The 57,671-nt window shown below is 51.3% G+C and carries 52 protein-coding genes, 2 pseudogenes and 3 riboswitches (2 of these 57 cut by a window edge); of the genes and pseudogenes, 46 read left to right on the plus strand and 8 right to left on the minus strand.

Translation table 11 applies throughout. From position 1 onward, the window contains the following. The 7 genes from FPL14_RS26390 to FPL14_RS26420 all read left to right on the plus strand — a co-directional run. Window positions 1–482, plus strand: the 3' portion of a protein-coding gene (locus FPL14_RS26390; RefSeq protein ID WP_182300516.1) for an AraC family transcriptional regulator. 400 nt of this gene lie to the left of the window's left edge; 482 of the gene's 882 nt are visible here — the last part of the coding sequence; the start codon falls outside the window, past its left edge; the stop codon is at window positions 480–482. 65 nt (window positions 483–547) lie between these two features. Continuing rightward, complete coding sequence (locus tag FPL14_RS26395) at window positions 548–1,735, plus strand: peptidylprolyl isomerase (RefSeq protein ID WP_182300517.1); 1,188 nt, start codon at window positions 548–550, stop codon at window positions 1,733–1,735. A 227-nt stretch (window positions 1,736–1,962) separates the two neighbouring features. After that, window positions 1,963–2,661, plus strand: coding sequence for a response regulator transcription factor (locus FPL14_RS26400; protein WP_267875447.1), 699 nt, complete (start codon window positions 1,963–1,965; stop codon window positions 2,659–2,661). Then, window positions 2,651–3,745, plus strand: coding sequence for a sensor histidine kinase (locus FPL14_RS26405; RefSeq protein WP_229263684.1), 1,095 nt, complete (start codon window positions 2,651–2,653; stop codon window positions 3,743–3,745). The genes FPL14_RS26400 and FPL14_RS26405 overlap by 11 nt, the downstream gene beginning before the upstream one ends. A 103-nt stretch (window positions 3,746–3,848) precedes the next feature. Further along, window positions 3,849–4,751 (plus strand): D-alanyl-D-alanine carboxypeptidase family protein, encoded by a 903-nt coding sequence (locus FPL14_RS26410; RefSeq protein WP_182300519.1) that lies wholly within the window; start codon window positions 3,849–3,851, stop codon window positions 4,749–4,751. Beyond that, a complete protein-coding gene (locus FPL14_RS26415) occupies window positions 4,748–4,981 on the plus strand; it encodes a hypothetical protein (protein ID WP_182300520.1) in 234 nt (77 codons plus the stop codon). Before FPL14_RS26410 ends, FPL14_RS26415 begins: the two co-directional genes overlap by 4 nt. A 164-nt stretch (window positions 4,982–5,145) precedes the next feature. After that, complete coding sequence (locus FPL14_RS26420) at window positions 5,146–6,990, plus strand: copper amine oxidase N-terminal domain-containing protein (protein ID WP_182300521.1); 1,845 nt, start codon at window positions 5,146–5,148, stop codon at window positions 6,988–6,990. A gap of 219 nt (window positions 6,991–7,209) precedes the next feature. Here the strand turns inward: FPL14_RS26420 and FPL14_RS26425 are convergent, their stop codons facing one another. Further along, window positions 7,210–7,542, minus strand: a complete 333-nt coding sequence (locus FPL14_RS26425) for a DUF2627 domain-containing protein (RefSeq protein ID WP_182300522.1) — start codon at window positions 7,540–7,542, stop codon at window positions 7,210–7,212. A gap of 155 nt (window positions 7,543–7,697) precedes the next feature. Here FPL14_RS26425 and FPL14_RS26430 point away from each other — a divergent pair, with 155 nt between their 5' ends. From FPL14_RS26430 to lipB, 7 genes and pseudogenes are all read left to right on the plus strand, one after another. Beyond that, the gene (locus FPL14_RS26430) at window positions 7,698–9,107 is read left to right on the plus strand and encodes an MBOAT family O-acyltransferase (RefSeq protein ID WP_182300523.1); all 1,410 of its coding nucleotides are present in this window, start codon (window positions 7,698–7,700) and stop codon (window positions 9,105–9,107) included. A gap of 14 nt (window positions 9,108–9,121) precedes the next feature. Continuing rightward, window positions 9,122–10,354, plus strand: a complete 1,233-nt coding sequence (locus FPL14_RS26435; RefSeq protein WP_182300524.1) for a DHHW family protein — start codon at window positions 9,122–9,124, stop codon at window positions 10,352–10,354. A 146-nt stretch (window positions 10,355–10,500) separates the two neighbouring features. After that, on the plus strand, window positions 10,501–11,931 hold the full coding sequence (lpdA, locus tag FPL14_RS26440) for a dihydrolipoyl dehydrogenase (RefSeq protein ID WP_182300525.1): 1,431 nt from the start codon (window positions 10,501–10,503) through the stop codon (window positions 11,929–11,931). Between the two features lie 193 nt (window positions 11,932–12,124). Then, window positions 12,125–13,153, plus strand: coding sequence for a thiamine pyrophosphate-dependent dehydrogenase E1 component subunit alpha (locus FPL14_RS26445; protein WP_182300526.1), 1,029 nt, complete (start codon window positions 12,125–12,127; stop codon window positions 13,151–13,153). Further along, window positions 13,153–14,139, plus strand: a complete 987-nt coding sequence (locus tag FPL14_RS26450; RefSeq protein WP_182300527.1) for an alpha-ketoacid dehydrogenase subunit beta — start codon at window positions 13,153–13,155, stop codon at window positions 14,137–14,139. The genes FPL14_RS26445 and FPL14_RS26450 overlap by 1 nt, the downstream gene beginning before the upstream one ends. Before the next feature lie 35 nt (window positions 14,140–14,174). After that, window positions 14,175–15,547 (plus strand): annotated as a pseudogene (locus FPL14_RS30170) (dihydrolipoamide acetyltransferase family protein). A gap of 146 nt (window positions 15,548–15,693) precedes the next feature. Then, window positions 15,694–16,401 carry a lipoyl(octanoyl) transferase LipB gene (gene lipB, locus FPL14_RS26465; RefSeq protein WP_182300530.1) on the plus strand — a complete coding sequence of 236 codons (708 nt, stop codon included), beginning with the start codon at window positions 15,694–15,696 and terminating at the stop codon, window positions 16,399–16,401. Here lipB and prli42 read toward each other — a convergent pair. Next, entirely contained in the window at window positions 16,364–16,459 is a 96-nt protein-coding gene (gene prli42 / locus FPL14_RS30860; RefSeq protein ID WP_182300531.1) for a stressosome-associated protein Prli42, read from the minus strand. The genes lipB and prli42 overlap by 38 nt on opposite strands. Before the next feature lie 71 nt (window positions 16,460–16,530). On the opposite strand from prli42, the gene FPL14_RS26475 reads away from it, so the two are divergent. Further along, entirely contained in the window at window positions 16,531–17,661 is a 1,131-nt protein-coding gene (locus FPL14_RS26475; RefSeq protein ID WP_182300532.1) for a M20/M25/M40 family metallo-hydrolase, read from the plus strand. Window positions 17,662–17,726: 65 nt separating this feature from the next. On the opposite strand, the gene mciZ is transcribed toward FPL14_RS26475, so the two are convergent. Beyond that, the gene (mciZ, locus tag FPL14_RS26480) at window positions 17,727–17,876 is read right to left on the minus strand and encodes a Z-ring formation inhibitor MciZ (protein ID WP_182304174.1); all 150 of its coding nucleotides are present in this window, start codon (window positions 17,874–17,876) and stop codon (window positions 17,727–17,729) included. Window positions 17,877–17,995: 119 nt separating this feature from the next. On the opposite strand from mciZ, the gene FPL14_RS26485 reads away from it, so the two are divergent. The 4 genes and pseudogenes from FPL14_RS26485 to fur all read left to right on the plus strand — a co-directional run bounded on the left by FPL14_RS26485 (window position 17,996) and on the right by fur (window position 21,037). Then, entirely contained in the window at window positions 17,996–18,565 is a 570-nt protein-coding gene (locus FPL14_RS26485) for an NUDIX domain-containing protein (protein WP_182300533.1), read from the plus strand. Window positions 18,566–18,567: 2 nt separating this feature from the next. Then, window positions 18,568–19,773, plus strand: a complete 1,206-nt coding sequence (locus tag FPL14_RS26490; RefSeq protein ID WP_182300534.1) for an endonuclease Q family protein — start codon at window positions 18,568–18,570, stop codon at window positions 19,771–19,773. Window positions 19,774–19,840: 67 nt separating this feature from the next. Beyond that, entirely contained in the window at window positions 19,841–20,500 is a 660-nt protein-coding gene (gene spoIIM / locus FPL14_RS26495) for a stage II sporulation protein M (protein ID WP_182300535.1), read from the plus strand. 73 nt (window positions 20,501–20,573) lie between these two features. Continuing rightward, a pseudogene (gene fur / locus FPL14_RS26500) lies at window positions 20,574–21,037 on the plus strand (ferric iron uptake transcriptional regulator). Between the two features lie 80 nt (window positions 21,038–21,117). Here the strand turns inward: fur and FPL14_RS26505 are convergent. Further along, the gene (locus FPL14_RS26505; RefSeq protein ID WP_182300537.1) at window positions 21,118–21,603 is read right to left on the minus strand and encodes a glutathione peroxidase; all 486 of its coding nucleotides are present in this window, start codon (window positions 21,601–21,603) and stop codon (window positions 21,118–21,120) included. Between the two features lie 179 nt (window positions 21,604–21,782). Here FPL14_RS26505 and FPL14_RS26510 point away from each other — a divergent pair, with 179 nt between their 5' ends. Both FPL14_RS26510 and FPL14_RS26515 read left to right on the plus strand, forming a co-directional pair. Further along, on the plus strand, window positions 21,783–22,232 hold the full coding sequence (locus FPL14_RS26510; protein WP_182300538.1) for a MarR family winged helix-turn-helix transcriptional regulator: 450 nt from the start codon (window positions 21,783–21,785) through the stop codon (window positions 22,230–22,232). 28 nt (window positions 22,233–22,260) lie between these two features. Beyond that, a complete protein-coding gene (locus FPL14_RS26515) occupies window positions 22,261–22,725 on the plus strand; it encodes a glutathione peroxidase (RefSeq protein ID WP_182300539.1) in 465 nt (154 codons plus the stop codon). Between the two features lie 37 nt (window positions 22,726–22,762). Here FPL14_RS26515 and FPL14_RS30415 read toward each other — a convergent pair whose 3' ends face one another. The 3 genes from FPL14_RS30415 to FPL14_RS26530 are packed head-to-tail and all read right to left on the minus strand — an operon-like array spanning window position 22,763 to window position 25,058. Further along, entirely contained in the window at window positions 22,763–23,731 is a 969-nt protein-coding gene (locus FPL14_RS30415; protein ID WP_324617938.1) for a response regulator, read from the minus strand. After that, window positions 23,658–23,873, minus strand: a complete 216-nt coding sequence (locus FPL14_RS26525; protein ID WP_182300541.1) for a LytR/AlgR family response regulator transcription factor — start codon at window positions 23,871–23,873, stop codon at window positions 23,658–23,660. The genes FPL14_RS30415 and FPL14_RS26525 overlap by 74 nt, the downstream gene beginning before the upstream one ends. Before the next feature lie 57 nt (window positions 23,874–23,930). Continuing rightward, entirely contained in the window at window positions 23,931–25,058 is a 1,128-nt protein-coding gene (locus tag FPL14_RS26530; RefSeq protein WP_182300542.1) for a S8 family peptidase, read from the minus strand. Between the two features lie 153 nt (window positions 25,059–25,211). Here FPL14_RS26530 and ald point away from each other — a divergent pair, with 153 nt between their 5' ends. From ald to FPL14_RS26565, 7 genes are all read left to right on the plus strand, one after another. Further along, entirely contained in the window at window positions 25,212–26,327 is a 1,116-nt protein-coding gene (ald, locus tag FPL14_RS26535; RefSeq protein WP_182304175.1) for an alanine dehydrogenase, read from the plus strand. Window positions 26,328–26,388: 61 nt separating this feature from the next. Continuing rightward, the gene (locus tag FPL14_RS26540; protein WP_182300543.1) at window positions 26,389–26,622 is read left to right on the plus strand and encodes a DUF4227 family protein; all 234 of its coding nucleotides are present in this window, start codon (window positions 26,389–26,391) and stop codon (window positions 26,620–26,622) included. 80 nt (window positions 26,623–26,702) lie between these two features. Next, window positions 26,703–27,599, plus strand: a complete 897-nt coding sequence (locus FPL14_RS26545) for a site-specific tyrosine recombinase (RefSeq protein WP_229263685.1) — start codon at window positions 26,703–26,705, stop codon at window positions 27,597–27,599. Window positions 27,600–27,635: 36 nt separating this feature from the next. After that, the gene (locus FPL14_RS26550; protein WP_182300544.1) at window positions 27,636–28,811 is read left to right on the plus strand and encodes a phosphopentomutase; all 1,176 of its coding nucleotides are present in this window, start codon (window positions 27,636–27,638) and stop codon (window positions 28,809–28,811) included. Window positions 28,812–28,834: 23 nt separating this feature from the next. Next, on the plus strand, window positions 28,835–29,662 hold the full coding sequence (locus tag FPL14_RS26555; protein WP_182300545.1) for a purine-nucleoside phosphorylase: 828 nt from the start codon (window positions 28,835–28,837) through the stop codon (window positions 29,660–29,662). 256 nt (window positions 29,663–29,918) lie between these two features. Then, window positions 29,919–33,668, plus strand: coding sequence for a collagen binding domain-containing protein (locus tag FPL14_RS26560; protein ID WP_182300546.1), 3,750 nt, complete (start codon window positions 29,919–29,921; stop codon window positions 33,666–33,668). Between the two features lie 101 nt (window positions 33,669–33,769). Next, window positions 33,770–33,849: riboswitch (cyclic di-GMP riboswitch) on the plus strand. A 39-nt stretch (window positions 33,850–33,888) separates the two neighbouring features. Then, window positions 33,889–33,969: riboswitch (cyclic di-GMP riboswitch) on the plus strand. Between the two features lie 14 nt (window positions 33,970–33,983). Next, window positions 33,984–34,799 (plus strand): transglutaminase domain-containing protein, encoded by an 816-nt coding sequence (locus FPL14_RS26565; RefSeq protein ID WP_182300547.1) that lies wholly within the window; start codon window positions 33,984–33,986, stop codon window positions 34,797–34,799. 57 nt (window positions 34,800–34,856) lie between these two features. Here FPL14_RS26565 and FPL14_RS26570 read toward each other — a convergent pair whose 3' ends face one another. Continuing rightward, entirely contained in the window at window positions 34,857–35,507 is a 651-nt protein-coding gene (locus FPL14_RS26570; RefSeq protein WP_182300548.1) for a class D sortase, read from the minus strand. Window positions 35,508–35,838: 331 nt separating this feature from the next. Here FPL14_RS26570 and FPL14_RS26575 point away from each other — a divergent pair, with 331 nt between their 5' ends. The 18 genes from FPL14_RS26575 to FPL14_RS26660 form a co-directional block, all read left to right on the plus strand. Next, window positions 35,839–37,302 (plus strand): polysaccharide deacetylase family protein, encoded by a 1,464-nt coding sequence (locus tag FPL14_RS26575; protein ID WP_182300549.1) that lies wholly within the window; start codon window positions 35,839–35,841, stop codon window positions 37,300–37,302. A gap of 26 nt (window positions 37,303–37,328) precedes the next feature. Then, the gene (locus FPL14_RS26580; protein ID WP_182300550.1) at window positions 37,329–38,642 is read left to right on the plus strand and encodes a nucleotide sugar dehydrogenase; all 1,314 of its coding nucleotides are present in this window, start codon (window positions 37,329–37,331) and stop codon (window positions 38,640–38,642) included. 31 nt (window positions 38,643–38,673) lie between these two features. Continuing rightward, window positions 38,674–40,545 (plus strand): glycosyltransferase family 2 protein, encoded by a 1,872-nt coding sequence (locus tag FPL14_RS26585; protein ID WP_182300551.1) that lies wholly within the window; start codon window positions 38,674–38,676, stop codon window positions 40,543–40,545. A 39-nt stretch (window positions 40,546–40,584) separates the two neighbouring features. Next, entirely contained in the window at window positions 40,585–42,348 is a 1,764-nt protein-coding gene (locus FPL14_RS26590; RefSeq protein WP_182300552.1) for a polysaccharide deacetylase family protein, read from the plus strand. Window positions 42,349–42,375: 27 nt separating this feature from the next. Next, on the plus strand, window positions 42,376–43,449 hold the full coding sequence (locus FPL14_RS26595; protein WP_182300553.1) for a glycosyl hydrolase family 18 protein: 1,074 nt from the start codon (window positions 42,376–42,378) through the stop codon (window positions 43,447–43,449). 200 nt (window positions 43,450–43,649) lie between these two features. Further along, the gene (locus FPL14_RS26600; RefSeq protein WP_182304177.1) at window positions 43,650–44,780 is read left to right on the plus strand and encodes a D-alanyl-D-alanine carboxypeptidase family protein; all 1,131 of its coding nucleotides are present in this window, start codon (window positions 43,650–43,652) and stop codon (window positions 44,778–44,780) included. A gap of 228 nt (window positions 44,781–45,008) precedes the next feature. Next, window positions 45,009–45,362, plus strand: coding sequence for an anti-sigma F factor antagonist (gene spoIIAA, locus FPL14_RS26605; protein WP_182300554.1), 354 nt, complete (start codon window positions 45,009–45,011; stop codon window positions 45,360–45,362). Next, window positions 45,359–45,805 (plus strand): anti-sigma F factor, encoded by a 447-nt coding sequence (gene spoIIAB / locus FPL14_RS26610; protein WP_182300555.1) that lies wholly within the window; start codon window positions 45,359–45,361, stop codon window positions 45,803–45,805. The genes spoIIAA and spoIIAB overlap by 4 nt, the downstream gene beginning before the upstream one ends. A gap of 24 nt (window positions 45,806–45,829) precedes the next feature. Next, window positions 45,830–46,588 (plus strand): RNA polymerase sporulation sigma factor SigF, encoded by a 759-nt coding sequence (gene sigF, locus FPL14_RS26615; protein WP_182300556.1) that lies wholly within the window; start codon window positions 45,830–45,832, stop codon window positions 46,586–46,588. Between the two features lie 289 nt (window positions 46,589–46,877). Then, on the plus strand, window positions 46,878–47,459 hold the full coding sequence (locus tag FPL14_RS26620; RefSeq protein ID WP_324617848.1) for a stage V sporulation protein AA: 582 nt from the start codon (window positions 46,878–46,880) through the stop codon (window positions 47,457–47,459). A gap of 60 nt (window positions 47,460–47,519) precedes the next feature. After that, window positions 47,520–47,945 carry a stage V sporulation protein AB gene (locus FPL14_RS26625; protein ID WP_182300557.1) on the plus strand — a complete coding sequence of 142 codons (426 nt, stop codon included), beginning with the start codon at window positions 47,520–47,522 and terminating at the stop codon, window positions 47,943–47,945. 41 nt (window positions 47,946–47,986) lie between these two features. After that, window positions 47,987–49,609 carry a spore germination protein gene (locus tag FPL14_RS26630; RefSeq protein WP_182300558.1) on the plus strand — a complete coding sequence of 541 codons (1,623 nt, stop codon included), beginning with the start codon at window positions 47,987–47,989 and terminating at the stop codon, window positions 49,607–49,609. Window positions 49,610–49,739: 130 nt separating this feature from the next. Continuing rightward, a complete protein-coding gene (gene lysA / locus FPL14_RS26635; protein WP_182300559.1) occupies window positions 49,740–51,071 on the plus strand; it encodes a diaminopimelate decarboxylase in 1,332 nt (443 codons plus the stop codon). Window positions 51,072–51,154: 83 nt separating this feature from the next. Then, window positions 51,155–54,250 (plus strand): hybrid sensor histidine kinase/response regulator, encoded by a 3,096-nt coding sequence (locus FPL14_RS26640; RefSeq protein ID WP_229263686.1) that lies wholly within the window; start codon window positions 51,155–51,157, stop codon window positions 54,248–54,250. 84 nt (window positions 54,251–54,334) lie between these two features. Beyond that, window positions 54,335–54,760, plus strand: a complete 426-nt coding sequence (locus FPL14_RS26645) for a peptidylprolyl isomerase (RefSeq protein ID WP_182300560.1) — start codon at window positions 54,335–54,337, stop codon at window positions 54,758–54,760. A gap of 165 nt (window positions 54,761–54,925) precedes the next feature. Further along, window positions 54,926–55,110, plus strand: a riboswitch (FMN riboswitch). A gap of 302 nt (window positions 55,111–55,412) precedes the next feature. Beyond that, window positions 55,413–56,555: a bifunctional diaminohydroxyphosphoribosylaminopyrimidine deaminase/5-amino-6-(5-phosphoribosylamino)uracil reductase RibD gene (gene ribD, locus FPL14_RS26650; RefSeq protein WP_182300561.1), complete on the plus strand. Its 1,143-nt coding sequence runs from the start codon at window positions 55,413–55,415 to the stop codon at window positions 56,553–56,555. 3 nt (window positions 56,556–56,558) lie between these two features. Next, entirely contained in the window at window positions 56,559–57,224 is a 666-nt protein-coding gene (gene ribE, locus FPL14_RS26655; protein WP_182300562.1) for a riboflavin synthase, read from the plus strand. Window positions 57,225–57,238: 14 nt separating this feature from the next. Next, a protein-coding gene (locus tag FPL14_RS26660; protein ID WP_182300563.1) for a bifunctional 3,4-dihydroxy-2-butanone-4-phosphate synthase/GTP cyclohydrolase II crosses the window boundary here: on the plus strand, window positions 57,239–57,671 show its start. 797 nt of this gene lie beyond the right edge of the window; 433 of the gene's 1,230 nt are visible here — the first part of the coding sequence; its start codon is at window positions 57,239–57,241; the stop codon falls past the right edge of the window.

Genomic DNA, 57,671 nt, shown 5'->3' on the forward strand with positions numbered 1-57,671 from the left:
TTCTCCGGCATTTCGCGAATATTTATCGGCTTAATGAATCGTCGGATCCCGAGAAGGAGCTAAGGATCAAAGCCGAGTTATACGGGTTGTTCGCGGACTTGATCGGCTATGGGCAATGGACGCGCAGAGATCCCGCCAACCCCGTCGATACCCAGACGATGGACAGGCTGAAAAGCGTAGTCGCTTATATCGAGAGCCATTGCGGCCAACCTCTAACCGTTCCACAGCTTGCCGCGGTTGCCGGCATGAGCATCGGGCATTTCAGCCGCGTGTTTAAATCTTTCATGCGCAAGACGCCGATGGACTACGTCAACCATTATCGTATACAACAAGCGGCGTATTTATTGCAGAACACGAAAATGTCCGTCGCTGAAGCGGCCATGGAAGTCGGATTGGCGAATTTCAGTTACTTTAGCAAAAAATTCAGGTCTACTTACGATTGCACTCCCTCGCAATTCCGTAAAAAATTTAGGAGTCTTTAAGGTAATATCCCGAAATTCTGATATAGTGAATGAGTCGGTTGTAAAAACAAGGAGGAAATTGGATAATGAGCGAACGCAATGAGAATGAATTGAACGATAAGGATCAACAGGTTACGAACGAGGAAATCGAAAGAGAGATCGAACAGAACGAGGGGCAGATCGAGGAATACAACGAGAAAGAAGACGCGGAACAAGACGTCATACGAAATAAAGAGCATACGGTAGCCGGAGAAGCTGCCGAGGCGCCTGCGAAAAATAACTCCGCCATCATCGTGCCTTGGATTCTGACGGTTATCGCGGTTGCGGCATTGGTGTTCGTGCTCGTTAACAAATCGTCGGACGGCGGTCTTAACGAACCGGTAGCGGAGATGGACGGATATACGCTTAAGCAATCCGATATTTACGCCGAAATGACTAAACAAATGGGCGGCGAAGAGCAGCTGATCGCGCTTGTCGATAGTATCGCTCAGACCAAAATGGTCGAATTGGAAGCCGAAAAAGCCGGAGTTACCGTTACGGAAGAAGACATTAAGAGCGAACTGGAAAACATGAAAAAACAATACGGTTTCGCTACCGACGAAGACTTGTCCGCGGCGTTGCAACAATCCGGCATCACTTTGGAAGACTTCAAGGAAAAACAACTCAAACCCGGCATGCTGATCGAGAAGCTGTTCGAAAGTAAAAATCCGGTATCGGAGGACGACCTGAAAACGTATTTCGATAAAAACAAAGACCAATTCGCAACGACTCCCAAAGAAGTGAAGGCTTCGCATATTCTATTGAATACGAAAGAAGAAGCGGATGCGGTGCTGGCGGAGTTGAAAGCCGGCAAAGATTTCGCCGCTCTGGCCAAGGAGAAATCCCAAGATCCGGGCTCCAAAGATCTAGGGGGAGACCTCGGGTTCTTCGGAACCGGAAAAATGGACGCCGCATTCGAGGAAGCGGCATTCGCATTGGGCAAAGGCGAATTGAGCGATGTCGTGCAATCGCAATTCGGATACCATATCATCAAAGTATTCGATGTGAAGGAAGCGGTTCTTCCCGAGTACGACAAAGTGAAGGAAGACGTCAAGGAAGCCTATTATGGCGAGAAAAAACAGACGGAAGGCCAAACTTGGGTCGAAAGTCTGAAAAAAGAATACAACTATAAAAACCTGTTGGAGAAGGCTCCCGAGCCAACGGCTTCGGCTAGTCCGGAAGCTTCGGCAACGACATCTCCGGCCGCGTCGCCTTCCGCATCCGCGAAAGAGTAATCCTTATTCCCTCCAAAAGCTTGTCCCGATCCGTTCGTCGACGGAGCCGGACAAGCTTTTTTTATCGTTAGGCGATGCACGCACGGGTAAAATTAATACTAAAGTAAACCTTAAGGCTTCCTTAAGAAGTGTAAAAACTGGATGGAACTGCGGACAGAGGCAAAAGGTTAAGGTATAGTGGGGAAGATAGGTACATTGCGATGGTAAGAAGTAAAGGAGTGGCCATGTTGAGCAAATCGATTCTAATCGTTGACGATGACCGGGAGATCGCCAACCTTATCGATATTTACTTACGGAACGAAGGATTCCTGACGGAACAGGCACACGATGGGGTTGAAGCGCTGGAAAAACTGGACAATCGGGATTTCCATTTGATCGTACTCGACATTATGATGCCTAAGATGGATGGAATGGAAGTGTGCAGGCGCATTCGCGAAACGGCTTCGATCCCCATACTGATGGTTAGCGCGAAAGCTGAGGATATGGACAAAATACTCGGTCTGATGACGGGTGCCGACGATTATCTAGTGAAGCCGTTCAATCCGTTGGAATTGGTCGTCCGGGTGAAGACTTTGCTTCGGCGCGCTTACCAATACGGGGCGCAATCCGTCTCTCCCGCCGAAGAGGAAGGTTTGTTGAAAATTAACGAGCTAACGGTGAACAAATCGACGCATACGGCTGAAGTTGACGGGCGTCCCGTTCATTTGACTTCCACGGAATTCGGCATTCTCTACTTGCTCGCCAGCAACCTGGGACGCGTATTCAGCGCGGAAGAAATTTTCCAGCAAGTATGGAAGGAAAAATATTTCGAGTCCAACAATACGGTCATGGTGCACATCAGCAAATTAAGGGACAAGCTCGAGCAAGAGATGGGCCGGAAGCTCATCACGACTGTCTGGGGGGTTGGCTATAAAATTGAGAGCTAATATCGCGATGCGCATGGCATGGCGGCTTGTATGGCAGATCGTGCTGAGCGCTATTTTATCCGTCATTACGTTTTACCTGACGTTAATCATCGTGGAACGGATGACCCGCAACAACTATGGCCAACGTTCGTTTCTCATTTGGTTGTGGGAATTGTTCGGATTCGGCGATATTCCTAAAATTTTGTTCAGTTGCTTCTTCCTGTTCGTCGTTTATATGGTGCTGCTTAATTGGCGGCGCTTCAGCTACTACGACAAGCTTACCCGTTCTCTTGAACACATCGCGAAGGGCAATTTCGACGACTCCGTTCCCGTCAAACAAAACAACGAAGTGACCTTGCTTGCCGAAAATACGAATCTGCTCGTTCTTGAGCTCAAACGATCGCTCGATGAGGAACGGAAGACCGAACAGACGAAAAACGAGCTCATCACGAACGTTTCGCACGATTTGCGCACTCCGTTGACCTCTATTCTCGGTTATCTCGGTCTGATCGAACAGGACCGTTATCGCGATGAAGTGGAGATGCGGCATTACGTCCAAATCGCCTATGCCAAAGCCGAGAGGCTGAACGTGCTCATTCAGGACTTGTTCGAGTACACGCGCATGCGGCACGACGTCATCCCTCTCAATAAACAGAAATTCAACCTCGTCGAGATGATGAATCAATTGCTCGTGCATTATCGTCTGTCGTTGGAGACCGCCAAGATGAAAGGAAACCTGATCTCGAACGAGAGCGATTTGACGATCGTGGGGGATCCGGACAAGCTCGTGCGCGTATTCGAGAATTTGCTTTCGAACGCGATAGCGTACGGCAATACCGGCGGGAGAGTCGACATTTACTTAACCAAGCATAATCATGCGGCTATCGTGGAGATCGTTAATTACGGCGAAGCCATTCCGGCCGCCGATCTGCCGAATTTGTTCGATCGATTCTACCGGGTGGACAAATCGAGAACGGAGAACAAGGGAGGAACGGGATTAGGGCTCGCCATCGCCAAAGGACTTGTCGAGAAACACGGGGGAACGATCTCCGTTACGAGCGACGGCGACAGTACGAATTTTCGGGTATGGCTCCCTTTAACCTGAACCAGATCCTCCTTCTTAAGGGAATCTTATGATTTGCTTTCAATATGTTTAAAAAATTCCCTCTACAATGAACTTATGGAATGTTGTTCAGGAGGGTAAGGAAATGAAGTGGAAACGACTATTCGTAGTAATCATCTTGCTGGTCGTTGTAGGTTGGGCAGTGGATATTAAGGAGAAGTTAAGCTTCTCGAAGGCTCCTGGACCGAGCTTGGCCGTTCTGTCCGCGGTAATGATGGATGCCGATACCGGGAAATGGTTATATACGAGCAATGCCAAGGAGGCGCTTCCTCCGGCGAGCATGTCGAAGATGATGACGGAGTTGCTCGTTCTGGACGCCGTTCAAGCCGGAGAGCTTTCTTGGTCGGAGCCGGTGGTCGCCAGCGAGTACGCGGCACAAGTCGGCGGCGCGGGAATGGATTTGACGGCAGGACAATCGGCTACGGTGAAAGAGTTATTCCAGGCAATGGCGATACACTCGGCCAACGATGCAACGATAGCGCTAGTCGAATATATCGCCGGCTCGGAAGCGGAATTCGTAGAGAGGATGAACGTCAAAGCCAGAGAAATCGGATTATCCGAAAATACACATTTCGCTAACGCCACCGGGCTGACAAGCGTTGATCTTGATAGCTTCGCTACGGCGGCGACCGATGGCGAAACGATGATGACCGCCGAGGACGTTGCTCTGCTGGCTAGAAATTTAATCGAAACCCATCCGGAAGTATTAAAGGTCACGAAGGAGGCTTCGGCTTTCGTGGCGGTCGGCAATGGCAAACAAACGGATCTGAAGACAACCAATGAAATGCTTCCGGGTCAAAGATTCGGAACGAAAGGCAACGATGGGCTCAAGACGGGATATACGGAGCGGGCGGGCTATTGCTTCACGGGAACGACGGTCATCGACGGACGGAGATTTATTACGGTCGTCATGGGGGCCAGCACCCCGGAAGCGCGTTTCGAGGAAACGAAGAAGCTGCTCGCCTATGCGGAGGGGAACCTGTCATGATCGAGTACCGCAAGCGAGTAGATAGCTTAAAGACGATTGAAGTTCTTTGTTATTCGTTATGCATCCACTTGGTGGCGGAAGAAGTACTGGCTGCTAACGCGGCCAAGGCCGCTCTGCTGGATTTGTTCGGCGATGAACAGTTTTGGAAGCTGGAAGGTTCGGAACGGGAACAAAGAGTGCGTAAGCAAGCCGTTCGAAGATCGCTGGAGTGTCTCGCAAAACTTAAATAATAGTTTGGTTTCTATTAAGGTTCTGTCTCCTTAACCGGAGCTAGAACCTTAATTTTGTTTAAATTCTATTATTCGAGCAACCTTTGGCTGGTATTGTCGTTAATACATATGATTAAATAACTGGATAGAGTCGAATCTACCAACGAGATTAGAAGGAGCACGATATGAACAAGAAGTTAGTACAAATACTGCTTGCCGCCCTCATGCTGTTCACGATTCAGCTCCCGGCCCACGCGGAAGGCAGCGTGGACGGACAAGAAAAATTGGTTTTGACTATCGGCTCGAAGGAAATGAATCACAACGGCACGATCGTGAATGCCGCCCAACCGCTTACCCAGAACAAAGGCGTAACTTACGTCGCGGCCAAATCCTTCATAGCCGAGCTTTACGGGAAGATCGTCTATGATGCCAAGAGCAAGCAATATACGCTGACAAGCGGAGATTATACGCTCGTGATGCGCAGCGGATCGACTTCCTATACTTTGAACGGAGTCGTTAAGACGAACGCGCAAGGGGCGCCGTATTTGCTTAAGGGTACATTGATGATTCCTTTGCGAACGGCGGCTCAAAGCTTCGGACTCCAAATGGTGAACGTACCGAAGGAGAAAAAAATAGAACTGACTTGGGAGTCCAAGCCGGTCGCTAAATTCTCGGTCTCGAATATGAATCCTTACGCCCAGCAGACGGAAGTGATTTACACGAACGAGTCATACCATCCAAGAGGGCTCAAGATCGTCGACGAACGCTGGGAGAATAACAATAGCGTATTCGAACAAGCGGGAACTTACACCGTATCGCACTGGGTGCAAGACGAAACCGGAGTGTGGAGCGAGCCTTATACGGTGACGGTGACGGTTAAACCGCCTAATCAACCGCCCGTTGCTAATTTTACGACGGAAAAAGACACATATCGTATTGGCGAATTTATTACGTATACCGACCAAAGCACGGATGACGAGGATCGGATCGTAACCCGGCAGTGGACGAATAACGAAAAGGGCTTTTTCGTAGCCGGACCGCAAACGATATCGTTGAAAGTGACCGATGCGAACGGCGCGGTTAACGAAATCACGAAGACGATCTCCATTACCGAAGAGGTCATGTATACGAAAGAAGAATTCGACCTCCTATATACGGAAATCGGGGATAAATTCGGAATCGAGGGAGCTTCGGTTTTATCTTTGCCTAAGATCCCTTATTGGATCAACGACCGAGAGCAGACGTTAATACGGGCGAATAGCCCGGAGACCATATTAGAGGAAGGAATTTATTACGAAGATACGGTAACCGGAAACGTGAGATTTCTTCTGCACAATCGCAACGGACGCACGAATCCGGTCAAAATCTACGTTCTTTTGACTAACGAGAACGCTGAACCGGCGACCGTTAGATTGGGCGCCAAAGGAATGGCCGGTCCTAATCCTTTTGTATCTACGGTCGGCCGCGCGGTTACCGGCAGGTTCCTCGAGTCGGTATTAAACCCGAAATACTCTTATTTGCAAATTCCCTCGGGGGAAAGCCGTCTTATTTTTGAAGAATACAGCGAGAAAACGCTTCGTCCGGGAGACGTGTACTCCATGTTCGCGGACGTGCAAATGAGCGCCAATCTCAAATTCCAAGTTGTCGTAATTGACGAGCAACGGGAAGTTATGAGCATGATGCCGTACTTGAAATTATTGCCTAGCAACGACCGGCACATCCGCGGAACTTTCGAAAACGCCAATCGGATGATGTACGTGAATCAGACGATCGGCGACGAGAAGAGCCGGATGATACTGGCGGACAACATAGTCGATACCCGGCTTAGCGGCTTGGATAAGACTACCGATACACCCGTGCTGAATATGGGGAATTACGGAGTGCTGTACACGATTAAGCTAAGCAACGTCCAACCCCATACGGCAATCGTCGTAAACCTCGCGGGGGACATTACGCAGGGGCGTTTACCGTTAACGGGAGAGTGGTTTATACGACCAATAACGGGATTCTCTCGAACCCGAACGAAGTAGGCATGCTTTATAAGTCGGGCGATACCCAGGAGACGGTAACGATCACTTTCACCCCGGCTAACGGGAGCATGTTGCCTATCAATCTATTATTCTTGCCTATGCCTGAACTTAAATTGTAAGGTCCATTTGAAATATGAAAAAAGTGGTGGGGCAGAGATGAATCCTGCACCACCACTTTCGCTTTATCATGCTTGAATTCGCGAGCGTCAGTCCAAAGCTTTATTCGGTATTGCCGTCTTGAGGACGCTGAGCGGAATCCGTTCGCTCCGGCCGCGGAGGGCGCGGAACTTTAGGGCGGAACCGGGAAGATAAATAGTTGTGTTTACGGTCGCGGAAGAAGATCCAACCGCCGATAAATCCGACGCCGATCAGAAATAAAATCGCGCCGCCGATAAATTTAACCCAGGCAAAATCGGGCGTAATCGCGTCAACGCCCATCTGAGCAAAATAATCGTACAAAGCGTCCTTCATCAACAGAAAACCGTAAGCAGCCATAAGGCCGGGAATAACGAGCAGTAAGATGGCAATCAGGCGCTGTAAAACCAATTTCATAAGATGAGTAAGCCCTCCTTCCAATTCTCTAATCATAAACGATTTCCCGAAGGATTGTCCACGAATGCCATCAATCACCTGCCATATCCTCTATGATCCGACATAAACCTATGGTATTATGACACAAGAAAAAGAGAGAGAGGAGATTACTTGCAGTGGTATTTTCCAGTTTGTTCTTCTTGTACCTATTCTTACCCATTTTGCTTATCGCCTATTTCGTATTTAAGAATACGACATATCGAAACTGGATATTAATCGTCTTCTCCTTCGCTTTCTATGCTTGGGGAGAGCCTGTCTGGATCGTTTTGCTCTTGCTAGCTTCCATAATCGGTTACTTCTTCGCTCTCGGAATCGACAAATTTCGAGGGACATGGCTGGCCAAGGCGCAATATGTCGCCGCGATAGCGGTAAACATCGGGATATTAGGATTTTTCAAATATGCCGGGTTTCTTGTCGATAACGTTAACGCGGTACTCCCTTTTAACATTCCTCATCCTGAGGTAACATTGCCGATCGGGATTTCTTTTTTTACTTTTGAGATCATTTGTTACTTAACGGACGTCTACAAGGGGACGATTAAAGCTCCCAGATCCCCTAAGAAGCTATTGCTCTATGTTTCCTTCTTCCCGCATCTGGTTGCGGGTCCGATTATCCGTTACTCGGATATCGAGCAACAGATCGATAATCCGCGCGTAACGATGGCCGGCTTCAGCGAAGGGATTACCCGCTTCATGATCGGGTTAGGGAAGAAAGTCATCATCGCTAACCTGATAGGGGAGAACGTGTCGCAGTTCTTGAATCCAAGCTCCGATTCCTCGTCCGTGCTCGGCATTTGGTTCGGCGTATGTTTATTCGCCCTGCAGATCTATTTTGATTTCTCGGGTTACTCGGATATGGCGATCGGCTTAGGGAAGATGTTCGGGTTTAATTTGCGCGAAAACTTCAACTATCCGTACGTTTCGAAGTCCGCCGGAGAATTCTGGCGGCGCTGGAACATGTCGCTTGGCGGTTTTTTCCGGGATTATGTGTATATTCCGCTCGGCGGAAACAGGAGGTTTTATTTGCGCAACCTGTTCGTCGTCTGGTTCCTCACGGGATTCTGGCACGGCGCGAGCTGGAACTTTATCATTTGGGGTCTCTATTTCGGATTACTGATATACATGGAACGGATGTTCCTCGGCAAATGGCTGGAAAAAGCGGGAGCCTTCGTTTCGCATGTTTACGGAATTCTGATGATGCTGGTCGGGTGGGTTTGGTTTTATTTTACGGATCTCTCGGAGGCAATCGACGCGCTGCTTATCATGTTCGGGGCATCGCATAGGGTCTTCTCTAATCTCGAGTTGCAGATTTACTTTAATAACAACTTATTGCTGATCATTGTCGCGATTATCGCCTCGACTCCGCTAATGAAGTGGACCTTCTCGCGAATGGCGGAATCCAATCCTAAGCTAGGGGTTGGACTGCACAACGTAGGCGTCCCGTTGATGAATATCGCGATACTGATAGTAGCTACCATCCTACTGATCGGCAGCACTTATAATCCGTTTCTTTATTACCGGTTTTAGCGAGGAGGGTTAGGATGAAACTTCAGACGAAGCTTAATCTGATATTGTTTTTGACGTTTATATTCGGGTTTGCGATCGTTAACTTGCTGCGGCCGCATTCCGAGGCGAAATCCAATCTCGAACAACGCGACATTATGAAACAGCCGGAATTTACGGTCGATCGTTTTTTCGATGGCGAATATACTCGCGAATACGATAACTACTTCGCCGACAATTTCGCGTTCCGTACTGAGCTGGTCCAGGTAGGCACGAACCTGAAAGAGCTTAAAGGCTTCCCGACCGAGGATCAAATGTCGATCGTCGTCCAAGGCGGGGACAATATGAACGCCGAACAGGGGGAAGGCAGCTCCGTAACGAACACGAACTCAAGCAAGTACATTATCATTAAGGATCGCGCGTTTACGGCATTCGAATATTCCGCTTCCGCCGCCGAAATGTACGCGGACACTCTAAATCGTTTCAGGAAGTCCGTTGATAAGAAGGTTCGAGTTTACTCGTTGCTTGCGCCTACGTCCGTAGAGTTTACCGATAATGCCAGCATTAAAAAGTTGACCGATTCGCAGAAAGACGCTTTCGCGCACGTGCTGGAGCGGCTGGACGGCGCAATCGGGAAGGTTGACGCGTATAGCGCTCTAGAGAACCACAAGGAAGAGTATGTTTATTTCCGTACGGATCACCATTGGACGGCTCTTGGCGCTTATTATGCTTATACGAAGCTTATGGAGCAAATGGGAGAAACCCCGGTACCGCTCGATAAGTATCAGAAAAGCGATATCCCCGATTTCTTGGGTACGGCGTATAAACAGACTTTAAGCCCGAAACTGAAATCTCATCCGGATACCCTGACGTACTACATGCCTTTTACTAAGTATGACTATATGATGTACACTTCAACCAACAAAGCGGTCAAAAGAAATGTCGTGGATCCGAAGTACGCCGAGCTTAGCAGTACGTTCTACGCGGCATTCCTCGGAGGAGATTTTCCTTGGGGAGAGATTACGACGGATAAGAAGAACGGCAAACGGATCGTCGTCGTTAAGGATTCATACGCGAACGCGTTTGTCCCGTTTTTATTGCCGCATTTCGAAAAAGTATATTATTTAGACCCTCGTCATTACAAAGGTAACCTTATCGACTTCGTGAAAGAACAAAAAATCACGGATGTCCTGTTCCTTAACAACTCGACCGTTACGCGAAATACGGGCATCTCCAAGATCCTGAACGAGAAGATGGACATTGGCAAATAATATCGCCCACGAAAGCAGCGGCCTCTATGCAGGCCGCTGTTTTTTTGTAACGCCGGGTTGGAAAGGGGAGCTTTAGATATAGGTTTTGTCCCGGGCGTTAAAAAAAGGTACAATGGGAACGTGAGTTTACATACGGAGGGGAAACTATGCCAATCGAAGTCGATGTCGCCATCGTGGGCGGCGGGCCGGGAGGCTATACGGCAGCGGTGAAAGCGGCCCAGTCCGGGCGCAGCGTCGCGATTATTGAACGGGACAAGCTTGGGGGAACCTGCCTGCATCGCGGATGCATCCCAAGCAAGTCTTTGCTTAGAAGCGCGGAAGTATACGCAACGATAGGAGAGGCCGCGTCTTATGGCGTTACGTTGCCGGAAGGTAGCGCGACGATAGATTGGAAGGCGGTCCTTCATCGCAAGAATAGTATCGTGGAACAACTTCATAAAGGGCTGCAAGCCCTTATGAAACAGCATCGCATAGAAGTCCTCAACGGGAGCGGGCGCATTATCGGTCCTTCGATCTTCTCGCCCCGCAGCGGAGCGATCGCGGTCGAGCTTGCGGACGGGCAATCGGAAACGGTCGTTCCCAAGAACGTTATTATCGCGACGGGATCTCGTCCTCGTCGTCTCGATGGTCTTGTCTATGACGGCGTCGCAATCGCGACTAGCGACGAGGCATTGGATTGGGAGACGAGGCCGTCATCCATTATTATCGTTGGCGGGGGCGTAATCGGCGTAGAATGGGCTTCGATGTTGAGCGATTTCGGCACGGAAGTCACGATCGTCGAAACCGCGGACCGGATTCTCCCGACGGAAGATAAGGAAGTCGGCGCCGAGATCGCCAAATCGTTGCAAAAGAGAGGCGTCAAAATCATCGTCGGAGCATCCTTGCAAGCGGATAGCTGCAAGCTTACGGATTCGGGCGTGCACGCGGAGGTAAGCGTCAAAGGAGACACGGTGTCGCTGCTTGCGGAGAAAATGCTAGTATCCGTAGGACGCCAAGGAAACACGGACAATCTCGGGTTGGAGAACACGGACGTAAAAGCCGAGAATGGGTTCGTAAAAGTTAATCCGAACACTTTGCAGACAGGGGAATCGCATATCTACGCGATAGGAGACTGTATCGGCGGAGTTCAGCTGGCCCATGCCGCCATGCATGAAGCGGCGGTTGCCGTCGAACATTTGACAGGGAAAAAGCCTAAGCGTTCCGCTGATCGCGATATTCCGCGTTGTATTTATTCCCGGCCGGAGGCGGCTTCCGTAGGCTGGACCGAAGCGGATGCCAGAGCCGAAGGGTATCACGTGAAGACGGCCAAATTGCCGTTGCGCATCTTCGGAAAAGCGCTTGTATACGGGGAGAGCGAAGGTTTCGCCAAAGTCGTATCGGATACGGCCACCGGAGATTTGCTCGGCGTTCACCTCATAGGCGCCCACGCGACCGAGTTGATCGCGGAAGTTTCGCTCGCCAAGTTTCTCGATGCCGTTCCATGGGAGGTCGGCCGGGCGATCCATCCGCACCCGACGCTGTCCGAGTCCCTGCAGGAAGTCATGCAGGCATTGGACGGAGGAGCAGGGCACGGCTGACAAATGCACAAAAGATATGCTCAACCCGGGAGACGAAGTCTTCAAGTTAGCGGGTGATATGCCTTTTTGGCAAATTCATTCGCGTAACGAGGGGTTGAGCGTTTCTTTTTGCTTCCAAGCGGAGTATAATAGGCTTTAAGCTCAAGTATTAAGACCAGGTTATAAAACTAAACCAAAGCAGGAGGACGAACCCATGAAACAAACCGGTACCGTCCAGCAAACCCTTAGGCACGCCGCGCTCGGTTTAACCGATGAACGCGCCGTAGAAATGTACAAGACCATGATGCTTGCGCGTCGGTTCGACGAGCGAGGTCAATTATTGCAACGCGCGGGTAAAGTTAACTTTCATATTTCGGGGATTACCCAAGAGCCTTCGCAAGTCGCGATGGGCTTTGCCATGGATCTGCAACATGATTGGTTCCTCCCTTATTACAGGGATTATGGATTCGTTTTGTCGCTAGGAATGACGGTGAAAGATTTGATGCTGTCCGTATATGCCAAAGGAGAAGACCCGAACAGCGCGGGAAGACAGATGCCGGGGCATTTCGGAAGCAAACGTCTGCGGATCGTGACGGGCTCGAGTCCCGTAACGACGCAAGTGCCGCATGCGACCGGATTTGCGTTAGCCGCGAAGATGAGAGGGGAACCGTCCGTAGCGATAGTAACATTCGGCGACGGTTCGAGTAACCAAGGGGACTTTCACGAGGGTTGCAACTTTGCGGGCGTCCATCAACTTCCGGTTATATTCGTATGCGAGAACAACCAATATGCAATCTCCATGCCGCTTGCTAAGCAAACAAGGGGAAGAATTTGCGATCGTGCGCTCGGATACGGATTCCCGGGCATTCGGGTTGACGGGAACGATCCGCTCGAAGTCTATCGCGTCGTGAAGGAAGCGCGCGAACGCGCAATCGCTGGAGAAGGACCTACTTTGATCGAGATCATGACTTACCGGGTTACGGCTCATTCGACATCAGATAACGACTTGGCATACCGCACGAAAGAAGAAGTCGATCTTCATCGCGGAAAAGATTCTTTGCCGGTATACAAACAGTATCTTCAGGATGCGGGTTTGTGGTCGGAGGAGCAGGAAGCGAAGCTTCAGGCGGACATACGCGCCATCATCGACGAAGCGAACGAGTACGCGGAGAAAGCGCCGTTCCAGCCGACGGAAGACGCCTTCCGTTACGTATACGCGGAGCAGAGCGGGGAGGGACACTAATGCCGGTAATCGAATATATCGAGGCCATTCGCTTGGCGATGAAGGAAGAAATGGAACGGGACAGCGACGTGTTCGTCATGGGAGAAGACGTGGGCTTGAAAGGCGGCGTATTCGGCACGACGAAAGGGCTGCAGCAGCAATTCGGAGAGCAACGCGCAATAGATGCGCCGTTGGCGGAATCCGCGATTGCAGGCGTGGCGATTGGGGCCGCAATGGCCGGCATGAAGCCCATCGCCGAGATGCAATATTCGGATTTCATGTTTCCCGCAACGAACCAGATTATTAGCGAAGCCGCTAAAATCAGATATCGTTCCAACAACGACTGGGATTGTCCGATCGTCATCCGCGCGCCGATCGGCGGCGGCGTATTCGGAGGACTGTATCATTCCCAATGTCCGGAATCGGTATTTTTCGGAACGCCGGGACTGAAGATCGTGGCTCCGGCTACCGCTTACGATGCCAAAGGGCTGTTAAAAGCCGCTATTCGCGACCCGGATCCGGTGATCTTCTTCGAGAACAAGAAATGTTACCGCCTTATCTCCGACGAAGTTCCGGACGAGGATTACATCGTGCCGATAGGCCAAGCCAACGTGATGAGAGAAGGCAGCGACATTACCGTGATCGGTTACAGCATGCCGCTCCACTTCGCGATGCAGGCAGCCGAAGAATTGTCTCAGGAGCACGGCATCGAAGCGCATATTCTCGATTTGCGCACGATACAGCCGTTAGACCGGGAGGGTATTCTGAAAGCCGCGGCCAAAACCGGAAAAGTCCTTATCGTTCATGAAGACAACAAAACGGGCGGAATCGGCGCGGAAGTGGCTGCCATTATCGCGGAAGAACTGTTATACGACCTGGATGCCCCGATACGCAGATTGTGCGGCCCGGACGTGCCGGCAATGCCGATTAATCCGCCCGGCGAAAAGCATTTCCTGCTGAACAAGGAAAAAGTGAAAACAGCGATGCTGGAGCTCGCGCGGTACTAAGCCGGTGACCGATACCGGGGAGGAGAAGACAAGAAATGGCTAAACAAATAATCGAAATAACGATGCCGCAATTGGCGGAATCGCTAGTCACGGCAACGATCGACCGGTGGTTGAAGCAGCCCGGCGATATGATAGATATGTACGAGCCCATTTGCGATCTGATTACCGATAAAGTCAACGCGGAGCTTCCTTCGACGGTAAGAGGGAAACTCGTTAAACATTTGGCCGGTTCGGGCGAGACGGTTGATGTCGGTGCGGCGATCTGCCTCGTGGAGGTCGAAGTGTCGGATACTTCAGCAAACGCGGCTGCTCCTGTTCAACCGGAACCGGGAGCAACTGGGCAGCCGGTTTCCTCCGTTTCCCGTCCTGCCGGCGTCGCGGCTAGCGGAGGGGTCGTCGATGCTAACGCGCCGATGCGCCATCGATATTCACCGGCCGTTCAAATGCTTGCCTCGGAGCACGGCATCGATCTGAACCGGGTTTCCGGAACGGGCGAGGGCGGTCGCATTACGCGCAAAGACGTACTGGCCGCGGCAGCTTCGGGTACCGCCGCTGGCGGGCATCGGCTGCATCAGCTCCGGCTCCGGTACCTACGCAAGCACCGATCGCTCCGATGGATCCGAAAATTCCCGTTCGTTCAACGGGAATCCACTTGTCCCAATCGCCGCGAATTCCTTCCGTCGAAGTAGAAGGACAGGAGCTGCCGGGCCGCGGGGAATATTTTATCGACGTTACTCCCGTCAGGAATACGATCGCGACCCGCATGCGTCAAAGCGTCAGCGAAATTCCGCACGGCTGGATGATGATCGAGGTCGACGTTACGAACCTGGTCGTTCTTCGCAACAAGCTTAAGGAAGAATTCCAGAAGCGGGAAGGCATCAACCTGACCTATATGCCTTTCTTGATTAAGGCGGCAGTCAATGCGATCAAAGATTATCCGATCATGAATTCCGTCTGGGCAGTCGACAAAATCATCGTGAAGCGCGATATCAACATCTCGCTTTCCGTCGGAACGGAAGATTCCGTCGTGACGCCGGTCATTCGCAACGCCGATCAGAAGAACATCGCGGGCATCGCCCACGAGATAGACGATTTGGCGCGCCGCACCCGGGAGAAGAAGCTGAAGCTGGACGACATCCAAGGCGGGACGTTCACGGTGAACAACACGGGTTCGTTCGGATCGATCCTTACGCAGCCGATCATCAATTATCCGCAGGCGGCTATTCTGACTTTCGAATCCATCGTGAAACGTCCTGTCGTCATTAACGATATGATCGGGGTCCGTTCGATGGTCAACCTTTGTTTGTCGCTTGATCACCGGATTTTGGACGGCGTCATTTGCGGACGTTTCCTCCAACGCGTCAAAGAGAATCTGGAAAGCTACAACTCGGATACGAAGCTATATTAATCCATGCAGGCCCGGTACAACGCGAATTGAGCGATGTGCCGGGTTTTCTGCGCGAATGGTTCATGATTGCGTGTCAGGATTGGTTTGCAGAGCATGATTTCGATAAGCTACAATAGGTAAGGAACGATGGGAAGGAGGTTCTCGGCATGTTGAAGCTGGAACCTGAATGGTTGTCCAGGATGGACTACGGAGAAGCTTGGGAGCTTCAGAAGAAGCTCGTTAAGGAAATCGACCGGGAGGAGCGACCGGAAACGCTGCTGCTCTTGGAGCATTCGCCGACCTATACGATCGGTTCGGATCGTCATCCGGAGCATTTGTTGTACGGGAAAGACGAGCTGGCGCGCAGAGGGATCTCGCTATACGAAATAGATCGCGGCGGAGATATCACATATCATGGCCCCGGGCAGTTGGTCGGCTATCCTCTGTTATATTTGGATGCGGTCGGGCTGGATCTGCACAAATACTTAAGAAACTTGGAAGAAGTCATTATCAGGTTGTTAGCGGAATTCGGCATCGCGGGAGGAAGGAAGCCGGAGTATACGGGCGTCTGGGTCGGGGATTCGAAAATCGCGGCGATAGGCGTAAAATTCAATAAAGCCCGCGCTCGGCGGGGATTCGTCACGAGCCACGGGTTCGCGCTTAACGTGAAAAGCGACGTGGAGCAAGAGGGCTTCCAAGGCATTATCCCATGCGGGATTAAGGAATACGGCATCGTATCGCTTGAGACGTTAACCGGGAAACCCTTGCAGGTCGAGGAGATAGGAAGGCGAATACTTCCTTATTTTACGGAAGTATTCGGTTACGAAGCATCCGTTCCTACTGCATTAGAGAGCCTAGGCTCATCAGCAAGGTAGAGACGAGCATAACGCCTAGTGTGACGTAAATAATGATCTTGAACCAACGTTTGTTCATCGTTAATCATCCTTCCGTTTGCGCTTGTCTATATCACTATTGTAACGAAAGCTTCGTCAGGAGGAAAGATCATGGTACAAAGAGATCGGTTAATTAAAGAATTCATGGAATTGGTGCAAATCGATAGCGAAACGAAATACGAAACGGAAATCAGCAAAGTATTGAAAAGCAAGTTCGAAGCGTTCGGACTCGAGGTCGAGGAGGATGACGTCGCGGAGAAGATCGGACACGGCGCGGGCAATCTGTTCGCGTGGCTCCCCGCTTCGGCCGGTCAGGAAAACGTGCCTACAATCCTGTTTACGTCGCATATGGATACCGTATCGCCCGGTAAAGGGATTAAACCGCGTCTTGATGACGACGGGTATATTCGCAGCGACGGAACGACGATTCTGGGCGCCGACGACAAAGCGGGATTAGCCGCGATCTTCGAGACGCTGCGCGTGATCAAAGAACAGGGAGTGGCGCACGGCGGCATTCAATTCGTCATTACGACCGGGGAAGAGTCGGGCTTGCTTGGCTCCCGCGCGATGGACGGCTCCCGTCTGCGGGCGAAATTCGGCTACGCGCTGGATTCTAACGGGGCGATCGGCGACATTGCCGTAGCCGCGCCGACGAACTCCCGCCAATACATCACGATCAAAGGTAAAGCCGCCCATGCCGGCGTTAATCCGGAGGACGGCATCAGCGCGATCCAAGTCGCCTCTAAGGCAGTTTCCCGCATGAAGCTTGGCCGGATCGACAGCGAGACGACGGCGAACATCGGCCGTTTCGAAGGCGGCGGAGAAGTGAACATCGTCACCGATTCGATTAAAATTTACGCCGAAGCGCGGAGCCAGGTACAGGAGAAAATGGATCGCCAGATCGAGTTGATGCGCGAAGCGGTGGAAAGCGCGGCTAGCGAGTCCGGGGCCGAATTCGAGTTCGTCACGACGACGATCTATCCGGCTTACTCTTATGGCGACGAAGACGAGGTCGTGCAGGTAGCGAAAGCCGCGATCGAAGCGATCGGGTTGAAGCCTCGCACGTTCTCGTCCGGCGGAGGAAGCGACGCCAACATGTTTAACGGCAACGGCGTGCCGACGGTCAATCTTGCCGTAGGTTATGAACATATCCATACGACGAAGGAACAGATCAAAGCGGATGACCTCGTGAAAACCGCGGAACTGGTCCTGTCGATCGTCAAAGAAACGTTGAGTCGCTAGAACAAATTGAATATAGGGCAACCTCCCGAGCAAAAGCAAGCTTTTGCCGCAGAGGCTGCCCTTTCTTATTTACTAACCGAAAGCATTTTCTCCGACAGAAGCACGGCCAGCGGTAAATTTTCTCCCCGCCGCTTCTTCTCTTGGCGGAGCGCATGGCGGATTTCCCAAGCCTTGCCGACGAATTGCAGTTTATGTGGCGTTACGTATTTTTTCAACATTGGACATTACCTCCTGTTAGGGCGGTCTTCCCGCTGCAAAGCTTGCAATAGGGAGGACAAGCCTATATGTTGATCTTATGAGCAAATATTCGAAATCATGTCTGGAGGCTACTGCCATGAACGAACGTAACAATTCCGTACCGCATCCTTTTTATGAAGAAACGATTGAATCAAAGCCGATTTTCCAGGGGAGAATCATTTCCCTTCAGGTGGATACGGTTCGCCTGCCGAACGGAGAAACCGCTACTAGGGAAATCGTGCGGCATCCGGGAGCCGTAGCGGTAGTCGCTTTGATTGACAATAAGATGCTGGTGGTCGAACAATTCCGCAAGCCGCTGGAGAAAGCGCAGGTAGAGATTCCGGCAGGCAAGCTGGATGCGGGAGAAGAGCCTGTAGCGGCCGCTCTGCGGGAGTTGGAGGAAGAGACGGGGTACCGCGCGCGAAGCATCGAGCATCTGCAGTCTTTCTCCACATCGCCGGGATTCGCGGAAGAGGTCGTTCACTTATACTTCACCGACGATCTGGTGCAAGGCAACGCGCACTTGGATGAGGAAGAGTTTTTGACTTGCGAAGCGATTACGCTCGAACAAGCGATGGCGTACGTTAAGGAAGGACGGATTTGCGATGCGAAAACGTTGTTGGCCGTCTATGCCTGGCGTATGCGCACGCTAACAGGCTCCTTCTGATCATGAGCCGCGTTTTCCTCGGAGAAGACGAGCTGCGGCCATATTACGCGGACCTGCATGTGCACATAGGGCGCAGCCAAGACGGACAGCCGGTTAAGATCAGCGGAAGCAAGGATCTTACTTTTCTGAACATCGCAAAGGAAGCGTCGGAGCGGAAAGGGATCGAGCTTATCGGCATTATCGACTGCCATTCGCCTGCCGTTCAGAAAGACATAATGGAATGCTTGCACTCGGGCGAGATGATGGAAGTCGCCGGCGGCGGAATTCGTTACCGGGACACGACGATATTGCTCGGGATCGAAATGGAAGTGAAGGAGGAGGGCGGCGGTCCGTTCCATTTGCTCGGTTATTTGCCGAGTTTGCAAGCTATGCAAGAATGGACGAAGTGGATGGAGCCACGCGTAACGAACATCCAACTAAGTTCGCAACGGATTCGAGTTACGGCAAGGGAACTGCAAGACGAACTGCTGGCACGGGGAGGTTTGCTCGTTCCCGCCCACGTATTCACGCCGCATAGAGGGTTGCTTGGTTGCTCCGCGAATCGGTTGTCCGATCGGCTTGACCCGGAAGGCATCGCGGCGATCGAGCTGGGATTAAGCGCGGATACGGCTATGGCGGGTTTGCTGTCGGAACTGGATCACTATCCGTTCTTGACGAACTCCGACGCGCATTCCACGAAAATGATCGGGCGCGAATGCAATGAATTGCTCCTTAAGGAGCCGAGCTTTTCGGAGCTGGCAAAGGCCTTGAAGGGATTGGACGGCCGCACCATTCTAGCGAATTACGGGTTGCATCCGCAACTTGGGAAGTACCACACGGCCTTTTGCAACAGCTGCAAGAAACCGATACCCGACGGAGAGGAATTAACGGGGAGTTGCCCTTCCTGCGGAAGCGTCAAGTTGACTCGGGGAGTATCCGGTCGCATCCTCCAACTGGCCGACAGGAGCGAGTCCATGCAGCCTGCCGGCAGACCCCCTTATCGCCCGCAGGTTCCGTTAACCTTTTTTCCCGGCGTCGGGCCCGCGAAGCGCGAGCGCTTGTTCGCGGAGGTCGGAACCGAGATGGAAGTGCTGCATCGCGTTCCGCGCGAGCGAATCGCCGAAGTGACGGGAGATCCGATCGCCGAGCTCATCGTCGGCGTCAGAGAGGGGAAGGCGCTCTTCGCTTCAGGGAGCGGGGGAAGCTATGGAAGGATCGTTCAATCATAAATCGGGCTGGATCCACATACACATAGGCACGAGACATGCCGTGGCATGCGGACAAGGAGGAGCCCTTATGAATGTTCGGTTATGGAATCTTTCGACTCGCGATAATTTGAATTTGTATGTGTTCGTGGGTGTTCTTGTCATCGTCGGGGCGATATTCGGAGCACTGCTCGTAAATGCGTTGACGCTGGAACAGCAACAGGAGTTAGCCGACGAGATCGGAGTATATATGACAGCCGTTAAGGAATCGCAACAGATTTCTTCATCCGCGACATTCTGGGAAATCTTCTGGTTCTATGGCAAATGGCTGCTGTTAATGTGGTTTCTGGGTTTGTCCGTTATCGGGCTTCCGCTAGTGCTCGTGCTGGATTTCCTGAAGGGCGTGCTCATCGGGTTTGCGGTAGCCTTGCTCGCGCAACAGCTCGCTTGGAAAGGCGTGCTCTTCTTCTTGATAGCCACGGCGCCGCAAAACGCGATCGTCGTTCCGGCGCTGGTTATCGCCAGTATTTCGGCGTCCAGATTCGCTTTTTTTGTCGTGAGAGAGCGGTTGTTCCGCCGCAAGGGGCAGCTAATGCCTCCTTTTCTGGCACACACTGCGGTGACGGGGTTAATGCTGGTCATGTTGGCCATTGCCTCTTTGTATGAAGCGTTCGTAACTCCTATCGTTCTAGAACACGTTACGCCAACGGTCAAATCCGCTGAAATTTCTTCCGATTCTTCTAAATTTTGATATGAGGTTTGACTTATCGAATAGCATCATCCTATAATGGAAGGAAGTGCACAAGCGACCGGAGGGGGAAACCATGGAAGCCCGCATCGAAAAATCAAACAGCAATTGCAGTCCCAGGGCTACAAACTGACCCCGCAAAGGGAAGCGACAGTTCGGGTACTGCTAGAGAACGAAGAAGATCATCTTAGCGCCGAAGACGTATTTATGCTAGTGAAGGACAAAGCTCCGGAAATCGGCCTTGCGACCGTCTATCGGACGTTAGAGTTGCTAAGCGAAATGCATGTCGTCGAGAAAATGAACTTCGGAGACGGGGTGGCCCGTTACGATCTTCGTACCGATAGCAATAAGCATCATCACCATCATTTGATATGCGTGAAATGCGGATCGATGTCGGAAATTATGGAAGATTGGCTGGGCCCATTGGAAGAACGGTTGGAAAAGGAATACCGTTTCACCGTACTCGACCATCGTTTAGATTTTCAGGGCGTATGCGCCAAATGCCAAACCGAGGCTCCGACCGATTCGAATAACGAATAAAGCGAGCGCATAAGATAGAGGCTATCCCGCAATCGGAATAGCCTCTTTTTGATGTCTGGATAACGAACGGATGGGTTGAATTACTTTTGTTGCAACAGTTTTTGAATTTGGCCTTCGATTTTTTCAGGGGTATCCGTAGGGGAGAACCGCTTAACGACTTTGCCGTGCCGGTCGACGAGGAACTTAGTGAAGTTCCATTTAATGCTTCTCAGACCTAGGAATCCCGGCGCAGCCTTCGTCAGATGCTTATAGAGCGGGTGAATGCTTTTTCCTTTGACGTCGATCTTGGCATACAAAGGGAAAGTAACGCCGTGATTGATTTGGCAGTGCTCGGCGATCGAATCTCCATCGAGCGGCTCTTGGTTGGCGAACTGGTTGCTGGGAAACCCGAGCACGGCCAATCCTTGCTCGGCATATCGCTCGTGCAGCCGTTGCAAGCCTTTGAATTGCGGCGCGAATCCGCATTTGCTTGCCGTATTAACGATTAACATAACCTGACCTTCGTAATCGCTAAGCTTCTTCGCTTCGCCGCGCGTCGATTGGACTTGTATGTCGTATAATGTCATTCCTAACGCCTCCTATATGAACTTTTTAAGCGCAAAGTAAGTTTTGACAAATTAAATTGTATACAATTAATAGGGTGAAAGTCAAGGCTTTGACAGGGCAATTTTCGAGTGTTATAGTATTATCAATTAAATTGCATGCAATTGATTTACGATAAGCAGAGTGAAAAAAGGAGGCGCAAATGGATAACGGCTCGGCACTGAAACTGGACAACCAGCTCTGTTTCGCGGTGTACGCTTGTGCCCGGGAAATCACGAAGCTCTATCATCCCCTTCTGCGGGAGCTAGGGTTAACCTATACGCAATACATTACGATGCTGGCGTTATGGGAGGAAGACCGCGTTACGGTCAAGCAACTGGGGCAACGCCTGTATTTGGATTCAGGCACGTTAACGCCGCTGTTGAAAAGGCTGGAACAGCTAGGGCTGCTTACGAGATCAAGGGATAAGCAGGATGAGCGCAGCGTTATTATCGCATTGTCGGAGCAAGGCATTCGCTTGCAGGAACGGGCGTTGGAAATTCCCGAGAAGCTGCTCTGTCAGGTCGGCGTTACGCCGGAGGAAGTAGCGGCGCTGAAGGATCAAATAACGGGAATCATGAACAAAGTTCAGCAAATTCCTAACAATCCATAAAAAAGGTATCTATCAGGAGGCTAACCCTATGTCCATTTATTCTTTTTCTACCCGCAAACCGAACGGCGAAACCGTAAGTCTCGATTCCTACCGGGGCAATGTTTTGTTGATCGTCAACACGGCAAGCGAATGCGGGTTTACGCCGCAATTCGCCGAACTGCAAGAGCTGTACGAGAACTATGGAGATCAAGGCCTGGTCGTACTCGGGTTTCCTTGTAACCAGTTCGGGGGACAGGAGCCTGGAACGGCTACGGAAGCGGAAGCGTTCTGCAGCTTGAACTACGGCGTATCTTTTCCCATCTTCGAGAAGGTCGACGTGAAAGGACCCCAAGCGGATCCGATCTTCGAATACGCAACGGGACAGACGGGCGGAGAAATCAAATGGAACTTTACTAAGTTCCTTGTCGATCGTCAAGGACAAGTCGTTCGGCAATTCGACTCTTCCGTTAAACCGCTGGAGATAGTGCCAGCTATCAAGGAACTGTTAGGATAAATGGTTATAACGATAAAGGGAGGCCTCGGGCCTCCCTTTATCGATTGATTTGCTCTACCCACTGCCGAAGGGAGGAGGAGGGCTGAATTCCGTACTCTTCCTGAAGCATGGCGCAGAGCTGCTCGAATTTTTTGTTGGCGAGGTGAAGTTCGCCGTTCTCGGCATGAAGTTTCATAGAAACGACGTAGACGTCTTCGAGGAACGGAAACCGTTTCTCGATCGTTTCGTAAAGCTTTAAAGCCTCTTTCAGATCCCCTGCTTCGTAATACACCCGGCCGACATCCATGGCTTGTTTGTACCAGATGTCGCGCAATCTCTGCTTTTCGTTCTCCGCCCATAAATATTCATGTTCATGTAAATAATCGCCTTTATAATCATCGAGCCATTGAACATGCTGATGAGCCGTATCGATCGTCAGCTCGGGTAACGTCTCCCGCGCGTTCTCCCACTCCTGAACGTCATACAGGTTATTGCCCATATCCAAATAATAATCGCTGCCGCTATTGGTTAGCCGGATCGTTATCCCCGCGGCTTCAAGAGATTTGCGCAGCTGATAAATCGTCGTATAGAGCTGTGTGTAAGCTTTTTTATAATCGGTATCCGGCCACATGAGATCGAGAAGGATATCCTTTCGAACAGGCTGGTTCCGATTGTAAACCAAATAAGCAAACAGCTCTTTCGTGCGTACCGTGCGCCATGAGAACGGTTCTGCTTTGCCGTAATCGAGATGCAATCTTTGGAAGCAGTTCACGGTCGTGACGGTCGGTTCCGACGTTTCATCGGCAAGGACGGGGTGAAGTTGCGCAAGCCTTTTGATCGTATGCTGCAGCCGATCGGAGTTGATCGGCTTGAGGATATAGTCGAGCGCAGCCAGTTCGAAGGCTTTCACGGCATACTCCGCGTACGCGGTAACGAAGACGATATGGATCGTGCTATCTATTCTTTGAACCCGTTCCGCGGCTTCGATTCCGGAATTCCGGCATGTCGATGTCCAAGAACACGATATCGGGTTTCAATTCAGGGATTTGTTCAAGCGCATCGCTAGCCAACCGAAACGTACCCGCAACCTCGATTCCCGCGATTTTGCTCAATTGCCGTTCCAGATCTCTTAGCGCCAAATTTTCATCGTCCACTATGATGGCTTTCATCTTTCTTCCTTCCTTCATTACGTTTACTTTCCCTTTTTCATCGGCTTAATCGAACGACTAGTTTAGCTTTCGCTCAACGGCTTCGGCAATTTGTAACAATCCGCGGCCGACCGAGGTTACGCCTCCGGGAATCCGCAACGCGGATTTATTGATTGTTTTTCTGACTGCCGAGGCGCAAAGATTAGGTTTGACGGCTCTCAACAGAGCGACAGCGCCCGTCACATGAGGAGCAGACATCGAAGTGCCGGATTCCCGGACGTAACCCCCTTTGAGCCATGTCGATAAGATATCGAAGCCTGGTGCCGATACGTCGATGCCGCGGCCACGGCTGGAGAAAATCGCTGCGCGATCGGCTCTCGTTGTCGCCGCCACCGCGATCGTCTCCGGATAACGCGCGGGAGCGTCAATTTGCGGGTAATAGGATTTACCGCTGTTTCCTGCCGAAGCGACGATGACAGCTCCTTGTTTGTTAGCCCGTCTGATCGCATCTTTCAACAATCTGCTTTCTCCGTTCAGCCCGAAGCTCATGTTGATGATCTTAATTCCCCGAGACAAACACCAGTCTATTCCTTCAACGATATCGGAGATGTAGCCAATACCTTCTGCATTAAGCGCTTTAACGGCATATAAGCTGACTTTGGGCGCGGTACCGTAAATTTTGCCGCGCCCGGTTGCGGCGGCGATTCCGGCAACGTGAGTCCCATGACCGTTATCGTCCTTGAAAGATTTGCCGGTTATCGTATTCACTCCGCCGGCGATTCGCAGATCCGGATGGCGGGCGATTCCCGTATCGAGTATCGCGACCTTGACGCCGTAGCCTAAACGGGCAGCCCGCCAAACTTTGGGCGCTTGAACCCGATTAATATTCCACGGGATTCGCGCTTTAACGTTGGGGAAGTTTGCTTTGAAGGCACTCGCGCCGTGGGCCTTCACCGTACGGTCCCGTTCAACGAAGGCAACGCGGGGGTGCATGTGCAGATGCTTCCAGCTGCGGGAACGGTCGGCATGACAGCAAATGCAGCGAATCGAATCGATGGCTTTCACCGGTTTGATCCCGTCGGCGTCAAGCTGCTTCAAGCAACGGCGGTAATCCCGTTCCCGATGAAAGACGATGTTCCTTCGTTCGGATCGCAATGTTCTTTTGGGTTGTACCGCTCGGCACACCAGCTTAGCCAAATCATTCATCGATTGTCCTCCTAGGCGGGTCTTGGCCTTATTCTGTAGTAAAGTATGGAAATATCGAAAATATGGTGAATGAGCGAAAAAAGCGTTACATATTTTTGTTTGCCGGGGATAATGTAAGTAGGATTGTGATTCCGTAACAAGGGGGGAAGCATGATGATTATCGGATTGCCGAAGGAAATCAAAAAACAAGAGTATCGGGTCGCGTTAACGCCCGCGGGTTGCGAAATGGTCGTAAGGCAAGGACAGCGGGTTATCGTTCAACGGGGGGCGGGCGAAGGCAGCGGCTTCTCCGACGAGGAATATGTGACCGCCGGGGCTAGTCTCGCTGCCGATGCTGCCGAAGTATGGTCCGCCGCGGAAATGATCGTGAAGGTGAAAGAGCCTCTGCAGGAGGAATTCGCCTATTTCCGCGAAGGCCAAATCTTATTTACTTATCTGCACCTTGCCGCCGCTTCCGAGCTTGCTCAGCAGCTATTGGATAAGAAGGTTACGGCGATCGCTTACGAGACGATTCAAGCCCCTAACGGCAGTCTTCCCTTGCTGACCCCGATGAGCGAAGTGGCTGGTCGTATGTCGGTTCAGGAGGGGGCTAAGTATTTAGAGGCGTTCCAAGGCGGGAGAGGAGTGCTGCTGGGAGGAGTTCCGGGAGTCCCTCCGGCGGAAGTGATCATCCTAGGCGGAGGAATCGTTGGAACGAATGCGGCGAAGATGGCGCTGGGGCTCGGAGCGGATGTCGTCGTGCTAGAGAAAAACGGGGACCGCATGCGATATTTGGACGACGTGTTTAAAGGCCGTCTGCGTACATTGACGAGTAATCCATATAATATAGCCAAAGCTGTCCGAAAAGCGGATTTGTTGATCGGTGCCGTCTTAGTGCCGGGAGCTCGAGCTCCGAGGCTCGTAACGGAAGATATGGTCAAGACGATGAAGAAAGGGGCCGTTATCGTCGACGTCGCCGTGGATCAAGGCGGGTCCATCGAGACGATCGATCGGGTGACGACCCATGAGAATCCGATATACGAGAAGCATGGCGTTATCCATTACGCCGTCGCGAATATGCCTGGAGCGGTTCCCCGTACTTCCACGCTGGCGTTGACCAACGTGACGATCGATTACATTTTGCTGCTCGCGGCTAAAGGGTTTCAGGACGCGGTCAAAACGAACTCGATGCTGGCGCTTGGCGTGAACGCATACAAAGGAGCGATTACCCATACTCAGGTTGCCGATGCCGTAGGTTTTGCTTATACGCCGCTCGAAAGCTTGTGGTGACATCATTTTCCCCTTTTCCTCATACGGATTAGTATGAGCGGACAAGAAGGGGAGAAGAGAAATGAAACAGCCTATGGACAAATGGTGGGAGCGATTGCAGTTTACGCTCCTTTTTCTTGCGTTGACGGTGTTCATTCACGGTTTTTTTGGTTGGTTTCACAGTTGGTTGAAGCCGTCCGACCCGTACAAAGTTCCGGAAGGAAGAGCTTCGAAGGTGTTCCAGTCCGGGGAAGGAAGCGATCCCGACGACTCTCCGGGAGACCGGCTTCGGCTGTTTTTTTGGTTAGGAGAATAACGGGTCCCGGAAGGAATTGCGTCTTCCCGTGTGGAATACAGAACGAGTCCGGAAACAAGAGCGATAGGTAGGTAATGTTCATGGAGTTGAGAAGCTGGCTGCGATCCTATCTCTCTTATATGATAGAAGAACGAAGGGTTTCCCGTAATACGGAGCAAAGCTATTCCGGGGATTTGACGGATTTGATCGATGTTCTGGAGTTGAACCAAGTCCGTTATCCGAATGAGCTTAAGCCTCATCATTTGACCTCGTACTTGAACGATTTGCGCAAGGAAGGCCGTTCTACGAGCACGATCACGCGTAGAATCGTGTCGATCCGTTCCTTTTGCAAATATTTAACGATACAGAGAGCCGTAGATTACAATCCCGCCATCCAGCTCGAAGCGCCCAAGGTCGACAAGAAGCCGCCTAAGACGGTCGAGATCGGCGCGTTGGACAAGCTGATGGAGCTTCCCGACACGAGCAGCGACATCGGGACCAGAGACCGGGCGATGCTGGAGTTGCTGTACGCGACCGGCTTGCGGGTATCCGAACTCGTCATGCTGGATATCGGGCGCGTTAGACTGGACATGGGATTTTTGCTATGCTTGGGTTCAGGGGGCCGCGAGCGCATGGTTCCTGTCGGGGATGTAGGCACGTCATGGGTTGCCAAGTATTTGGAGGAAGTCCGTCCGCGGCTCGTCCATCCGGATAAGCCGAACGAAGCGCTGTTCTTGAACCATCTAGGCATGCGCTTGTCCAGGCAAGGCTTCTGGAAAGTCATGAAAAAGTATGCCGGTCAAATCGGATTGGACATCTCGCCTCATACGCTGAGGCACTCCTTCGCCGCGCACTTATTGGAGAACGGGGCGGACGTACGCGCGGTACAGGAGATGCTTGGACATTCGGATCCCTCCACTACGCAGATGTACCAAACTTCCGCGAAGTTGAAAATCAAAGAAGTATACGAAAGAAATCATCCGAGAGCGCGAAGTTGATCGACGGATAAGGTTATCGAAAAGGGGAGCAACCGAATGGCTTATCAGAAAATAACCGTAATTGTATTGGATAGCGTAGGGATTGGCGAGCTGCCGGATGCCGCGCAGTATGGGGATGCCGGTTCGCACACGTTAGGCCATATCGTTCAAAAGGTCGAGGGGCTTGCTTTACCTAACATGCGCCGTCTTGGGCTAGCCAATATCGCGCCGTTGAGTCATTGGCAGCCCGAGCCGTCCGTTATAGGCTATCATGGAAAAATGGCGGAAGTGTCAGTGGGCAAGGATACGATGACAGGTCATTGGGAATTGATGGGTTTGCGGATCGATACGCCTTTCCGCACGTTCCCCGACGGGTTTCCCGCGGAGCTGATAAGGGAATTCGAGGATCAGACGGGCAGGTCGGTCATCGGCAATAAGCCGGCTTCCGGCACGGAAATATTAGACGAGCTTGGAGCGGAACAAATGAAAAGCGGGGCTTGGATCGTCTATACGTCGGCGGACAGCGTTTTTCAACTGGCGGCGCATGAGGACGTCATTCCGTTGGAAGAACTGTACAACGCTTGCCGCATCGCGCGCAGGTTAACGATGAAGGACGAGTTTTCCGTCGGAAGAGTCATTGCAAGGCCGTACATAGGGAAACCAGGCGCTTTCAAAAGGACATCGAACCGGCATGATTACGCCGTCAAACCTCCGCAACCGACAGTATTGAACGCGTTGAAGTCAAAAGGGTTGGACGTCGTCGCTGTCGGGAAGATCAACGATATTTTTTGCGGAGAAGGCATTACGAGGTCGACTCCGACCAAGAGCAACGCGGATGGAATCGCGATCACCTTGAAGGAGATGCAGACAGAGTTCCAAGGGCTATTGTTCACGAACCTGGTCGATTTCGATTCCCTGTACGGGCACAGAAGAGACCCTGAAGGTTACGGCCGGGCGTTGGAGGAATTCGACCGGGCGCTTCCCGATCTCATGGGAGCCGTGAAAGAGAATGAGTTGCTAATGATTACGGCTGATCATGGCAACGATCCGATCCATGCGGGAACGGATCATACGCGGGAGTTCGTGCCTTTGCTAGCTTGGAGCCCCGGCTTCTCCGGTATGGGGCGGCTAGCCGATCGCGCCAGTTTCGCGGACTTGGCGGCAACGATCGCCGACAATTTCGGGGTGGAATTCAACACGCACGGAAAGAGCTTTCTAGACGGATTGAAATAATCGAAGGATGAGGAGAGATTATAATGGCACACGTAACATCGAAAGCGATTATTGAAGAAGCAGCTGCGTTTATCCGTTCCACTACCGACGTTCGTCCGGAGATCGGACTTATTTTAGGTTCCGGACTAGGCGTGCTGGGAGACGAGTTGGAGGACGCGGTAACGATTCCTTACGAAGATATTCCCCACTTTCCCGTTTCGACGGTCGAAGGCCATGCCGGCGAGCTCCTGATCGGCAAGCTGCAAGGGCGCAGCGTCGTGCTTATGCGCGGTCGGTTTCACATGTACGAAGGATACGAGCCGGAACGGACGGCATTGCCCGTTCGGGTCATGAAGGCTCTTGGCGTAACGACGTTGCTCGTAACGAACGCTGCCGGCGGAGTGAATCTCGGCTATAAGCCCGGCAACCTTATGCTCATCTCCGATCATATTAATTTGACTGGACGCAATCCGTTGATCGGACCTAACGACAATGCGCTCGGCGTCCGGTTCCCCGACATGTCGGACGCGTATAGCTCGCGATTGCGCAAGATCGCCAAGGAAACGGCCGCCGGGTTGGGTTTCTCCGTGCAGGAAGGCGTTTATGTCGGCTTGTTGGGACCGAACTACGAGACACCGGCGGAAATTCGCATGCTTCGCGCTTTGGGAGTCGATGCGGTGGGAATGTCTACCGTATCGGAAGTCATCGTCGCAAGGCATTCCGGCATTGAAGTTCTCGGAATTTCATGCATCAGCAACATGGCGGCGGGCATTCTCGATCAACCGCTCTCCCATGAAGAAGTGATGGAGACGACGGAGCAAGTGAAAGAACAATTCCTGTCTCTCGTATTGTCGGTTATTCCAAAAATGTAAATTTTTCGTAGAACGATCGAAGGAGCGCGCACCGGATGGTGCCGCTCTTTTTTTTTTATGCGGTTGTAGTCGAAATGAATTGCAATTGTTCAGATTTTGTTTATTTACGTGAAGTAGAATATTTTACCATACGGGCTACTAGAACATCACAGATAAACGAGAGTTATGTAGGGGAAGAGGGAGGAATGGATTCGATTAAGCTGCAGTCGATCGTTCAAAAAAATAAGCATACTGCTGGAATGGAGTTACGCTAAGGATGAAGAAAAAATTTGGATTTGTCTTACTTGCAGTATTGATCATTTGGCAAAGCATTAACGGATTAGCCTTCTTTAAGGAGGCTCATGCCGCGGAAATCACGGACAACCTCATTACGGGCGTTAAGCTGACTGTGAAAGACGGAAGCGGAAACTCCGTCACGGATGTCGTATACGAACAAGGCGCAAACGTTCAAATCGATTTCGATTGGAAATTGAAGAACAACCATGGATACAGCGACGGCGATACGTATTCGTTCGATCTGCCGAACAAGTTTCTCCTCAACAATGACGTGACCGGCAAACTGTACATCGATGGCGATGACGTCGGAGATTTTCTCGTGCGAAAGGCGGATCACAAGGCGATCATGACTTTTAACGAGTACATCGAGGATTACGACGACGTTCAGGGCAAATTGACGATCAATACGAAATTCGACGCGCAGCAGATCACGGGCAGCACTACGCAATATATTGATTTCCCGTTCATCACCCCCGCGGTAACGCTGACGTTGCAGTTTAAACCCAATGTCGGCAAAACGATAAACAAATCCGGCGCGGCTCAATCGTTTAATCCCAAGCGCATTGATTGGACCATTGACGTGAATAAGAAATTAGAGACGATAAACAACGCGGTTGTCATAGATCCGATTCCTGACGGCTTGCAATTTCAATCGGCTACGCTTGCCGTCTACGAGCTCGGCGTTAATTTGGACGGCTCAACCGTCGTAGGGGCCGTGTATAACAACAACTATGTCGTGACGCAAACGGATGATCTTAAAGATTTCAAACTGAGCTTCACCGATCCTAGCATAAGCAAAGCCTATCGGATCGTATACTCGACCGATATTACGGACTCCAGCAAAACAAGCTTCACTAACGAAGCGACGTTTGCATCGGGCAATACGGTTATCGATAAATCAACTGCCAATGTACCGATTGTATACGGGAAGGAACTAGAGAAAAACTCAACCGGTTACGACGCCCCTACCCAAACGATCGATTGGCAGATCAAGTACAATTTTAAAGAGTCTACCATCGCGCAAGCCGATGCTAAACTGACGGATCGGTTTAACGATACGCAAGAACTCGTGCCGGGAACGCTGAAGATTTATCCGGTTACGCTAGACTCAAGCGGAAACCCGACTAAGGGCGCGGCTTTGTCATCGGGCTATACGAAAACCGATTTCGTGCCGGCCGGAGGCAAGGGCGGATTTGATATTCAGTTCCATAGCGCGGTTACCGGGGCTTATATCATCGAATATCAAACCCAAGCCAAAGTACGGGTGGAAAATTCCGCTACGATCACTAACGACGTGAACGGAATCAAAGGGTACCGCAGCATCGAACAGTTGATCATCAAAAAAAGCAGCGGAACTTACGATTACAATAACAAAACGGTTTCTTGGACCATCGAGATCAACGGGGATAATGACACGATGAAAGACGTGGTCATTACGGATACTTTCGAGAACGCGGGGTTGGAATTTGTTCCGAGTTCATTGGTAGTTAAAGATGACCATAACCACACTTTAACAAGTCCTGGGGATTATTCGGTAACGACTACGACTACCCCTCCCGGTTTTAAGCTGCAATTTGTGAATGACGTTACCGAAAAACACACGATTACCTACAAAACCAAATACGATTGGAAATCCAGAGACGATGACTCAGCCGGATTCCAAAACGTAGGAAAGATCGGCTGGAAAGATACGTTAATGGTGTCCCATACTAAGGTAACGAACGTCGTATCTTCGTCCCCGAATGCCCAAACGAAAAATAACGGGATCAAAAAAGGCGAGTACAACGCGGCTACTAAAGAAATTACTTGGGAGATCGAAGCAAACTATAATAGAGAAACGATTGCGAACGCCATCGTGCAAGATCCGTTGCTGAACGGTCAAACGCTCGTACCGGGTTCCTTGAAAGTCCATAAGTTGAACTTCAGCAGCTCCGGATCTTCCGTAGGGACGCTCGTGCCTGCCGGCGATTATTCCTATGCGGTAGACGGTTCTAACGTGTTGCGAGTGAATCTGGGTTCGATCAACTCGGGTTACTACATTACGTTCAAAACGACTCTCGACGGCAAGCTGATCAATAACGATATTACCAACATCGCTAAGGTGCTTAACGGTACTACGCCGGTGTCGGGAGACTTGGTGAAGACGGTCACGATCCCGAAAGCCGGCGAGTACGTCTTCAAAAAAGCGACGCAAAACGGATCCAAGATCGACTGGACGATCAATATTAACCATGGCCAATCCTATGTCAAAGATGCGAAGATCATGGACGAGCCTAGCGTCAATCAACTGTTGCTAGAGGATTCGTTCCATCTGTACGCAACGACCGTGCTGCCTACCGGCGTTGTCAATCAGGCGGGAGAGCTGACTAAAGGCACCGACTACGATCTAGCGATCACAACCGCGGCCAATGGAGTTCAAAGCTTCGTTCTAAGCTTCAAGCAAGATATTTCTTCGGGATACATCTTGAAGTATCAATCGGAAATCGATGCGAATAACGGAGATACGGTTTCGAACAAAGTCAGCTTCGCGGGGAACAATGTCGCTACCGTGAGCAAAGACACGACCGAGAACATCGTCGTAGCGGTAACGACCGGTTCCGGAACGGGAAGCGGCGTGCAAGGTTCGCTTACCGTCGCGAAAGTAGACGAAGATAATCACGCGACCGTGCTGGAAGGCGCCACGTTTACGTTGCATCGCAAAGTCGGCACCAATTTGAAATTAATCAACACGCTGACGACTGACGCGGACGGTATCGTTCTATTCGACAAGCTGAAGTCGGGGGATTATGTCTTGGAGGAAACCGTCGCTCCGAACGGATACGATTTGGATTCGACGAAAATCAACGTTACGATCAGTTCTGCTAATCCGAATATTCATCAACAAGTAACGAACAAGGCAGAGCCGAGCCCAAGTCCGAGCCCAAGTCCGAGCCCAAGTCCGAGCCCAAGTCCGAGCCCAAGCCCAAGCCCAAGCCCAAGCCCAAGCCCAAGCCCAAGCCCAAGCCCAAGCCCAAGTCCGAGTCCGAGCCCGGAACCAAGCCCAAGTCCGAGCCCAAGCCCAAGCCCAAGCCCAAGCCCGGAACCAAGCCCGAGCCCAAGTCCGAGCCCAAGTCCGAGCCCGGAACCAAGCCCGAGCCCAAGTCCGAGCCCGGAACCAAGCCCGAGCCCAGAACCAAGCCCAAGCCCAAGCCCGAGCCCAAGCCCAAGCCCGAGCCCAAGCCCAAGCCCAAGCCCGAGCCCAAGCCCAAGCCCAAGCCCGAGCCCGAGCCCAAGCCCAAGCCCAAGCCCAAGCCCAAGCCCAAGCCCAAGCCCATCTCCATCGCCGGACAAGGAGAACCAAAAGGAAAAAACGCCTATTGATACTCCGGTAAAAGGAAAAGTAACCGTTCCGGAAGGCGGCAAAGCTTCAATCGGAGAACAACCGAAACACGGTACCGTTACGATTACTCCGGATGGCAATTGGAAATATACGCCTGACTCTGGCTATACGGGGAAAGATAAATTCAAGGTGATCGTAACGGACGATGAAGGAAACGAAGATGAAATTCTCGTTGAGATCGATGTCGAAGACATCCCTCGAGGCGGAGTTAACGGCGGAGAGAAATCACCTCCGACGCTGCCGAAGACAGGCGAAGAGAGCCAGCTTCCGATTCAGCTTACGGGACTCGGTTTAATCGTCCTGGGAGTGTTCTTCCTTGCAAGGAAAAGAATTTTTCGCAAAGCGAAATAAGAGTTGAAAATAGACGATAAACTTCCAAAACCTGCTGATTTTCAGCAGGTTTTTTCTTGCTTTTCTATTGAAGATTTAGTAGAGTTGACATAAGAAAGCTAACGCGATAACGGCAAACCTGTCGAAAGGCAGGGACGCAAAGCTAAAGGCCTTCCCGTAAGGATGGCAGCCAGTTACCGAAAGTCGATGCTTTTTTTCTGTTTTCGGAAGATAAAACGATCACGATAAACGGCAAACCTGTCGAAAGGCAGGGACGCAAAGCTAGAGGGCCTTCCCGTAAGGATGGCAGCCAGTTACCGAAAGGGGTTTTATCCTATGCTTAAAGTTTCAAGAATGTTGTTAGCGTTAGCGGTACTAATCGTTGCCATACCGTCTATGGCTTTCGCCGGCTCGGCCGCCGGCAAGGGAATGTTGGAAGTGTCCCGAGTTGACCAAGGGACGATCGGCGTAACCGATGAGGCCAACCGCGCGGGAGCGACGAAAGTAAAGATTGCGAAAGGCGAGATCAGCTATATATACTCGCTGAACGACGCAAAAGATGATCAAACGGTTTGGCTTCCGTTGCAGATGGGCGACGGAGCTTACGATATCGCGGTTCTGGAAAATGTCTCAGGCAACAAATATAGGGTTCTTGCAACGGAGAAGCTGGAAGTTAAAGTAGCGGATGCCGAAGACGTCTACTTGAATTCCGTGCAGAACGTGAATTGGCTGGATGCCGATAAGGCCGTAGCCAAAGCGAAGGCATTAACTGCCGGCAGCAAGACGGATGAACAAAAAGCAACCGCGATTTATCAATATATCGTCCGCAACATCCGTTACGACCATGAATTGGCGAGTAGCGTGCAAGCGGATTACGTCCCGGACATCGACGAGACGTTAACGACAGGCAAAGGCATCTGCTACGGCTACGCTACGTTATTCGCCGCGATGCTCCGCAGCGAAGGGATTCCAACGAAGCTGGTTATGGGATCTGCGGACGCCGTTAAGGAGTATCACGCTTGGAACGAGGTTTATTTGAACGGGAAATGGGTCATTATCGACACTACCGTGGACGCGGGTTTGAAAAAGGCGGGGACGAAAGAGTTGCTCGTTAAAAAAGCCAGCGAATATAAAGCCGCTAAAGTTTATTAATGCTCGAATGTACACAATTTAAGCCACTAGGTCATTATTGCCTAGTGGCTTTGTTTTTTAGAGCTTAGCATGGATGATTAATCTATGGGTCGGGTTAACGAGCGGATCGCAAGTGATAAGAGTAAGGATGCTATCGTCGTTGTTGCCGTTCAGAACGGACAGATCGGTCGGTTCGACGACGGATATTTTGAACACGGTATAGTTTAGCTGTTTATTTCTAGTTTGGATTGCAATGGCGTCGCCGATTTCAAGTTCATTCAAGCGATTGAACAGTCTGCCTTTCGTCCGGGCTCTATGGGCGGCTATGGCGGCATTGCCGACCTCTCCGAGCGCTGCAGTTTCGGTCATGTGCGCGGCTGCGATTTTCATGTTCGCTTTCGTAGCCCCTTCAAGCACAGGCAGCTTCAGATCGATTTTATCGATCGCGATGACGGCGATCGCCTGATCCTGCATTTCTTCCGTTTCCGTATCGGTTGTCGCGGCGGGTTCGGGTTCAGGCTGCTCGGCCGATTCGTTGAATACGCGCGAGAGCTGCTCGTATCGATTTTTGATCAGGTCGTTGTTGTCGGTTTCGTTCGGATTGAATTCGATCTGAACCGCGTCATCCAACAGCTTCCGTTGTTCCCAGTCGTAATAACGTTCCTTGACTGTCGGGTACAGCAGAAGGCATATGCCGGCAACGATCAACAGATAAGGCCACTTTCTCAAAGCGCTTCTCCTTCTTTCCTAATATTCCTGAATTAACAAACTACTGATTATTAATATACAGTGTATTCCTGAACAATAACTAGACACAATAGCGTGAGTCGAAATTGACACTTGATGTTCATAAGGGAGTACAGAAATTGTTCAGTTCTCTTTGTTAAGATAAGTAGTATTGTGCAAGTAATAGTCTCAATGTACTATTATTCGATATTATTCGACAAAATATGCCATTACTATTTAGTTACTAAGTAATGGTATTATGGGAGAACGAAAAAAAGATAGATTTAGGCGGTAGAACAAGGCTTTACTTGGTTATTGAAGGAGTAGAAGAACAATGAGAAAAAGGGTTGGAAAACAAGTAAAAAAAGGCGCTCCGATCTTACTTTTGGCCCTTGCGCTGTTCGGGCTTTCCGGCTGCGGTTTATTCGGCGGCGGAAACGATCAGGCTTCAGGCGGCGAAAACGCGGATAAACAAACCCATTCCCCGATCGCTCGGTACGACGGGGAGATGAGCAAGGTCATTCCTAACGTATACACGGCTAAGAAGGAGCTGTCTTTGACGTTTAACGGGTTAGGGGACGATCAAACGATTAAAGCTTTGCTTGACGAACTGGATACCTATCACATCAAAGCTACCTTTTTCGTGCCGGGGATGAGGGTGGCGGAAGAGCCGGAACTCGCGAAGGAAATCGTATCCCGGGGCCATGAGATCGAGAACAATACGCTGAACCGATTGGACATGACCAAGTTAAGCTATGAGCAAATAGTAGAAGAAATCGGACTAAGCAACGAGATCATCGAGAAAAACACCGGTATCGCTCCTCGGTATGTTCGGACTAGATCCGGGGACTACAACGACGATGTCCGACTGGCGGCAGCCTATAACGGAATGGACGCCGTCGTTGTGTATAGCATGTTTCTACATAACTGGCAGCAAGAGAGCGACGCGGAAAAGGAACTCTATGTCCGGAAGTATATCAATCGCGGCGGCATCATTACGGTCGATACGGAAGAGAACAAGAATGCGGTCGAGTCCATTTCGATTCTGGCCAAAGCGGCCAAGGAAGTCGGGTACGACTTTATTCCGCTTAACCAATTAATCGAGCACGGCGGGGAAAGGAAGCCCTATACGGACATTAAAGGCTACGATGCGGCAACCGTTAATCCCAATTATCAGAATGCCAAATACAACCTGATCTATGACAAAGAAACGGATAAGAAAGAAATTACGTTGACGTTCGACGATTGGGGGACGGATTATACCGTTACGAAAATATTAGACATTCTGGCCGAACACGACGTTAAAGCGACTTTCTTCTTGCGGGCAAAAGGCGTCGAAGCGAATCCGAATTTGGCGAGGGCGATGATCGAGGAAGGGCATGACGTAGCTAACCACTCGTATACTCACCCGGTCGTGACGACGTTATCCGCGGAAGCGTTGCAGGAGGACGTCGTCAAAGCCCATCAAGTGATCACGGAAGCGATCCAGCAGCAGCCGACGATGCTTTTTAGGCCGCCTACCGGAGAAATCGACGATCATACGGCAAAGGTCATCGCGGCGATCGGTTACCCGGATATCGCATTGTACGACGTCACGACATTCGATTGGGACATAAATAACAGCGCCCAAGATATCGTGAACAAGATCATGGAGCAGACCGAGGACGGCAGCGTTATTTTATTGCACATGTTGGACGACATTCATACGATCGAGGCGTTGCCGATAGCGATCGAACGGTTGAAGCAAAAAGGTTTTACGTTCGTTAAGATGGCGGATCTCGTCGGATTGAACAAGTAATTATGCAGGTTGCGGGGGTATGGCGAATGGGACTTTATGATAATATCGCAGACCGGCTGGAAGCGATCGCCGTTGTCGGATTAGGATACGTAGGACTGCCATTGGCAGTCGCATTCTCGAGGAGAGCGCGAGTGATCGGATTCGACGTAAACGAGAAGAAAATCAAGGATTATGTTAGCGGAAAAGATTCCACGGGAGACCTCGGCGACGAGGCGATTAAATCTTGTTCGGTCGATTTCACGTCGGATGAGAATAGGCTCGAGGGAGTTAAATTTTTTGTCGTATCGGTTCCGACGCCTATCCAGAGCGGTAACGTACCCGATTTGAAATACGTTCAAAGCGCCAGCCGCATGGTAGGCCGAAAGCTAAGCAAGGGCTCGATAGTCGTATACGAATCAACCGTTTATCCGGGAGTCACGGAAGAGATCTGCATTCCAATCCTGGAGGCGGAGTCCGGCTTACGATGCGGTACGGATTTCAAGGTCGGGTACTCCCCGGAAAGGATCAATCCGGGGGACAAAGTACATCGCTTGGAGAATATCGTGAAGATCGTGTCCGGGATCGACGAAGAAACGACGGAAACCGTCGCGAAGCTGTACGAGCTAATAATCGATGCGGGAGTATACAGGGCGGAGAGCATAAAAGTCGCCGAAGCGGCTAAAGTCATCGAGAACGCGCAACGCGATATTAATATCGCGTTCATGAACGAATTGTCCATGTTGTTCAACCATATGGAAATCAATACGAAAGCGGTGCTCCAAGCAGCGGGCACCAAATGGAACTTTCTTCATTTTACGCCGGGTCTTGTCGGCGGGCATTGCATTGGCATTGATCCCTATTATCTGACCTATAAAGCAGAGGACACCGGATATCGGTCGAAAATCATTCTAGCGGGACGGCACATTAACGACGGCATGGGGAAATACGTCGCGCAAAATATCATTAAGATTCTCGTAAAGAAAAAACTGGATATCGGGAATACGAGAATCGGTTTTCTGGGGCTTAGCTACAAAGAAGATTCCACGGATATCCGAAATACGAAGGTTACCGATATCATTCAAGAACTGCGGGAGTATGGCGTCGTTCCGTTCGTAGCGGACCCGCTTGTCGACAAGCAAGAAGTCTATCGGGAGTACGGAATCGAACTGACGGAGATGTCCGAGATGACGGATTTGAACGTGGTAGTCTTAGCCGTACCGCATCAACCGTTCGCAAAAATGGAAATAGGCGATTTCGATAAGCTGTACGGCAACGCGGAGTTGAAGATCATGGTCGATATTAAAGGGATCTATTCCAAATCTCTTTACGAGAACCACGGTTACCATTACTGGAGTCTTTGAATACAGGCAGTACGGAGTGGGGGCAGTACCTTTGTTTAAGTTCAAAAAGAAAAAGAAAAAAATCGTAGAGGTACTAACTGTACCTCGCGAGGATCGGCGTACTTTATCCAACGTACCGGATCCCGAGAATATAAGATCGACCGCGGACCGGAGGGGATCAAGAGCGGATCAGGAGGACGGTCAGCAACGGGATGCCGATTATCTTAACCGGCTTCGTCTGCTCAGCCTCAGATACGTAGCGGATTTCGAAGTGAACATGGTCGAGGAAGGCAAGAAACCAAAGAAGGGCATTAAAGGCCGCGCGGTCGATATTTCGTCGACGGGGTTGCTTGTCGGAATCGATCCGGGGATCGATCGTTTCAAGATCGGAGACCGGGTGAATATCCGCTTCAATATTCCCCCGGGAACGATGCCTGAAGGTTTCGAGCTGGCGGTAAATACTTACGCGACGGTCGTCAGATCGTTCAGCCGCGAACATGAGGGACAGGAAAGGCTCATGCTGGCGGTCGAGTTCGTGAAGCCGTTAACCGAGTATTTCCAGAGAAAACGATGGGGCTATTCCGTCTACACGGCTAGCGGGCTGCTGTTCGTAGCCGTCACCTTCATCATGCTGATGCGCGTCGAGAGCATTATTTATTTCAAATATAATTTTTGGCTTTATTTATACAGCATGATCGCTGCCGCTTTTCTTTTAAGCCGGTATTTATTCGGAGCATTGTACAGGGAAGTTCCGGTCAATCCGGATTATACGCCGGGCGTATCGATTATCATTCCTTGCTTTAACGAAGAAGAATGGATACATAGGACGATTCTCAGCTGCGTCAATCAGGATTACCCGCTCGACAAGCTGGAGGTCATCGTGGTCGACGATCGTTCGACCGATAAATCCGTAGCCCGCATTCACGAAGTGTTGGCGATGGTTCATAAAGAGGCGGAAAGGTTCGAAACGAAGGAACGTTTGAAAATGCACGTGCTGGAAGCGAACGGAGGCAAACGCGTCGCCTTGGTGAAGGGCGTGGAAATGGCGAAGCACGATTTGGTCGTGTTCGTCGATTCCGACAGCTTTCTTGAGCCGACGGCGATCAAGCATTTGGTCCAGCCTTTCCAGGATCCTCGCATGGGCGGTGTTGCCGGACGTACCGATGTCGAGAACAAATACACGAACTCGATCACGAAGCTGCAGACGGTACGTTACTATATCGCGTTCCGCATCATGAAAGCGGCCGAATCATGGTTCGACTGCGTCACTTGTTTGTCGGGACCGTTATCTTGTTACCGGAAAGATTTAATCCTTAAGCACTCCGAAGCTTGGTTGAACCAGAAGTTCCTTGGGCAACCCGCCACGTTCGGCGACGACCGAAGCATGACCAACTTCATTTTGAAAACCCATCGCACGGCTTATCAGGACTCTGCCATTTGCTCTACGATCGTGCCTTCGGATACGGGAGTTTTCTTGAAGCAGCAGATGCGGTGGAAACGCTCTTGGTTAAGGGAGTCGCTGCGGGCGGGCACGTTCATCTGGCTGAAAGAACCTTTCATGGCGTTATTTTTCTACATCGGCCTAATCGTGCCTATCGCCGCTCCGGTTATCGTTCTTTACAACTTGGTCTACGTTCCGCTATTCCATCATGTATTCCCCGGGACCTTCTTGATAGGACTCTTAATGATGGCGATGTTGATGAGCTTGGCCCATCTGTTGTTTCGCAAGAGCAAGCTGTGGATATTCGGTTTGGTGTTCTGTATTTTCTATGAGCTCGTTTTGCTCTGGCAAATGCCCGTCGCTTGGGTTACCTTTTGGAAGTCCACGTGGGGGACAAGGGATACACCGCAAGATATCGAGGCGAGAAACAAAAAAGAAGCAAGGAAACAAAAAAACAAAGAGAAAATCGGATTGCCGCTCTAAGGTAATTAAGGAATGGCTCTTTGGGTGAGGGATGCACTAATGAAAAAAAGCAAGAACTACGCCCTAGACTACCGCAAAAAAAATCGAATGAAAGTATTCAAGACGATCGTTCAATTCGCTCTCTTGCTGCTCGTAGGCTTCATGCTGTTCCACGTGCTCGTGGACGTTAAGAAATTCGAAGAGCCGGACAGGTCGAAATGGACGAACGACAAAGGATTTATCGCGATCTCTTATTTCGGGGTGAGCAGGACGGGAACGCCGAAGCTGATCGCGAAGAAACAGCTGGATCAGCAACTTAAAGCTCTGAAGGACCAAGGATACGTCGCGATCTCGCAGCAGGATATTCTCGATTATTACGATAAGGGCAAGAAACTTCCGGACAAGGCTTTGTATCTTTCGTTCGAGGACGGACGTAACGATTCCAGCCTATTTGCTCAACCGTTGCTCGAAAAATACAACTTCAAAGCGACATTCCTATCGTATGCTAACAAGATGGGGAATAGCGACCGTAAATTCCTGCAACCCGGCGACATGAAGAAAATGATGAAAAACGGGTATTGGGAGCTGGGAAGCAACGGCTATCGCCTTTCTTACATCAATATCGTCGGCAGCGACGGCCAATTCATAGGGATGAAAGACGAGAACGAGCTAAGAAACAAAATGGAAATCGATTACTATAATCACTTTTTGATGGATTTTGTTCGCGACGGCAACATGATTCCCGTTGAGACCAGGGCGGAGATGGAGTCGCGGATTACGAAGGATTACGAACTTATGAACGAGATTTATACGGATAAGCTCGGGTTCGTTCCGAACGTGTACATGATCATGCATGCTAACGCGATGAACGAGGGTATGAATCGGCTCGTATCCGACGCGAACTCAACGAATATCCAACGAATCTTCAAAATGCACTATAATAGAGAAGGGAATGCATTCAACTCCCGATCGGACAGCAAATTCGACCTAACGAGAATCCAACCGCAGCCGTACTGGTATACGAATCATTTGCTGATGAAACTCCGCAAAGATACGGCGCAGGAAATGAAGTTCGTCGTCGGCGACGAAAACCGCTCGAAGGATTGGACGGTCGTCCATGGCGCGGCCCAGTTTATCGACGACAGAATCGCCCTTACGTCCGAGCCTTCCGGCAAAGGTTTGCTCTTATTGAAAAACAGCGAGAAATACGACGATATTCAGCTGAGCGCCAACGTTAACGGCAATGTCGTCGGCAGGCAGACGCTGTATGCCCGATATGACCGGCAAAAGGATTCCTACGTCCGGGTAACCATCGAGAACAATCGGCTTGTCGTGGAGCAGAAGTTGCCATTTAAAGCTCCGGAAAAACTGTATGACGATAAGTTGAATGACGTTCAATGGAATGAAACCGAGCTTGCCCTGAACAAGGCGACCGTCTATTCCAAGGAACAAACGTCCGTCATCGACTTGACGGAGGAGGAGCAGTATCCAGTCAATATTAAGGATAAGAGGAAAGTTACTCTTTCCCTAGTAGGGAATAAGCTCAACGTTACCGTTGGCAAGCAAATGCTGTTAGTCGATCGGGCGATCGACGAAACGATACAAGCCGGCTCCGTCGCCATTCAATCGGAGTATCACGAACAGAACGAGAAAGACGATATATACGACGGCGTGTTCGACGATATCAAAGTGTCGGCTCTCTCTAAGAACGGCGAGCTACAAACGACTTTGTACAGCAACGGATTTGCCGGAGTCCGGAAGCTTGCCAGCGAAATGAAGCGGGCGTTCGATTCGACAATCGATTGGATGATCGATACGTTCTAATCCAGACATCAAGGAGTGCAGCGCACTATGTTCAACCAACCGCATTCACGCAAACGCGTTGCTCTGAGCATCATTATAGTCGCCTTCGTTACGGCGACTGTTTTTCTATATCTCATCAAGTTGGAAGCTTTCGGAGCGGCCAAAAAACCTCCGATTACGGAACATGTAACGGAACGTTCGGCATGGCTTGCCGACTGGCAGTGGGAAACGGGGATAGCGGATCTCGAAGTTATCGCGGACAAGCTGACCAGCCTGCAAATGTTCGCCGCTTATTTCGACGGTAACGATCGCTTATGGTTTACGGAGGAGTTCCGGGAAGCGCAGCCGAAACTTCTGGAACTTGCGAATCGGAGCGTTCTTGAACATGTGGATTTGACGCTCGTAAACGATATCAAGACTTCCGACGGGACGTCCGTCGCGCAGAAGGATACCTCGTTGGTTACGAGATTAATAGGTTCGGAACAAAGCAGGATCGGCCATATCGAAGATATTGTGGCGGCCGTAGAAACTTACGGATTCGGCGGCGTAGAAATCGATTACGAGAAAATCGGCAATGACGACTGGAACGACTTTGCGCGATTCATCGAGGAATTGCAAGCAAGGCTTCAACCGATGGGGCAGACGCTTAGAGTCGTACTCGAGCCCCGAGCGCCAATAGAGGATGTGAAACTGCCCGAGGGGCCGACCTATGTCATGATGGCTTATAATCTGTACGGCGGTCATAGCGGACCCGGGCCGAAAGCGGATTTCGCGTTCATTAAGGAGCTTGCCGCGCGGTTGAAGCATCTTCCGGGGACCCCCTATCTTGCTTTCTCGGCAGGAGGGTTCGATTGGAATGCGGCAACGGGGAAAGTAACCTCGGTGACGGAAAAACAAGCAGCCGATCTTTCTAACCTTAGCGAAAGTACCCCCTCCAGGGATTCCGGCAGCGGCAGCGTCTATTTCGAATATACGGATGCCGATCAAGCGAAGCATACGGTCTACTATGCCGACGAAACTACCTTAACCGAATGGATCAATGCCGCCCAACAAGCAAGGATATACAATATCGCGCTTTGGAGGCTCGGCGATTTGAGAGAAGGCACGTTGCATGCGTTTTGATACGCGGCAATCGTGCCTTTTCCTTTTTCGGAACCGCTTTTGGAATATTTTCCATACCGGAAGGGAAGACTAGAGGGAAGTACAACTTGGCCGTTACCCGGCCGTAGGAGGGGGAGCCACTTTTGGCCTGTAGAGATACAAGTAGATCCGGTTTACGCTCGTTTGTTCGGATAATCGCTTGGACGTTAACGGCAGCGCTGATGATTCCGTCTATTGCCGCGGCGAAAGAACCGACACCCGGCAAAGCGGTTACGGACCTGGCTTCGAGCGCCAGATCCGCGATTCTGATGGATGCGGATAGCGGGACGATCATCTACGAGAAAAACAGCAACGTAGCCTTGCCGCCCGCCAGCATCACGAAAATCATGACGATGCTGCTGGTGATGGAAGCTATTGACGAAGGCCGGCTCAAGCTAACCGATAAAGTACAGGCAAGCGAATATGCGGCATCGATGGGCGGTTCGCAAATCTTTCTGGAGCCGGGAGAGGAAATGAGCGTCGACGAGATGCTTAAAGGCGTCGCGCTGGCTTCGGGCAACGATGCATCCGTAGCGTTAGCGGAAAAGCTTGGCGGAAGCGAACAGCAATTCGTAGCCATGATGAACGAGAAAGCCGAGCAGTTAGGCATGAAGAACACGAAGTTCGCCAATTGCAACGGTTTGCCCGCCGAAGGCCACGTTTCTTCCGCGCACGATATCGCCCTCATGTCGCGGGAATTGCTTAAATACGAGAACATCACGAAATATACGGGGCTCTATCAAGATTATTTGCGCAAGGGCAGTCCGAAACCCTTTTGGCTCGTGAACACGAACAAACTTGTTCGGTTCTACAGCGGCGCCGACGGATTAAAAACAGGTTTTACGAGCGAAGCGAAGTTCTGCCTGTCCGCCACGGCTCGCAGGGACAACTTGCGCTTAATCGCCGTTGTCATGGGAGAACCGAATACGAAGACGCGAAATGCCGAGGTTTCCCATCTGTTCGACTACGCTTTCGCGCAATACACGAATATCCCGATCTACAAGAAAGGCGATCCGATCGGAACGTTATCCGTGGAGAAAGGCAAAGTGGATAAAATTCCGTTGACCGCGAAGCATTCTTATAGCGTCTTGCTTAAGAAAGGCGATGCGGGCAAAGGCATCCGTCACGAGCTCGTGCTGAATTCGGACGTCAAAGCTCCGATCGAGATCGGACAATCCGTCGGCAAACTGGTCGTGTACCGCGGCGATGAAGTGCTGACCGAATTCCCGGTGGAATCGCCGATGGCGGTAAGCAAGGCCGGTTGGTGGACGCTTCTCCGAAGAACGACAGGCCAGCTGTTCTTCTCTAATTAGCGGATAAATGGCGGTTAGACGGAGTTTGCGTCGCCGCTTATTTGCCGTGTTTTGTCGAATAGGGCAACGTTGCTTCTAGTTTTGTCGGGCGGCAGGAATGGGAGAACCTTCCGTAGAATTGGACACGATGCAAAGGATTACAGATCAATAAGCGAACTTCGTTTTCGCTCTATCGGTCTAGCAGACGTGACGAGCTGTGCTCGCACTATTGGGGAAGGGGAAATGGGCATGAGCTTACAGGTCGAGCTGGAGCAGCACCGCAACGTATTGATCGTCCGGCTGAGAGGAGAATTGGACCATCATACCGCGGATATCGTCCGATTTAAGATGGAGGATGCGATATTAAGAGGCCGGTGCGACCACGTCGTTCTGAGCTTGAAAGATCTGGCTTTCATGGATAGCTCGGGGCTTGGCGTCGTACTCGGAAGGTACAAGCTGGTCAAAAGCCGCGGCGGCAAAATGGTCGTGTGCGACACGCAGTCCAGCGTGAAACGGTTGTTCGAGTTATCGGGTCTGTTCAAGATCCTATCGTTCTACGATAACGAGCGTTCTGCCGTTGCCAGTCTGGAGGTCGTATCATGAGCGGACATAATCAGATGAAGCTGTCGTTTGCCAGCCGTTCCGAGAACGAAGCGTTCGCAAGAATAACCGTTGCCGCGTTCGTCTCCCAAATGGATCCGACGATGGAGCAATTGGACGAGATTAAGACCGTCGTGTCCGAAGCGGTAACCAATGCCATCATTCACGGCTACGACGGCAATACGGAGGGAACCGTTACCGTTGAAGCCGAAATCGATGGAGATACGGTTACGATTTCGATTAGCGACCAAGGCAAAGGAATCGAAGATCTGGAACTCGCGCGCCAACCGCTCTTCACTTCGCGTCCGGAATTGGAGCGTTCGGGAATGGGATTCACGATCATGGAAAATTTCATGGACGTCTTCGAAGTCGTCAGCACTGAGATCGGCGGAACTTCTCTCAAAATGAAAAAACGGATCGAGTCGAAAAAGGCGCTATTTAATTAAAAACCGTGCGGCAGGGTTGGAGGCATGGAATCAGAATGGAAACGATCGTCTCCGCCGGCTTACTTGGATGACAGTGAAGTGAAGCGCCTGATTGCGCTTAGTCAATCCGGAGATACGACCGCGCGCGATACGCTCGTGAATAGCAATATCCGTTTAGTATGGTCGGTCGTCCAACGGTTCTCGAACCGCGGTTACGACAGCGACGACCTGTTTCAAATCGGTTGCATAGGGTTGCTCAAGTCGGTCGATAAATTCGACCTTTCTTACGACGTGAAGTTTTCAACGTATGCCGTTCCTATGATCATCGGAGAAATTCAAAGGTTTCTGCGCGATGACGGTACGCTCAAAGTCAGCCGTTCGCTTAAAGAAATGGCTAACCGCGTGCGCAAAGTGAAAGACGAACTGTCCAAAAGAAACGGGCGCGCTCCGACGATCGGCGAAGTGGCGGAAGAGATCGGCGTGACGCCGGAAGAAATCGTGTTTGCCCAGGAAGCGAATAAACCGCCGGCCTCGATTCACGAGACGGTGTTCGAGAACGACGGGGATCCGATTACCCTTATGGATCAGATCGCGGACGAATCGCAAGAGCGTTGGTTCGACAAGCTCGCTCTGACCGAAGCGATCCAAGGCTTGAGCGATCGGGAGCGGCTAATCGTCTATCTCCGCTACTTCCGGGACCAGACGCAATCGGAAGTCGCAGGCAGGCTAGGCATTTCCCAAGTCCAAGTAAGCCGGCTCGAGAAAAAAATCCTTCAAAACATTAAAGACCAGATCGCCCAATAGCATGCCGTATCGCGAACCTCAAGTGCAATGGAGCCCAGCCCTATTAATGGCGCTGGGCTACTTTATGTTTACAAGTCAACAGATCGGTAAATTAATCTACCGGGAGCGGCTTAGATCGTCAAAAATCCATCAACCAACCAATTAAGCCGCTCCCAGCGGTTTAATATACCGCTCCTCGATCGCAAACTCGACTCTCCGCGCGATCTCCAACCTTTTTTCCGTTTTCCGACTATATTGGCCGATTGTTCCCCATACTAAGCGAACTGAACGTTAGGGGAGGGAGTCGTCAGTGGAGCTTTCGCCTACGGAATCTAAAGTCGTCTATGTCCGCATGAGGCGCAGGGCCGTCGTCCGTCCCCGCTCGGTCGTGACCTTGGGTCATGTCGCGAGGCTGGTCACCGAGAATCAGCTGCAGCATCGTCTTAGGAGCATTCCGCTGCACCGGGTTACCGAACAAGACGGCAATTTGCTGCTCATCGATATGCTTCAAGTCGTCAAAGCGATTCGCGAGGCGGAGCCGGGGATGATCATCGAGACGTTCGGCGAACCCCACGTGCTGCTCGAGATTTCGCCGGAAGGGCAAGTGAAGCCGCGTAAAGTCGTGCTGGTGCTGGCATGGCTGTTGCTCTTCTTCGGATCGGGCATGGCGATGATGAACTTTCATGCCGACGTGAACATGCCCGCCGTTCAGCGCCGAATTACGGAGTTGATCACGGGCGATGCCAAATCGCATCCTGGTTGTTTCAAATCCCATACTCGCTTGGCGTGGGCATGGGAATGTTGTTATTTTTCAATAGGCTGCTGCGCAAAAGGCTTAACGACGAGCCGAACCCGCTTGAAGTCGAAATGTTCATGTATCAGGAGAACGTGAACCATTACGTTATCACGGAGGAGTATCGAAAAAAACACGAAGATCAGGTGGGAGGAGACGGTGGTTGATTTATTGCAGTGGCTTCTGATCGGGGTTATCGGGTTAGCCGGAGGGTTCTCGGTGGGGAGCGCGTTCGTGGCCTTGTTAATCGTGCTGGATCTGATCCCTAGGCTTGTTCAGTTAACGCGGGCTTATCGTCGTTCTTCCATTTTCGAATCTAGCATCTTATTTGGGTCGCTCTATTGGATCTGCGCGGATCTTTTCGATTGGTCCTACAAGCTGCCGACCAAACTGCTACTATTGCCGGCCGTCTTCCAAGGTTTATTCGTGGGCATGTTCGCGGCGGCTTTGACGGAGGTGCTTAACGTCATTCCGATTGTATCGAAAAGGTTCAAGCTTAAGCCGTACTTGCTGCCCCTCTTGATGGCGATGGTGCTTGGCAAAGTTACGGGTTCTTTAGTCGACTGGTTATGGCTGCATCCTTAACCGGCGCTCGATCATGATGATTAACAAGGAGCGGTGAACAGATGGAATCGACCGAACACGGCAGCATGGACTTGGAGCATGCGGGGCATCCGGGTATTTATAAACCTAAGGATCAGGAGGGCAACGACGAGCAACGCGGACAGAAAGCAGAGACGCCCAAAGACGAGGCCAAAGAACCTATTGCTTCCGAACAAGCCCGTAAGCCCCAGAAGAGAATTCCGGACGACTTGGACAGCTGGAAGGAGCTGCTGAAGAAATCGATCGGCTTGGATAAGAGCTTCGAGGTGCAAGTGCGCGAGATGGTGTTCGGCGGCAGGCGAGTGGCGTTGCTGTTTCTGAGCGTATTCGCGAAAGATACCGCGCTTACGGAAATCATTAAACGCCTTTCTTATATAGAACCCGAGAGCAGAATGGATCACAACGCGATACACGCCTTTCTCGAGCTGTACGTCCCGGCGGTCCAGATCAAAAAAACGACGTCTTTCCCGCAAATGATCGACGATGTTCTCGCCGGCAACACCGCCTTGTACGTAGACGGGGAGTCTGCGGCGTTGATTATCGACGCGAAGTCGTTTCCCGCGCGCAATCCGGAGCAGCCATCGCTCGAGAAGGTCGTACGGGGCAGTCAAGACGGCTTCACGGAAACGCTGCTCGTGAACGTCGCCCTTATAAGGAGAAGACTTCGCGATCCGAACTTGCGGTTCGAGATTATGAAAGTAGGGCGACGCACTCAAACAGACGTCTGCATCGGTTATATCGACGATATCGCGAATACAGAGCTCGTGGAGTCCATTCGGGACAAAATCAAGGCGATCGACATCGACGGAATTCCTCTTGCGGACAAACAACTGGAGGAGATGACCGTGAGCAGAAGTTGGAGCCCGTTTCCGCTCGTTCGATATACGGAAAGGCCGGACGTCGTCGCGGCGCAGCTTCTTGACGGGAGCGTCACGGTCATCGTCGATACGTCTCCCAGCGCGATCTTGTTGCCGACGACTTATTTCGATCTGGTGCAGCATGCCGAAGAAAACCGTCAAAATCCTTTTATGGGGACGTACATGCGATGGGTGAGATACTTGGGTATGCTGGTGTCGCTGTTCATGATGCCGCTTTGGTTTTTATTCAACGAAAGGCACGCGTTGCGTCCGGAATGGCTTTGGTTCGTCGGCGCCAACAAAGTCGGGCAACTCCCGTTGATTCTGCAATTCCTCATCGCGGAGATCGGCGTTGATCTGCTAAGGTTGGCAGCCGTTCATACGCCTGCACCGCTCGTTACCGCCATGACCTTGTTATCCGCCATCTTGATCGGGGATATCGCTGTAAAAACGGGCTTGTTTATCAATGAGGTCATTTTGTATATGGCGGTGTCGGCGATCGGGATGTTCGCTACGCCTAGCTACGAGCTCGGTCTGGCGAACCGGATCGTCAGGCTGGTGCTGCTATTGGCCGTATTTTTCTTCCATGAGATCGGTTTTGTCGTCGTCACTACGTTTGTATTTCTGTTCCTTGCCTTGGAGAGATCTTTCAACGCTCCTTATTTATGGCCGTTTTTGCCCTTTAACGCCGCCGCTCTGCGGAACATCCTGTTTCGGCAGCCTCTGACGAACAACAAAAAACGGTTGTCGCTTTACCGGACCAAGAAAAACCGCAAGCAGCCCGTGTAAAGGTAATAATGCAAATGTTGTGGCAAATCCTCCATTTCCCCGAGGCGAGTTTTCCGCTATACTCAGGTTATATCGTGCTTACGCCGGATTGAAGTCGAATGCCGGAAATATCGCCAAAGGGGAATAAGATATGTTTTTGCATGGAACCAGCAAAATTAACAGCAAAGGTCATCTTGAGATCGGCGGCTGCGACGTTACGGACTTGGCGCGCGAGTTCGGAACGCCTCTATACATCGTGGACGAGGCGCTCGTGCGCCAACGCGCGCGCGAATTTATGGAAGCTTTCCGTTCGACGGGACTTCGCCATCAAGTCGCATACGCTTCCAAAGCCTTTTGCGTTATGGCTATGTGCCGCGTAGCGGAAGAAGAAGGAATGAGCCTTGACGTCGTATCCGACGGGGAATTGTATACGGCATTGCAAGCCGGATTTCCGGTCGAGCGCATTCATTTCCATGGCAACAACAAGACGCCTGAAGAAATCGACATGGCGCTGGATGCGGGCATCGGATGCTTCGTCGTCGACAATTTTAACGAATTGCACCTGTTGAACGCTTTGGCTGCCGACAAAGGCAAACGCGTTAACGTGCTGCTTCGCATTACGCCGGGAGTAGAAGCTCATACTCATGACTATATTTCGACCGGCCAGCAAGACTCCAAGTTCGGCTTCGATCTTGGCAACGGAACGGCTTTCAAAGCGATCGAAACCGCGATCGGCTTGCCGAACCTGAAAGTTCTGGGCGTTCATTCCCATATCGGTTCGCAAATTTTCGAAGTAGAAGGCTTCCGCATGGCCGTCGAGAAGGTTGCGGCGTTCGCGGTCGAGATCCGCGACAAGCTGAACCATACGTTCACCGTTCTCAACTTGGGCGGAGGTTTCGGAATTCGTTACGTGGAAGGCGATCAGCCGCTTCCTGTCGGAGTATACGTTCAAGCGATCGCAGATGCGGTGCGCACGACTTGCGAGAACGCGAACTTCGCCTTGCCGGAAGTATGGATCGAACCCGGCCGCAGCATTATCGGCGACGCGGGAACGACGTTGTATACGGTAGGGACAAGCAAAGACATTCCGGGCGTACGCAAATATATCGCCGTTGACGGCGGTATGACCGATAATCCTCGTCCGGCTCTGTACGAGTCTAAGTACGAAGCCGTTCTGGCCAATCGTGCTAACGATACGCTTGATGAAGTCGTATCCGTAGCGGGCAAATGCTGCGAGAGCGGGGATATGTTGATCTGGGATTTGAAGCTGCCTTCCGTTCAATCCGGCGATCTGTTGGCCGTATTCTGCACGGGCGCCTATAACTACGCCATGGCGAGCAACTATAACCGGATTCGCCGTCCGGCCGTCGTATTCGTCAAAGACGGTCAAGCCGACCTCGTCGTCGCTCGGGAATCCTATCAGAACATCGTCGGCAACGACGTCATTCCGCAACGCTTGCAGAAACAAACCGTCGCGAAATAAATCCTAATTGAGATGCTACGGACATCATGCCTAGTCACATCGGGCATGATGTCTTTTTCAATTTTGAAGGATTCGTGCGAATCATGTCGAAAAAGAGAAGAATGATGAAAAATAGAAAAGTATTGCTAATTACGATAGCGTTCTTGATGATCCTGACGGGCATTCGTCTAACCTGGATGGCCCTTCAAGCTCCGCCGGCTCACCCTCATGCCGTTCAAGGCGTCTTGGATTTGCGCGGCTGGAACTTTGATTCCAAACGTTCGATCACTTTAGACGGCGAATGGGAGTTTTTTCCCCAAAGGTTGATCATGCAGGAAGGCCTGGATTTGGAGAACGATCTCCGTCCCGATTATATTCAAGTCCCCGGCAAGTGGAAGCCTTCTTTGTCACCGGATTCAAGCTCGCAGTTCGGCTACGGTTCCTATCGATTGAAAATTTTAGTCGATTCCGCGCATCAGGATCAAAGTTATGGGTTCAGGATGAACCGGATATCCAACTCGTCCGAGTTCTACGTTAACGGTCGACTGATCGCCCATGCAGGCAAACCCTCTTCCCATTCAGCGGAATATACCCCGAGTAGCTTGCCGTATACGGAGTTCTATACAACGGATTCGGATGTTCTCGATATAGTCATTCACGTCTCCAATTATTCCAATCCCGTCAGAGGCGGAATCGTTCACGCCATCAAATTCGGAGACGGTCAGGCGATCGAGAATGAAAAATGGTTTTCCATCGGCGCCCAGTTGATCGTATGCTTCTTGTTCTTCCTTCATGCCGTTTACGCATGCATACTCTATTTCGTCGGGCAGCCTCAGAAAATATTGTTGACCTTCATCTTGCTAAATATTTGCGCGATCCTCATGACCTTGACCGATAACGATCGATTATTGTTAACTTGGTTTCCGATAAATTACACGTGGGCGATAAAAATTCAATTTTTAATGCTTATCCTAATAGGGATGCTGCTTTTGCGGTTCGTCTTGCAATTGATACCGGAGTATTCGAAGGTCAAAACGTTTAAGTATTTCCTCGTTCTAAGCGGTTTGGCCGTCATGTTGATTTTAATGACGCCAGTAACGTTTACCCTTCAAGCGGGCGTGTTTTATTTTTTGATTCTTCTGGTTCCGGGTATCATCGTTTCGGCGATCGTGCTTCAATCGGCCGCAAAAGGCGAAAAAGACATCGTATTTCTAATGCTTGGAGTTACTGCCATATCGGTAAACGCGATTTGGGGTCTTTTTAAAGGCGACATCAGGACCGACGTGAATTATTATCCGATCGATTTCATTATTGCTTTTCTAATGCTTGCGGCTTACTGGTTCAAACGCTTCTTTCGCGCATCCTTACAAACGCAGCAGCTTGCCGACAAGCTTCGGAAGGCGGATAAGCGGAAAGACGATTTCCTCGCGAACACCTCGCACGAATTGAGAAATCCGTTGCATGGCATGCTTAATTTCGCCCAGTCCGTCTTGGATACGAGCGCGGACAAACTGGATGCCGATAATACGAAAAAGCTGGAGACGCTGATTACCGTCGGGAAGCGGATGACCATGCTGCTGAACGACCTTCTCGAGCTTAATCGGCTAAAAGACAGCGGAATCGTGCTCCACGCCGCCCCGACTCGCATTCAACCGCTCGCGCTTGGCGTGATGGACATGCTTCGCTATATGGTCGAAAGCAAGCCGGTTCACTTGTCTAGCGCCATTCCGGATGATTTCCCGGCGGTAGATGCCGATGAGAACAGGCTCATTCAAATCTTGTTCAACCTCGTTCATAATGCGGTCAAGTTTACGAACGAAGGCCACGTTACGATCGACAGCGTCATCATTAACGGGAAAGCATGGATTTCCGTTCTGGATTCCGGTATCGGGATGAACGAGGAAACGCTGGGGAGAATATTCCAACCGTATGAACAAGCCGACTCCGGCATGACCGCGGTCGGGGGCGGGCTGGGGCTCGGCTTAAGCATAAGCAAACAGCTTGTCGAGCTGCATGGGGGGCAGTTGAGAGTCAACTCCGTTTTAGGCAAAGGAACGGTGTTTTCGTTCGACTTACCGGTGTCCGATCAATTTTTCTTGCCTGGGAATATTGAATCGGCCGCATCTCTCGTAGCTGCGTCCGGCAATGACGCCCAACAGTCTATATCCGAACAGCCAATCGAATGGCCGGAAGCCAGAACCACGGATAAACTTAGCATTTTGGCCGTAGACGACGATACCGTTAATCTTAGCGTTCTGGTCAATATTCTTTCCCCGGAAACCTACGACGTCGTTACGGCGACATCCGGGGAAGAGGCGCTCGCCATGTTGGACAGAAGTGATTGGGATCTGGTCATCAGCGACGTGATGATGCCGAGAATGTCGGGCTACGAATTATCGCAGGCGATCCGCGAACGATACTCCGTATCGGAGCTGCCTATCTTGCTTCTTACGGCGCGTAGCCGTCCGGAAGACATCGCCGCGGGTTTCCGCTCCGGCGCCAACGATTACGTGACCAAACCGATGGACGCGCTGGAGCTTCGGTCCAGGGTTCGCGCGTTAACCGAATTAAAGCAATCGGTCCGCGAGCGGTTAAGAATGGAAGGGGCGTGGCTGCAAGCGCAAATTCAACCTCATTTCTTGTTCAATACGCTGACCGCCGTTGCCGCCCTTAGCGAGATAGACACGTTAAGGATGCGCGCGTTGCTTGAAGCGTTCGGAAACTATTTGCGCAGCAGCTTCGATTTTCAGAACGCGGAACAGCTCGTTCCGCTGAAACACGAGCTGGATCTTGTACGCTCTTATTTGTACATCGAGAAGGAACGATTCGAGGAACGGTTGGAAGTCTCTTGGGAAGTGAACGAAGCCAGCTTTTTGCGCATTCCGCCGCTTACGATCCAACCTCTGGTAGAGAACGCGGTTAGACACGGCATCATGAAACGGTCCCGAGGAGGAGGCATTCGCATCCGCGTCGTGGAATACGAGGAGTATGCGGAAGTATCGATCAAGGATAACGGCGTCGGCATCGAACCGGACAAATTAAAACGCATTATGGATCCTCAAACGGGAAGCGCGGAGAAGGGCATCGGCCTATTGAACACGGATCGGAGACTTAAGCAGATTTATGGAGAAGGACTGCATATCCGCAGCGTACCGAACGATGGGACTACGGTAACCTTCAGGGTTCGCAGGCAGAAGTAATGCGACTGAGGAAGAGGATTCGGCTTTCTTTCGATCTTGGTCTTGTTGTACAATAAAGCGATATGATTGAAGGAGGAAATACAAATGTCCAAACAAGCGGTTATTAAAATGGCTAACGGCAACGAAATTAATCTTGAATTGTTCAACGAGGACGCTCCGAATACGGTTGCCAACTTCGAGAAACTCGCGAACGAAGGTTTCTATGACGGAATTCCTTTCCATCGCGTCATTCCGGGGTTCGTCGCGCAAGGAGGCTGTCCGAACGGCAACGGCACCGGCGGGCCGGGATACTCGATCAATTGCGAGCATAACCCGAATAAACACGATCGCGGCAGTTTGGCAATGGCTCATCGCGGACCGAACACCGGCGGAAGCCAGTTCTACATTTGCTATAACCCGCAACCGCATCTTGACGGCGTACATACCGTATTCGGTAAAGTAACATCCGGCATGGAACACGTGGACGCGCTTAAAGGCCAAGAAAAGATGGAATCGATTCGCGTCAGCTAATTGAAAATCCAAGACAACGAAACCGTGTTGAGCCTCGGAAGGGGATCGGCACGGTTTTGTCTATTGGCCATGGTTCCTATTGATAGCCAGACAAACTTGGCATTAATTCCTAGTGTATCGCTTGCAATTTGCGATAAGGGATGGTAAACTTCTTTTCAATAAGTTGCTTACCTTCGGGGCGGGGTGTAATTCCCCACCGACGGTGATCGGCCGTATCGCTTATTGATAAGCATGGGGCCGTCAGTCCGTGACCCGTCATCGCTGCTACCGGAACAACCGGCGAGCGTGGTGCGGTGGACCTGGTGAAATTCCGGGACCGACAGTTATAGTCTGGATGGGAGAAGGAAGCGCAGCGGCCAAGCCGTGTCCAAGAAAGCAAACATAGCCTCAGGCAGACAGATTGATGAACGACAACGCAAGTTATTGTTCTTTTTTTCACAAACCTGCGACTATGACAGGCTGTTTCGTTATGCGCGTCGGCAGTTTTTGTCGATGCTACATAAGCGGCTTGTGTTCGAATTGCTTTTTCAAGGCATGCTCTGAAGGTCTATTTATCGCTGTGCATCTATCGCCCCCGAGGTTCCGGCCGCGGGGGTTTTCTGTTGTTTGAACTGAGTATTCCGGTCTACGGTGCGGGAAAGGAGAGAGGCTCATGGAAGTGCTGAATGACGAATTTTATATGCAGCTTGCATTGAACATGGCGAGCGGCGCCACCGGTCAAACCGGCGTGAATCCCGTAGTCGGTTGCGTCATCGTGCAAGAGGGCCGGATCGTCGGAATGGGAGCGCACTTGAAACGCGGCGAAGGACACGCCGAAGTGCTCGCATTAAACATGGCTGGAGATCGGGCAAAGGGAGCGACCGCTTACGTCACCTTGGAGCCCTGCAGCCATTACGGAAAAACTCCGCCTTGCTGCGAGCGCCTGATCTCCGAAGGCGTATCAAGGGTCATCGTGGCCGCGTTAGATCCGAACCCGCTCGTGGCAGGCAATGGCATTCGGCGTTTGCGGGAGGAAGGCGTTCAGGTAAAAGTCGGGGTGCTTGAAGCCCAATCCGTCCAACTTAACGAGGTGTTTAACAAATTCATCGTGACGGGACGACCGTTCGTCACCTTAAAAACCGCATTATCCTTGGACGGCCGCATCGCCACGCATACCGGCCATAGCCGCTGGATCACGGGTGCCGAATCGAGAGAAGCGGTGCATACGCTCCGCCACCGCCATAGCGCCATCATGGTGGGAGTGGGAACGGTGCTAGCGGACGATCCGGAGCTAACGACAAGGTTAAGCGTTCCCGGTTTGAACCCGACTAGAATCGTCGTCGATTCCAAGCTCAAAATTCCGGCAGAAGCCAGATTGCTGAACGACTCGGCGCCTACGATCGTTCTGACGACCGAGCAAGCCGACGAGAAGAAGAGCGCCAAACTTCGTGAACTTGGCTTCGAAGTGGTGGCTTGCGGCTCCGGCGATCGGGTCGATCTAACGATCGCGATGGAGTCGTTGGGACGGCAAGGGATCAACTCGATCCTGCTGGAAGGCGGGGGCGTGCTGAACGGGGCGATGTTGGAAGCGGGGCTCGTAGACAAGGTCATGCTGTTCTACGCACCGATTGTCGTCGGCGGGGAAGGCGCTCCTTCGGCATTCCAATTCAAGGGACCCGATGAGATGTCGTCAGCCATACGTTTAAGCCGCGTATCGATGCAGACGTACGGCGACGACTGGTGTATCACGGGGTATCCCGAGACCAAGGCGGCTACAGCAGCGGAACCAACGGCCGTTGCCCCTAAGGAGGATTAAGTGATGTTCACTGGACTTATCGAAGAGATAGGAACGCTGAGATCGGTACAGCGCCGGGGCGAAGCGATGATTCTGGGCATTGCCGCTTCCAAAGTGCTATCCGACGTTAAGATGGGCGATAGCATCGCGGTCAACGGGGTCTGCCTTACCGTCGTCGACTTCGACCGTTCTACGTTCTCGGTAGATGTCATGCCGGAAACTTACCGGCTCACGACTTTGCAACGTTTGCAAACGGGCAGCCCTTTAAATTTGGAAAGGGCGATGATGGCCGGAGGGAGATTCGGAGGTCATCTCGTTCAAGGGCACGTGGACGGGACGGGGACGATCAGAGGGAGATCTTCGGAAGCGAACGCGGTCGTGTTCACGATCGAACCGAACGATCCTCGATTGCTCAGGAACGTTGTGCAGCAAGGTTCGGTAACGCTTGACGGAATTAGCCTGACGGTCGTATCGGTGGATAGGGATTCCGGTACTTTTACCGTATCGATCATTCCGCACACTTTACGGGAAACGGTGCTGCAAATAAAACAGCCGGGCGACGTTTTGAACGTCGAATGCGACATTTTAGGGAAATACGTCGATCATTTGCTGAGCTTGCGGGATGGACGGCCGGCCACGAAATCCGGCGGCTTAACGGAATCCGTTCTGCGTGATAATGGTTTTATGTGAAAGGAGCGAGAGGAATGACATACAGACATTTTGACCCGATAGAAGATGCGATTTATGATTTGATGAGAGGGAAGGTCATTATCGTCGTCGACGACGAGGATCGGGAGAATGAAGGGGATCTTGTCGCGCTTGCGGACAAAGCTACGCCGGAAGTCATTAACTTCATGATCCGGGAAGCAAGAGGACTGCTCTGCGTGCCGATTACGCAAGAGAGAGCGGAAGCTCTTGACCTGCCGCCGATGGTCAGTCACAATACGGACTATCACGGCACGGCGTTTACCGTCTCGGTTGACCACGTCTCGACAACGACGGGAATATCCGCGCCTGAACGTTCCGTATCGGTTAAGGCGCTTATCGATCCTTCCGCAAGACCGAGCGATTTCCGCAGACCGGGGCATATTTTCCCGTTGATCGCGAAAGACGGCGGAGTGCTTAGAAGGGCCGGAC

The organism is Cohnella cholangitidis, from assembly GCF_014107495.1.
Classification (GTDB): domain Bacteria; phylum Bacillota; class Bacilli; order Paenibacillales; family Paenibacillaceae; genus Cohnella; species Cohnella cholangitidis.

Excerpts from the sequence above, each read along its gene's own strand:
- FPL14_RS26515 (WP_182300539.1), top strand. The coding sequence starts at position 22,261 with ATGTCCATTTATTCTTTTTCTACCCGCAAACCGAACGGCGAAACCGTA.
- lysA (WP_182300559.1), top strand. The coding sequence starts at position 49,740 with ATGTTTTTGCATGGAACCAGCAAAATTAACAGCAAAGGTCATCTTGAG.
- FPL14_RS26640 (WP_229263686.1), top strand. The coding sequence starts at position 51,155 with ATGTCGAAAAAGAGAAGAATGATGAAAAATAGAAAAGTATTGCTAATT.
- FPL14_RS26600 (WP_182304177.1), top strand. The coding sequence starts at position 43,650 with ATGATTCCGTCTATTGCCGCGGCGAAAGAACCGACACCCGGCAAAGCG.
- ribE (WP_182300562.1), top strand. The coding sequence starts at position 56,559 with ATGTTCACTGGACTTATCGAAGAGATAGGAACGCTGAGATCGGTACAG.
- FPL14_RS26575 (WP_182300549.1), top strand. The coding sequence starts at position 35,839 with ATGAGAAAAAGGGTTGGAAAACAAGTAAAAAAAGGCGCTCCGATCTTA.
- spoIIAB (WP_182300555.1), top strand. The coding sequence starts at position 45,359 with ATGAGCGGACATAATCAGATGAAGCTGTCGTTTGCCAGCCGTTCCGAG.
- FPL14_RS26485 (WP_182300533.1), top strand. The coding sequence starts at position 17,996 with ATGAACGAACGTAACAATTCCGTACCGCATCCTTTTTATGAAGAAACG.
- FPL14_RS26525 (WP_182300541.1), bottom strand. The coding sequence starts at position 23,873 with ATGAAAGCCATCATAGTGGACGATGAAAATTTGGCGCTAAGAGATCTG.
- FPL14_RS26490 (WP_182300534.1), top strand. The coding sequence starts at position 18,568 with ATGAGCCGCGTTTTCCTCGGAGAAGACGAGCTGCGGCCATATTACGCG.
- ald (WP_182304175.1), top strand. The coding sequence starts at position 25,212 with ATGATTATCGGATTGCCGAAGGAAATCAAAAAACAAGAGTATCGGGTC.
- ribD (WP_182300561.1), top strand. The coding sequence starts at position 55,413 with ATGGAAGTGCTGAATGACGAATTTTATATGCAGCTTGCATTGAACATG.
- spoIIM (WP_182300535.1), top strand. The coding sequence starts at position 19,841 with ATGAATGTTCGGTTATGGAATCTTTCGACTCGCGATAATTTGAATTTG.
- FPL14_RS26630 (WP_182300558.1), top strand. The coding sequence starts at position 47,987 with ATGGAATCGACCGAACACGGCAGCATGGACTTGGAGCATGCGGGGCAT.
- sigF (WP_182300556.1), top strand. The coding sequence starts at position 45,830 with ATGGAATCAGAATGGAAACGATCGTCTCCGCCGGCTTACTTGGATGAC.
- FPL14_RS26580 (WP_182300550.1), top strand. The coding sequence starts at position 37,329 with ATGGGACTTTATGATAATATCGCAGACCGGCTGGAAGCGATCGCCGTT.
- FPL14_RS26550 (WP_182300544.1), top strand. The coding sequence starts at position 27,636 with ATGGCTTATCAGAAAATAACCGTAATTGTATTGGATAGCGTAGGGATT.
- FPL14_RS26645 (WP_182300560.1), top strand. The coding sequence starts at position 54,335 with ATGTCCAAACAAGCGGTTATTAAAATGGCTAACGGCAACGAAATTAAT.
- FPL14_RS26435 (WP_182300524.1), top strand. The coding sequence starts at position 9,122 with ATGAAACTTCAGACGAAGCTTAATCTGATATTGTTTTTGACGTTTATA.
- FPL14_RS26425 (WP_182300522.1), bottom strand. The coding sequence starts at position 7,542 with ATGAAATTGGTTTTACAGCGCCTGATTGCCATCTTACTGCTCGTTATT.
- FPL14_RS26510 (WP_182300538.1), top strand. The coding sequence starts at position 21,783 with ATGGATAACGGCTCGGCACTGAAACTGGACAACCAGCTCTGTTTCGCG.
- lpdA (WP_182300525.1), top strand. The coding sequence starts at position 10,501 with ATGCCAATCGAAGTCGATGTCGCCATCGTGGGCGGCGGGCCGGGAGGC.
- FPL14_RS26420 (WP_182300521.1), top strand. The coding sequence starts at position 5,146 with ATGAACAAGAAGTTAGTACAAATACTGCTTGCCGCCCTCATGCTGTTC.
- FPL14_RS26475 (WP_182300532.1), top strand. The coding sequence starts at position 16,531 with ATGGTACAAAGAGATCGGTTAATTAAAGAATTCATGGAATTGGTGCAA.
- prli42 (WP_182300531.1), bottom strand. The coding sequence starts at position 16,459 with ATGAACAAACGTTGGTTCAAGATCATTATTTACGTCACACTAGGCGTT.
- FPL14_RS26555 (WP_182300545.1), top strand. The coding sequence starts at position 28,835 with ATGGCACACGTAACATCGAAAGCGATTATTGAAGAAGCAGCTGCGTTT.
- FPL14_RS26410 (WP_182300519.1), top strand. The coding sequence starts at position 3,849 with ATGAAGTGGAAACGACTATTCGTAGTAATCATCTTGCTGGTCGTTGTA.
- FPL14_RS26565 (WP_182300547.1), top strand. The coding sequence starts at position 33,984 with ATGCTTAAAGTTTCAAGAATGTTGTTAGCGTTAGCGGTACTAATCGTT.
- FPL14_RS26415 (WP_182300520.1), top strand. The coding sequence starts at position 4,748 with ATGATCGAGTACCGCAAGCGAGTAGATAGCTTAAAGACGATTGAAGTT.
- spoIIAA (WP_182300554.1), top strand. The coding sequence starts at position 45,009 with ATGAGCTTACAGGTCGAGCTGGAGCAGCACCGCAACGTATTGATCGTC.
- FPL14_RS26505 (WP_182300537.1), bottom strand. The coding sequence starts at position 21,603 with ATGACATTATACGACATACAAGTCCAATCGACGCGCGGCGAAGCGAAG.
- FPL14_RS26530 (WP_182300542.1), bottom strand. The coding sequence starts at position 25,058 with ATGAATGATTTGGCTAAGCTGGTGTGCCGAGCGGTACAACCCAAAAGA.
- lipB (WP_182300530.1), top strand. The coding sequence starts at position 15,694 with ATGTTGAAGCTGGAACCTGAATGGTTGTCCAGGATGGACTACGGAGAA.
- FPL14_RS26395 (WP_182300517.1), top strand. The coding sequence starts at position 548 with ATGAGCGAACGCAATGAGAATGAATTGAACGATAAGGATCAACAGGTT.
- FPL14_RS26595 (WP_182300553.1), top strand. The coding sequence starts at position 42,376 with ATGTTCAACCAACCGCATTCACGCAAACGCGTTGCTCTGAGCATCATT.
- FPL14_RS26445 (WP_182300526.1), top strand. The coding sequence starts at position 12,125 with ATGAAACAAACCGGTACCGTCCAGCAAACCCTTAGGCACGCCGCGCTC.
- FPL14_RS26540 (WP_182300543.1), top strand. The coding sequence starts at position 26,389 with ATGAAACAGCCTATGGACAAATGGTGGGAGCGATTGCAGTTTACGCTC.
- FPL14_RS26590 (WP_182300552.1), top strand. The coding sequence starts at position 40,585 with ATGAAAAAAAGCAAGAACTACGCCCTAGACTACCGCAAAAAAAATCGA.
- FPL14_RS26545 (WP_229263685.1), top strand. The coding sequence starts at position 26,703 with ATGGAGTTGAGAAGCTGGCTGCGATCCTATCTCTCTTATATGATAGAA.
- FPL14_RS26560 (WP_182300546.1), top strand. The coding sequence starts at position 29,919 with ATGAAGAAAAAATTTGGATTTGTCTTACTTGCAGTATTGATCATTTGG.
- FPL14_RS26450 (WP_182300527.1), top strand. The coding sequence starts at position 13,153 with ATGCCGGTAATCGAATATATCGAGGCCATTCGCTTGGCGATGAAGGAA.